At 46.8% G+C, this 57,671-nt stretch carries 55 protein-coding genes, 1 tRNA gene and 1 pseudogene (2 of these 57 running past the window's edge); 16 read left to right on the plus strand and 41 right to left on the minus strand.

The genetic code is table 11. The annotated features are described in order from the left end of the window. From BHV73_RS01840 to BHV73_RS01870, 7 genes are all read left to right on the plus strand, one after another. A protein-coding gene (locus BHV73_RS01840; RefSeq protein ID WP_286736145.1) for an imelysin family protein crosses the window boundary here: on the plus strand, nt 1-1,062 show its 3' portion. It extends 171 nt beyond the left edge of the window; the window shows 1,062 of its 1,233 coding nt (coding positions 172-1,233); the start codon falls outside the window, past its left edge; the stop codon is at nt 1,060-1,062. A 105-nt stretch (nt 1,063-1,167) separates the two neighbouring features. Next, nucleotides 1,168-2,601 (plus strand): di-heme oxidoredictase family protein, encoded by a 1,434-nt coding sequence (locus BHV73_RS01845; protein ID WP_022219837.1) that lies wholly within the window; start codon nt 1,168-1,170, stop codon nt 2,599-2,601. Nucleotides 2,602-2,643: 42 nt separating this feature from the next. Then, entirely contained in the window at nt 2,644-3,855 is a 1,212-nt protein-coding gene (locus BHV73_RS01850; protein ID WP_009122676.1) for a porin, read from the plus strand. Nucleotides 3,856-3,878: 23 nt separating this feature from the next. After that, entirely contained in the window at nt 3,879-4,583 is a 705-nt protein-coding gene (locus tag BHV73_RS01855) for a hypothetical protein (protein ID WP_022219838.1), read from the plus strand. A gap of 33 nt (nt 4,584-4,616) precedes the next feature. After that, nucleotides 4,617-5,765, plus strand: a complete 1,149-nt coding sequence (locus BHV73_RS01860; protein WP_129618642.1) for a Rid family hydrolase — start codon at nt 4,617-4,619, stop codon at nt 5,763-5,765. An 11-nt stretch (nt 5,766-5,776) separates the two neighbouring features. Next, the gene (locus BHV73_RS01865; protein WP_286736146.1) at nt 5,777-7,840 is read left to right on the plus strand and encodes a cytochrome c biogenesis protein CcsA; all 2,064 of its coding nucleotides are present in this window, start codon (nt 5,777-5,779) and stop codon (nt 7,838-7,840) included. Nucleotides 7,841-8,045: 205 nt separating this feature from the next. Further along, on the plus strand, nt 8,046-8,372 hold the full coding sequence (locus tag BHV73_RS01870) for a hypothetical protein (RefSeq protein WP_009122671.1): 327 nt from the start codon (nt 8,046-8,048) through the stop codon (nt 8,370-8,372). On the opposite strand, the gene BHV73_RS01875 is transcribed toward BHV73_RS01870, so the two are convergent. Both BHV73_RS01875 and BHV73_RS01880 read right to left on the minus strand, forming a co-directional pair. Further along, entirely contained in the window at nt 8,356-8,970 is a 615-nt protein-coding gene (locus BHV73_RS01875; protein ID WP_087425102.1) for a response regulator transcription factor, read from the minus strand. The genes BHV73_RS01870 and BHV73_RS01875 overlap by 17 nt on opposite strands. Continuing rightward, complete coding sequence (locus tag BHV73_RS01880; RefSeq protein ID WP_009122669.1) at nt 8,960-9,664, minus strand: hemerythrin domain-containing protein; 705 nt, start codon at nt 9,662-9,664, stop codon at nt 8,960-8,962. Before BHV73_RS01880 ends, BHV73_RS01875 begins: the two co-directional genes overlap by 11 nt. Nucleotides 9,665-9,820: 156 nt before the next feature. Between BHV73_RS01880 and BHV73_RS01885 the strand changes: the two genes are divergently transcribed. Continuing rightward, a complete protein-coding gene (locus BHV73_RS01885) occupies nt 9,821-11,059 on the plus strand; it encodes a carcinine hydrolase/isopenicillin-N N-acyltransferase family protein (RefSeq protein WP_009122667.1) in 1,239 nt (412 codons plus the stop codon). A gap of 21 nt (nt 11,060-11,080) precedes the next feature. Next, nucleotides 11,081-13,492 (plus strand): glycoside hydrolase family 3 N-terminal domain-containing protein, encoded by a 2,412-nt coding sequence (locus tag BHV73_RS01890; protein ID WP_286736153.1) that lies wholly within the window; start codon nt 11,081-11,083, stop codon nt 13,490-13,492. Between the two features lie 62 nt (nt 13,493-13,554). Here BHV73_RS01890 and miaA read toward each other — a convergent pair whose 3' ends face one another. The 22 genes from miaA to obgE all read right to left on the minus strand — a co-directional run bounded on the left by miaA (nt 13,555) and on the right by obgE (nt 36,397). Further along, nucleotides 13,555-14,454 carry a tRNA (adenosine(37)-N6)-dimethylallyltransferase MiaA gene (gene miaA / locus BHV73_RS01895; protein WP_087425104.1) on the minus strand — a complete coding sequence of 300 codons (900 nt, stop codon included), beginning with the start codon at nt 14,452-14,454 and terminating at the stop codon, nt 13,555-13,557. Between the two features lie 115 nt (nt 14,455-14,569). Next, nucleotides 14,570-15,130, minus strand: a complete 561-nt coding sequence (locus BHV73_RS01900) for an IS1096 element passenger TnpR family protein (protein WP_022219844.1) — start codon at nt 15,128-15,130, stop codon at nt 14,570-14,572. A 12-nt stretch (nt 15,131-15,142) separates the two neighbouring features. Beyond that, complete coding sequence (gene lpxA / locus BHV73_RS01905; RefSeq protein WP_009122663.1) at nt 15,143-15,919, minus strand: acyl-ACP--UDP-N-acetylglucosamine O-acyltransferase; 777 nt, start codon at nt 15,917-15,919, stop codon at nt 15,143-15,145. Between the two features lie 7 nt (nt 15,920-15,926). Beyond that, complete coding sequence (locus BHV73_RS01910; RefSeq protein ID WP_286736155.1) at nt 15,927-17,312, minus strand: bifunctional UDP-3-O-[3-hydroxymyristoyl] N-acetylglucosamine deacetylase/3-hydroxyacyl-ACP dehydratase; 1,386 nt, start codon at nt 17,310-17,312, stop codon at nt 15,927-15,929. Between the two features lie 3 nt (nt 17,313-17,315). Then, complete coding sequence (gene lpxD / locus BHV73_RS01915) at nt 17,316-18,356, minus strand: UDP-3-O-(3-hydroxymyristoyl)glucosamine N-acyltransferase (protein WP_087412941.1); 1,041 nt, start codon at nt 18,354-18,356, stop codon at nt 17,316-17,318. Between the two features lie 84 nt (nt 18,357-18,440). Next, on the minus strand, nt 18,441-19,670 hold the full coding sequence (locus BHV73_RS01920) for an HD domain-containing protein (protein ID WP_286736157.1): 1,230 nt from the start codon (nt 19,668-19,670) through the stop codon (nt 18,441-18,443). Between the two features lie 102 nt (nt 19,671-19,772). Further along, the gene (locus BHV73_RS01925; protein ID WP_087412942.1) at nt 19,773-20,522 is read right to left on the minus strand and encodes a hypothetical protein; all 750 of its coding nucleotides are present in this window, start codon (nt 20,520-20,522) and stop codon (nt 19,773-19,775) included. 33 nt (nt 20,523-20,555) lie between these two features. After that, nucleotides 20,556-21,716, minus strand: a complete 1,161-nt coding sequence (locus tag BHV73_RS01930; protein WP_022219847.1) for a hypothetical protein — start codon at nt 21,714-21,716, stop codon at nt 20,556-20,558. A 667-nt stretch (nt 21,717-22,383) separates the two neighbouring features. After that, on the minus strand, nt 22,384-23,208 hold the full coding sequence (gene pyrF / locus BHV73_RS01935) for an orotidine-5'-phosphate decarboxylase (protein WP_286736159.1): 825 nt from the start codon (nt 23,206-23,208) through the stop codon (nt 22,384-22,386). 25 nt (nt 23,209-23,233) lie between these two features. Beyond that, nucleotides 23,234-25,006 carry a DUF4153 domain-containing protein gene (locus BHV73_RS01940; RefSeq protein WP_286736161.1) on the minus strand — a complete coding sequence of 591 codons (1,773 nt, stop codon included), beginning with the start codon at nt 25,004-25,006 and terminating at the stop codon, nt 23,234-23,236. A 2-nt stretch (nt 25,007-25,008) separates the two neighbouring features. Next, the gene (prfA, locus tag BHV73_RS01945) at nt 25,009-26,121 is read right to left on the minus strand and encodes a peptide chain release factor 1 (protein WP_087412946.1); all 1,113 of its coding nucleotides are present in this window, start codon (nt 26,119-26,121) and stop codon (nt 25,009-25,011) included. Between the two features lie 42 nt (nt 26,122-26,163). Further along, nucleotides 26,164-27,333, minus strand: coding sequence for an AIR synthase-related protein (locus BHV73_RS01950; protein ID WP_087412947.1), 1,170 nt, complete (start codon nt 27,331-27,333; stop codon nt 26,164-26,166). A gap of 83 nt (nt 27,334-27,416) precedes the next feature. Next, nucleotides 27,417-27,998, minus strand: a complete 582-nt coding sequence (locus BHV73_RS01955) for a LemA family protein (protein ID WP_009122652.1) — start codon at nt 27,996-27,998, stop codon at nt 27,417-27,419. Nucleotides 27,999-28,067: 69 nt separating this feature from the next. After that, nucleotides 28,068-28,979 carry a TPM domain-containing protein gene (locus BHV73_RS01960; RefSeq protein ID WP_087412948.1) on the minus strand — a complete coding sequence of 304 codons (912 nt, stop codon included), beginning with the start codon at nt 28,977-28,979 and terminating at the stop codon, nt 28,068-28,070. A gap of 39 nt (nt 28,980-29,018) precedes the next feature. Further along, nucleotides 29,019-29,969 (minus strand): alpha/beta hydrolase, encoded by a 951-nt coding sequence (locus tag BHV73_RS01965; RefSeq protein ID WP_009122650.1) that lies wholly within the window; start codon nt 29,967-29,969, stop codon nt 29,019-29,021. Nucleotide 29,970: 1 nt separating this feature from the next. Further along, complete coding sequence (locus BHV73_RS01970) at nt 29,971-30,717, minus strand: shikimate dehydrogenase family protein (protein WP_087412976.1); 747 nt, start codon at nt 30,715-30,717, stop codon at nt 29,971-29,973. A 31-nt stretch (nt 30,718-30,748) separates the two neighbouring features. After that, nucleotides 30,749-31,486, minus strand: coding sequence for a bifunctional demethylmenaquinone methyltransferase/2-methoxy-6-polyprenyl-1,4-benzoquinol methylase UbiE (gene ubiE / locus BHV73_RS01975; RefSeq protein ID WP_009122648.1), 738 nt, complete (start codon nt 31,484-31,486; stop codon nt 30,749-30,751). Nucleotides 31,487-31,608: 122 nt separating this feature from the next. After that, a complete protein-coding gene (locus BHV73_RS01980; RefSeq protein ID WP_009122647.1) occupies nt 31,609-32,553 on the minus strand; it encodes a phosphoribosylaminoimidazolesuccinocarboxamide synthase in 945 nt (314 codons plus the stop codon). 45 nt (nt 32,554-32,598) lie between these two features. Continuing rightward, complete coding sequence (locus BHV73_RS01985; RefSeq protein WP_022219855.1) at nt 32,599-33,582, minus strand: PhoH family protein; 984 nt, start codon at nt 33,580-33,582, stop codon at nt 32,599-32,601. A gap of 138 nt (nt 33,583-33,720) precedes the next feature. Next, a complete protein-coding gene (locus BHV73_RS01990; protein ID WP_087412949.1) occupies nt 33,721-34,386 on the minus strand; it encodes a B3/B4 domain-containing protein in 666 nt (221 codons plus the stop codon). A 20-nt stretch (nt 34,387-34,406) separates the two neighbouring features. Further along, nucleotides 34,407-35,219 (minus strand): peptidoglycan editing factor PgeF, encoded by an 813-nt coding sequence (gene pgeF, locus BHV73_RS01995; RefSeq protein WP_087412950.1) that lies wholly within the window; start codon nt 35,217-35,219, stop codon nt 34,407-34,409. After that, nucleotides 35,216-36,397, minus strand: a complete 1,182-nt coding sequence (gene obgE / locus BHV73_RS02000; RefSeq protein WP_022219858.1) for a GTPase ObgE — start codon at nt 36,395-36,397, stop codon at nt 35,216-35,218. The genes pgeF and obgE overlap by 4 nt, the downstream gene beginning before the upstream one ends. 168 nt (nt 36,398-36,565) lie before the next feature. Here obgE and BHV73_RS02005 point away from each other — a divergent pair, with 168 nt between their 5' ends. After that, on the plus strand, nt 36,566-37,129 hold the full coding sequence (locus tag BHV73_RS02005) for a helix-hairpin-helix domain-containing protein (protein ID WP_022219859.1): 564 nt from the start codon (nt 36,566-36,568) through the stop codon (nt 37,127-37,129). Between the two features lie 69 nt (nt 37,130-37,198). Here BHV73_RS02005 and BHV73_RS02010 read toward each other — a convergent pair whose 3' ends face one another. From BHV73_RS02010 to BHV73_RS02020, 3 genes are all read right to left on the minus strand, one after another. Then, nucleotides 37,199-37,771, minus strand: a complete 573-nt coding sequence (locus tag BHV73_RS02010; RefSeq protein WP_009122640.1) for an adenylate kinase — start codon at nt 37,769-37,771, stop codon at nt 37,199-37,201. 62 nt (nt 37,772-37,833) lie between these two features. Next, nucleotides 37,834-38,370, minus strand: coding sequence for a hypoxanthine phosphoribosyltransferase (gene hpt / locus BHV73_RS02015; protein ID WP_009122639.1), 537 nt, complete (start codon nt 38,368-38,370; stop codon nt 37,834-37,836). A 40-nt stretch (nt 38,371-38,410) separates the two neighbouring features. Next, nucleotides 38,411-39,949 carry a peptide MFS transporter gene (locus BHV73_RS02020; protein ID WP_087412952.1) on the minus strand — a complete coding sequence of 513 codons (1,539 nt, stop codon included), beginning with the start codon at nt 39,947-39,949 and terminating at the stop codon, nt 38,411-38,413. 104 nt (nt 39,950-40,053) lie between these two features. Here BHV73_RS02020 and BHV73_RS02025 point away from each other — a divergent pair, with 104 nt between their 5' ends. Continuing rightward, a complete protein-coding gene (locus tag BHV73_RS02025) occupies nt 40,054-41,568 on the plus strand; it encodes an NAD(P)H-hydrate dehydratase (RefSeq protein WP_164470633.1) in 1,515 nt (504 codons plus the stop codon). Nucleotides 41,569-42,016: 448 nt separating this feature from the next. Here BHV73_RS02025 and BHV73_RS02030 read toward each other — a convergent pair whose 3' ends face one another. Continuing rightward, entirely contained in the window at nt 42,017-42,697 is a 681-nt protein-coding gene (locus tag BHV73_RS02030; RefSeq protein ID WP_087412954.1) for a DUF5715 family protein, read from the minus strand. 148 nt (nt 42,698-42,845) lie between these two features. Here BHV73_RS02030 and truA point away from each other — a divergent pair, with 148 nt between their 5' ends. The 4 genes from truA (at nt 42,846) to BHV73_RS02050 (ending at nt 45,794) form a co-directional block, all read left to right on the plus strand. Then, nucleotides 42,846-43,601, plus strand: a complete 756-nt coding sequence (gene truA, locus BHV73_RS02035) for a tRNA pseudouridine(38-40) synthase TruA (RefSeq protein ID WP_022217574.1) — start codon at nt 42,846-42,848, stop codon at nt 43,599-43,601. 112 nt (nt 43,602-43,713) lie between these two features. After that, nucleotides 43,714-44,613 (plus strand): DMT family transporter, encoded by a 900-nt coding sequence (locus BHV73_RS02040; protein WP_022217573.1) that lies wholly within the window; start codon nt 43,714-43,716, stop codon nt 44,611-44,613. A 15-nt stretch (nt 44,614-44,628) separates the two neighbouring features. After that, nucleotides 44,629-45,099: a free L-methionine (R)-S-oxide reductase MsrC gene (gene msrC / locus BHV73_RS02045; protein ID WP_022217572.1), complete on the plus strand. Its 471-nt coding sequence runs from the start codon at nt 44,629-44,631 to the stop codon at nt 45,097-45,099. A gap of 50 nt (nt 45,100-45,149) precedes the next feature. Next, nucleotides 45,150-45,794: a DUF3256 family protein gene (locus tag BHV73_RS02050; protein ID WP_195620560.1), complete on the plus strand. Its 645-nt coding sequence runs from the start codon at nt 45,150-45,152 to the stop codon at nt 45,792-45,794. Between the two features lie 12 nt (nt 45,795-45,806). Here BHV73_RS02050 and BHV73_RS02055 read toward each other — a convergent pair whose 3' ends face one another. From BHV73_RS02055 to BHV73_RS02090, 8 genes are all read right to left on the minus strand, one after another. Further along, nucleotides 45,807-46,691 carry a YitT family protein gene (locus BHV73_RS02055; RefSeq protein WP_009122631.1) on the minus strand — a complete coding sequence of 295 codons (885 nt, stop codon included), beginning with the start codon at nt 46,689-46,691 and terminating at the stop codon, nt 45,807-45,809. Nucleotides 46,692-47,418: 727 nt separating this feature from the next. Next, nucleotides 47,419-47,522: transfer RNA gene (locus tag BHV73_RS02060), tRNA-Gly, on the minus strand. 240 nt (nt 47,523-47,762) lie between these two features. Then, nucleotides 47,763-48,182: a lipocalin-like domain-containing protein gene (locus tag BHV73_RS02065; protein WP_286736172.1), complete on the minus strand. Its 420-nt coding sequence runs from the start codon at nt 48,180-48,182 to the stop codon at nt 47,763-47,765. Between the two features lie 100 nt (nt 48,183-48,282). After that, nucleotides 48,283-48,795 (minus strand): hypothetical protein, encoded by a 513-nt coding sequence (locus tag BHV73_RS02070; RefSeq protein WP_195500537.1) that lies wholly within the window; start codon nt 48,793-48,795, stop codon nt 48,283-48,285. An 18-nt stretch (nt 48,796-48,813) separates the two neighbouring features. After that, a complete protein-coding gene (locus tag BHV73_RS02075) occupies nt 48,814-49,284 on the minus strand; it encodes a hypothetical protein (protein ID WP_195500538.1) in 471 nt (156 codons plus the stop codon). A 473-nt stretch (nt 49,285-49,757) separates the two neighbouring features. Then, nucleotides 49,758-50,402 carry a recombinase family protein gene (locus tag BHV73_RS02080; protein ID WP_195500539.1) on the minus strand — a complete coding sequence of 215 codons (645 nt, stop codon included), beginning with the start codon at nt 50,400-50,402 and terminating at the stop codon, nt 49,758-49,760. An 83-nt stretch (nt 50,403-50,485) separates the two neighbouring features. Continuing rightward, the gene (locus BHV73_RS02085; RefSeq protein WP_117899924.1) at nt 50,486-50,716 is read right to left on the minus strand and encodes a hypothetical protein; all 231 of its coding nucleotides are present in this window, start codon (nt 50,714-50,716) and stop codon (nt 50,486-50,488) included. Nucleotides 50,717-50,783: 67 nt separating this feature from the next. Continuing rightward, the gene (locus BHV73_RS02090) at nt 50,784-51,806 is read right to left on the minus strand and encodes a DUF3871 family protein (RefSeq protein WP_195500540.1); all 1,023 of its coding nucleotides are present in this window, start codon (nt 51,804-51,806) and stop codon (nt 50,784-50,786) included. A gap of 648 nt (nt 51,807-52,454) precedes the next feature. On the opposite strand from BHV73_RS02090, the gene BHV73_RS02095 reads away from it, so the two are divergent. Continuing rightward, nucleotides 52,455-52,652: a hypothetical protein gene (locus BHV73_RS02095; protein ID WP_118466674.1), complete on the plus strand. Its 198-nt coding sequence runs from the start codon at nt 52,455-52,457 to the stop codon at nt 52,650-52,652. A 15-nt stretch (nt 52,653-52,667) separates the two neighbouring features. Here BHV73_RS02095 and BHV73_RS02100 read toward each other — a convergent pair. From BHV73_RS02100 to BHV73_RS02120, 5 genes and pseudogenes are all read right to left on the minus strand, one after another. Further along, nucleotides 52,668-52,835, minus strand: a pseudogene (locus BHV73_RS02100) (helix-turn-helix domain-containing protein); the annotation flags it as partial. 558 nt (nt 52,836-53,393) lie between these two features. Continuing rightward, nucleotides 53,394-54,020 carry a hypothetical protein gene (locus BHV73_RS02105; protein ID WP_118466676.1) on the minus strand — a complete coding sequence of 209 codons (627 nt, stop codon included), beginning with the start codon at nt 54,018-54,020 and terminating at the stop codon, nt 53,394-53,396. A gap of 81 nt (nt 54,021-54,101) precedes the next feature. After that, nucleotides 54,102-55,196: a hypothetical protein gene (locus tag BHV73_RS02110; protein ID WP_195500541.1), complete on the minus strand. Its 1,095-nt coding sequence runs from the start codon at nt 55,194-55,196 to the stop codon at nt 54,102-54,104. A gap of 260 nt (nt 55,197-55,456) precedes the next feature. Next, nucleotides 55,457-56,452 carry a hypothetical protein gene (locus BHV73_RS02115; RefSeq protein WP_229097123.1) on the minus strand — a complete coding sequence of 332 codons (996 nt, stop codon included), beginning with the start codon at nt 56,450-56,452 and terminating at the stop codon, nt 55,457-55,459. A gap of 70 nt (nt 56,453-56,522) precedes the next feature. Next, nucleotides 56,523-57,671, minus strand: the 3' portion of a protein-coding gene (locus BHV73_RS02120; RefSeq protein ID WP_195500543.1) for a site-specific integrase. 66 nt of this gene lie beyond the right edge of the window; only the last 1,149 of its 1,215 coding nucleotides appear in the window; its start codon lies beyond the right edge, outside the window; the stop codon is at nt 56,523-56,525.

Genomic DNA, 57,671 nt, shown 5'->3' on the forward strand with positions numbered 1-57,671 from the left:
AACGTGGCTAATCTGTTGAAAGAAGACGCCACAACGCTTTACAATGACTGGAAAACCAGCTATAACGGAGGAGAATCCTATGCTTCGATTTTTATCAATCATAATAATTCGGCTTACTTTGGTACTGCCAATAACTGTGTCCAGCAGATTATCGAAGGTTGCTGGGATATTGCCAATGAGGTAGGCGATGCGAAAATCGGCGACCCTTACGATTTGTATGTGGACGGAAAGACACAAGACGCTTTGTATGCGGTGGAATCTTGGTTCAGCTGGCATTCCCGTGAGGACTATTCCAACAATATCATCTCCATTTACAGCGCGATTTGCGGTACGCGAGATGTAAAGGTGAATAACGATGTGATGGATTTGGCGAACTCTGCAATTGCCGCGAATTCCCTTTATAATGTAATTAAAGCCAGCGATGAAAAGCTGGCGAACGATACCCGTGAGGCCATCAAGAAAGCCCATGATGCCATTCTGGCTATTCCCGCTCCTTTCCGTAGCCATATCAACAGTGCGGAAGCATTGGCAGCCCAACAGGCTTGCGCGGATTTGGCAGACCTTTTGGATAAGAGGTTACACCCTGAAATCGCGCAAAAGGAAGACGTATATAATGATGCCGTTCTGAATGAAGTCGTAAAAACCTATGTAAATGACGTGGTACTTCCTACTTACCTGGATTTGAAAGACGAAGTGGCCGTATTGTTGGAGAAAGTAAGCGCGTTGCAGAAGAACCCGACCGATGCGAACTTTAAGGCTGCCGCAGCCCAATGGATTGTAGCCCGCAAGCCGTGGGAAACAAGTGAGGCGTTCCTGTTCGGCCCCGTAGCCGATAAAGGTTTGGACCCCAATATGGATAGCTGGCCGTTGGATGCGGATGCGATTGTCAACATCCTGAATTCGGGAGACTTCACCAAATTGCAATGGAACGGTGAGTTCATTACCGATGAGAACGGTGACCCGGTAGAGAGCATTGCGTCCGCTCAGAATGTTCGTGGTTTCCATACATTGGAATTCCTTCTTTTCAAGGATGGCGATCCTCGTACGGCACCGGCTGAATAAGTCCCGGATATGACCGTGTGGGCAAATAAGTAAAGGAGTGCCTTGCCGTCTCCTTTACTTATTTGTTGTGTTCTGATATTTTGTGTAAAATAAACTCTGTTGCTTATGAGATATTTAGAAAAGCGTTTGTTTCCGTTGTTGCTTGGTTCGTTGCTTTGCTGTGCTTGTGAGGGCGATACTTATGATATATTGGATATAGAAGTGCCGGGCGGTTATGAATTGTCCGCCGGTACCGCCACTGTATTTATGCGTTCTTCCAAGGCTTATGACACTCCGGCCAACTGGGTGACGGGAGCCTATAACTCACGTTTCAATAACGGAGACGGACTTTACGACGATGTCCGTACCAGCACTAACGGAACGGGCGGCGGTTTGGGCCCTGTCTATGCCGGATATTCCTGCGGCAGTTGCCATCATAACGCAGGCCGTACACGTCCTACGTTGTGGAGCGAGGGAGGATCGGGCAGTAGCGGTTTCTCTTCCATGCTGATATACATCACCCGCAAGAACGGCGCTTTCTTTCCCAATTACGGGCGTGTGCTTCACGACCAGTCCATTTATGGCGTAAAGGCGGAAGGAAAGCTGAAAGTGGAATATACTTATGAGGATTTTAAGTTTCCCGACGGTACTCCTTATCAGCTTGCCAAGCCCACTTATACGATAACGGACTGGTATGCGGAAGAAATAAAACCGGAAGATTTGTTCTGTACGGTTCGTATCCCCCTGCGGCATGTGGGAATGGGACAGATGATGGCGCTCGACCCGAAAGAGATTGAGGCGCTTGCCGCCAAAAGCAATTACCCCGAATACGGCATTAGCGGACGCTGTAATTACATTACGGAGAAAGGCGTGAAAAGTTTGGGACTGTCGGGCAACAAGGCCCAGCATGCAGACCTGACCGTGGAACTGGGCTTCTCCAGCGATTTGGGAGTGACCAACAGCCGTTATCCGGAGGAAATCTGTGAAGGGCAATTGCAAATGGAGCAGGGCAGCATGATGGGGCTGTCCTACGACCAATTGGATGTATCGGCGGAGGATATGGAGGACGTAGACCTCTATATGCAATGTCTGGGTGTGCCGGCCCGCCGCAATGTGGATGACGAACAGGTTATCAAAGGAGAGCAGAAGTTCTATGAAGCCAAATGCCACCTTTGCCATGTCACCACCTTGCATACCAAGCCGCGCGGCAGTTCTTTGTTGATAGGGACGCAGCTCCCGTGGCTGGGCGGCCAGACCATTCATCCGTATTCGGATTTCCTGCTCCACGATATGGGTTCGGAAATTATGGGTGTGGGATTGAACGACAACTATGTCAGCGGTCTGGCGCGCGGCAACGAATGGCGTACCACCCCGTTGTGGGGTATCGGCTTGCAGGAGATTGTCAACGGACATACCTATTTCCTGCACGACGGCCGCGCCCGCAATCTGGTTGAGGCCATTATGTGGCACGGCGGCGAGGCGGAGGCTTCCAAGAATCTGTTTAAGAATATGAATAAGGAAGACCGTGACGCGCTGATTGCATTTATCAATTCACTATAATAACAAGTTACACAGTATTTAAATAAGAAACGATATAATCGTATGAAGAAATTAATATTATTGGCTTCGCTTGCCGCTATGCCGTTGATGGCAATGGCACAGCACGAAGAAGATACGGAGAATGGCGTGGTGTCGTTGGCCGGAAGGGAAGGCTTTACTATTTCCAGCAAGAAAGGCGACTTTGTTTTCAAACCCTATTTGCTGGTACAGACGAGCGCCAATCTGAACTGGTATGATGATGAAGGCTTGGACAAGGCCTACAATCAGGATAACTTCGCCAATTCCGGTTTCTCAGTGCCTTATGCGGTGTTGGGTTTTACGGGTAAGGCTTTCGGGAAGGTATCTTTCAACCTTTCCATCAATGCGGCGGCCAGCGGCGGCGCTTTGTTGCAGCAGGCTTGGTTCGACGTGCAGTTCAAGAAGCAGCTGGCATTGCGTGTAGGTAAGTTCAAGACGCCTTTCTCGCATGCCTACCTGACTACGTTGGGCGAGACATTGCTGCCGCAGTTGCCTGTCTCGCTGACCTCTTCCGTCATCATGCCTTATTCGCTGAACGCCGTTACTCCGAACATGGCTACCGGCTTTGACCTGGGCGTGGAGCTGCACGGATTGGTAGGCGAGAAGTTCGGCTATGAGGTCGGCTTGTTCAACGGTACGGGAATCTCCGTGAATACGGCTTCAAAAACTATCAGTGACGACTGGCACATACCTTCTTTGCTTTATGCGGGCCGTCTGACTTATATGCCTAAGGGAGTGATGCCTTCCACGCAAGGCAACCCGAACCGCCTGAATGAAGACAAGATGCTTTTCGGCCTGTCCGGTTCTATCAATGTGGAGAGCGAGAATGAGAGTACGAACGATACGCGCGTCGGTTTGGAGTTTGCCATGTTGAAGAACAAGCTCTATCTGGCTGCCGAGGCGTACTATATGAATGTGGGATTCACCAAGCGGCAGAAGATTGACGAGACGTATCATTATTTGGGCGGTTATGTGCAGGGCGGTTATTTTGTGGCTCCCCGTGTTCAGGTGGCCGCGCGCTACGACTTCTTCAACCGTAACGGTACCGGTGACGACGGCTTCCTGAATATGCCGGCCGTGGGCATGAATTACTTCTTCAAGGGTTGCAACCTGAAGCTACAGGCTATGTATCAGTATATAGCCCGTTGGGGACATGACACGCAGCTCGACCGCGATAATGATAACCTGGGTCTGGCTACGCATTCCGCTACCGTTTTGCTGCAATACACATTCTAACAGATTGAAGAAAGGATTTATCTATGAAGAACTATATTCTTTTCTTATCGCTGTTCATGTTCGTTTTCGCCTCTTGCGACGATGGCAGGCTCTATCAGGACAGGCTCATCGTGCCGGAAGAAGGGCGTGTGGTGAAGCTGCACGTGAATATGAGCGGAGTGGATACATGGCCGGACGGCTATACGGTGGTTCTTGCGGGTTTCAATGACGACAAGGAGTATTCGCTGATAGCAAAGTCCATCCCGAACAACGGGGATGTGGACATGGTAATGGCGGGTATAGGCGAAGACGTCACTTCCATCGAGCTTTGCGTGACGAACCGTATCCGTGAACGTGTCTATTCCTTTTACACACAGGACTTCTCGACAGTAGATGCCGATACCACCCGGGTGGATGCCGGAACAATCGATGCCGGCATGTTCAATGCCATTCAGCAGGGTATTTTTATTGGTAAGTCGTGTGTGGGTTGTCATGGAACCAGTACGACCGCGGCCGCCGATTTGGATTTGAAAGAGGGTGTCAGTTATAACGACCTGGTGAACCGTCCGTCCGTCATAATGCCCGAATGGATGCGTGTCAATCCGGGCAATTCCGGTGAAAGCATGTTGTATCAGATACTTTCTTCCCCTGTCAGCAAGGAGTGGGGACACGATCATTCGCAGGAAATAGAATCGTCTATAACGCTGGATATGCTTAAAGACTGGATAGACTCCGGCGCCAAAGAATAACTTCTATCAACAACAACGAAAAAAGATATTGTCATGAACAATAAACAACAAAAGCAAACAGAAAAGACCTCAACTGAAATCTTTAAATATAATGTGGAAAACGGTGTTTCGGAATATCATGTGATGATTCATGCGTGCTGTCCGGAAGATACATACGAGCAGCAGCTGAACGCGGTCGTGAATGCCTACTTCACCTTGCTCGAAGGGGAGCTTCATGGCGCCGTTGCCGTTTTCAAGCGTTATTTCCTGAGCGATGCCGCCAACCAGTCGGATATGCTGCTGGCGCTTACCACCGAGAGTTCGGACTGCGCGCTTTCCATCGTGGAGCAGCCGCCGTTGAACGGTACTAAAATAGCCTTGTGGGCATACCTGCAGTCCGGAGTACAGACAAGAGTGCTTCACAACGGGCTGTTTGAGGTGAAACATGGCGCTTACCGCCATCTTTGGAGCGGCAATGCCTTCAATCGTGCGGCCAACTCCGAATATCAAACCCGCCTGTTGCTGAATGACTACGTGATGCAGCTTATGGAACAGGGATGCAAATTGGCGGACAACTGTATCCGTACCTGGTTCTTCGTGCAGAACGTAGACGTGAACTATGCCGGCGTGGTGAAGGCCCGCAACGAAGTGTTTGTTACGCAAAACCTGACGGAGAAGACGCATTACATATCGAGTACCGGTATCGGCGGCCGCCATGCCGATCCGAAAGTGTCGGTGCAGATGGACGCGTATGCGGTCGACGGGATAAAGCCCGGACAGGTTCATTTCCTGTATGCGCCTACGCATCTGAACCCCACTTATGAGTATGGCGTCAGTTTTGAGCGCGGCACGTATGTGGATTACGGCGACCGCCGGCAGGTCTTTATCTCCGGTACGGCAAGCATCAATAATAAAGGCGAGGTGGTGCATCCGGGAAACATCCGCAGGCAAACCGAACGTATGTGGGAAAATGTGGAGGCTCTCCTGAAGGAAGCCGGCTGCACATTCGCCGACCTGGGGCAGATGATTGTATACCTGCGCGATATGGCGGACTACGCCGTAGTGAAAGAGATGTACGACAAGCGTTTCCCCGCTACCCCCAAAGTGTTTGTCCACGCGCCGGTGTGCCGTCCGGGCTGGCTGATAGAAATGGAGTGCATGGGCGTGAAGAGGCTTGAGAATACAGAGTATGCCCCTTTCTAAAAGAGCGACCGATGTTTTGTAATTTGAAACGATTGTTTGTAAGTGTATATATCTGTCTCGTATGCTTGCTTGCCATAGCTACATTTCTGGAGCAGGCGTACGGGACGGATTTTATAGAAAAGCATATATATCATTCTTTTTGGTTTTGTTGTGTCTGGGGGATTCTGGCCGTTGCGGCTATGATGGCATCAGCCGGAAAGCGGTTGCGGAAATTTCTCCCTGCGTTGTTGTTGCATGGCTCCTTCCTCGTGATTTTGGCGGGAGCCATGATTACGTTTGCCGGCGGCCGGAAAGGATATGTACATCTTATTGCAGGGAACAAGGTAAGCCGTTTTGTGGAGCAGGAGAGCGGGCGGGAGATAGATTTGCCCTTTACATTGCTTTTGGACAGCTTTCGGGTGGAATACTATCCCGGTACGGAAGCTCCCGCGGACTATATCAGCCATATCCGCGTATTACGGCCGGGGCAGGGGGCGGACAGCTCCTCTTGCAGCCGCACCGTTTCCATGAACCGTATCTTGTCCGAACAGGGTTTCCGTTTCTATCAGTCGTCTTTCGACGAAGACAGGCAGGGCAGTTGGCTGACGGTGAACCATGACCCTTGGGGCATAGGAATTACCTATGCGGGATACATCCTGTTGGGCATCTCTATGATTGGGATGCTTTTCGGCCGCAGGGGAGAATTCCGCAGGCTGATGAACCATCCGTTGCTTAAAAAGGGAGGCGTGTTCTGCCTTCTGCTGTTGGCGGGAAGCATGCAGGTGCAGGGACGGACGCTTCCGGCCTTGAGCATCAGGCAGGCGGACAGCCTGGCTTCCGAACAGGTTATTTACCATGACAGGGTGGTGCCCTTCAATACGCTTGCCCGTGATTTCGTGACGAAACTGACGGGACGGCCGTCTTATGCGGGGTTAACTCCCGAACAGGTTATCGGCGGCTGGTTGCTGCGTCCGGAAGTGTGGCAGTACGAACCGATGATTTATATTAAGAACCGGGAATTATGCCGCCTGTTGAACCTGAAAACGTCTTACGCTTCTGTGGCCGACTTGTTTGACGGACAGCGGTACCGCTTGCAGGACTTCTGGCAGGGCGGGCGGGAAACCGGCCGGAAAATGTCTCCTCTGGAAAAGGCAATCGTGGAAACGGACGAAAAGGTGGGATTGATTCTGATGCTTCAAAAGGGTACCTTGATTCGCCCTCTGCCGAAAGACGGCGGCGTAAAGCCGCTGCCATCGCCGAAGGTACGCGCGGAGCTTATCTACAACCGTATTCCTTTCAGCAAATGCCTGTTCATGTTCAATCTGACGGTCGGTTTGCTGGCATTCTTCCATCTGGTATATTGCGGCTTGCGCCATGCTTCGGAGCGGAGCGCTTTGTCATGCCGGATAAACCGTTTGTTTGTGGCGGCACTTTATGCGGCATTCCTTTTCCAGCTCTTCGGATACGGTCTGCGCTGGTATGTGGGCGGGCGTATTCCGTTGAGCAACGGATATGAGACGATGCAGTTTATGGCCTTGTGCACGCTGCTGCTGGCGTGCTTGTTTCGCCGCAGGTTTCCGTTTACGGTTCCTTTCGGCTTTCTGCTTTCGGGATTTGCGTTGCTCGTCGCCCATTTGGGGCAGATGAATCCGCAGATTACCCCTTTGATGCCTGTACTTGTGTCTCCCTGGCTCAGCATGCACGTTTCACTGATAATGATGTCCTATGCGCTGTTCGCCTTTATGATGCTGAACGGAATACTTGCTTTGTGTATTCGCAGGCACGGGAAGATGCTGATGCTCCTTAGCCGTCTCCTGCTTTATCCGGCGAATTTCTTCCTGGGCGCGGGTATCTTTATGGGGGCTGTCTGGGCCAACGTGTCGTGGGGGCGGTATTGGGCATGGGACCCCAAAGAGGTTTGGGCGCTGATTACGTTCCTTGTGTACGGAATGGCGTTTCATGCGAAGAGCCTGCCCGCTTTCCGCAGGCCGTTGTTCTTTCACATCTATATGATTGCGGCCTTTCTTACGGTGTTGATGACCTATTTCGGAGTGAATTACATCCTGGGCGGCATGCACAGCTATGCAAACGCGTGATTGAAACGGTAGTGTTACCTATTTATAATGACTGGCGTTCTTTATTATACCTATATCGGGTGATTGCGGCATTGGGCGCGATGCCGTATCTTTGCAACATCAGATTTAAAGAATGAATTAGTTAGTCATAATTACGTAACCACTTTTATGAAGATAAAAGGATCCCCGCTTTCCGATGTGATATCGTGAAGCGGGGATTTGCTTTATGGCGGACGAAGCGGAGATACCTGCCGGAGTGAAGATAGGGAGAAGGCCGTCAGGGGTGCTTGCCAAAACGGCCGGAGTTGCCCGGGAAAGGGTGCTAAGGTACGGAATAAGCTTTATCTTCAGCTTAAAGATGTACATCTTCAGGGTAAAGATGCGTATCTCTACGCTGAAGATATGTATCTTTAGGCTGGAGATGAAGCTCGGTCGGCAGGCCGGCATGCTTTTCTCCTGGGGGAAGACGGGGTTGGAAAGGGACTCGGGGTTCTTCTTTCGCGGCAGGTTGTACGGAAGAAAGGTTGACAGGGAATTTATAAGGTGTCTTTAATATCGCTCAGTTCCACCAGCTTGTTCACAATGGCGTAGATGGTGAGGCCTGCGGGAGAGTGTATTTGCAGTTTGCGCGCAATGTTGCGGCGGTGGGTAATGACGGTATGGATGGACAGATACAGTTTGTCGGCAATCGCCTTGTTGGTCATTCCTTTTACGACGCAAGTGATGATTTCCTTTTCGCGTTGGCTGAGCGTTTCCTGTTCGCTGTCTTTTTCATCTTCCTCTTCGGTATGGAGAAGGCGGTTGATTTTTGCGGTGATTACTTCGATATCGTCACAGATGGCGATGCTTTCGTCATACTCTTTCAGAGCGTTGTTGTCGATGACGGAACATACCAATGCGATGTATTTGATGCTGTTTCTGGTATGGTCTGCCTTGAAGGAAGGCAGGTCGAACCAGCCGCCGAAAGTCGGATTTACGATTACAATGTCGGGAGTGTGCAGATGGATATAGTTCTGCAATGCTTCCGGTGACGACACCTCGATGGGGTGCGCGTTCAGGTTGGGAATGCGTTTGAGTACTGCCGCAAGACCACTTCGTACAATGACCGAAGTTTCCGCAACAACTATTTTCAAAGAAATATTATTGTTCATCTTTCAGTCTTTTTTCTATTTGTGCTACGGCGGGAACAAACATATAGTCTTCTACCTGGCAATGCGACGCGAGGTCTTGTTCACAGTTGAAGATATCGAACAGGACGGCGTTCAGAAGATTATTGTTTTCTTTTTCCGGATAGTACTTGATGATGATATTTTTCAGTTCTTTCAGTTTGGTGTCTATCTGGTTGTGCTTGCTGGCAAAAGTGGCGATGTTGTATTCGTCGGACAGCCTGCCTTGCAGCAATTGCTCTACGTACGTAAAGACGGCCTCGTTTTCGTATTCCATGTGGCGGCGCACTTCTTTGGCGTATTCGTCAAAGAATTTGAGGATGAGGTAGGCCACGTCATTATCTCTGGAGCAGTCTATGGCCTCTATCAGTTTGCGGCGCATGGCAGGCAGGTTGAAGTCGAGAAAATAGGCGTGCGCGCGTTTCAGATAATCCATAAGCGCCGGAATAGAGAATGAATCATCATCCGCGCTGTAAGAGTATTGCTCCTCGCTGATGAAATTGGCTACGGCGAGGAAAGTGCGGTAGTCTACATTCTGGGCTTCACAGACGTCCTTTACGCTCTTGTCTCCGAATCCAAGCGACAAACCGAAGCGGCTCATCACCATTAATAAGGAGTAGTTATCGCAGATGAGGTCGCTCATCTTGTCCGTTGCCCGGTATTTATGTTGTTCATTCATTGTAAGTTATTCCTTTCTACTCTATGTTTCGGGCGCAAAGTAACGGCTTTTCTTCGAGAACTGCAATCGCTATTTGTAGGTATTTTGAACGGTATGGCGTACTAATCCGGATTGATTTTTTATCTTTGTCGAAACTAACGGTAAAATTTCTTTGCTATGAAACGGACTTTATTCGCTCTGATTGCTGTCGTTATATCTTTGGGAAGCGCCGGACCGCTTTCCGCCTGTACATCTGCCGTAATCTCCGGCAAGGTTACTCCCGACGGACGCCCCTTGCTGTGGAAGAACCGCGATACGGACTTTCCGCAAAACAGCGTGAGATATTTCTCCGGCGGGCGCTATCCGTTTGTAGCCGTTGTCAACAGTGTGGAAGATAATCCGACGGATGTGTGGATAGGTACGAACGCCGCGGGGTTCTCCGTTATGAATACGCAGTCTTATAACTTGGTCGAGGTGAAACCCGGTGAGGAGCGTGGAGAGGCCAACGGACGGGTAATGCGGCGTGCGTTGGAAGTGTGCGCTACGGTGAAGGATTTCCGTCAATTTCTCGATACGCTGTCCAAGCCCAGCCTGATAGAAGCTAACTTCGGTGTAATTGATGCCGAAGGGGGTGCCGCCATGTTCGAGGTGGATTATCATAAGTATGTGATGTACGATGCCAACGACCCTAAGGATGCGCCTTGCGGGTATATTGCACGTACCAACTTCTCTTTCTCAGGCAAGGTGAACGAGGGGGCGGGCTATGTCCGCTTCATGCAGGAGGATAAGCTGCTGATGCCGGCTTCGGCTACGGGACAGATTACGCCGCAATGGATATTCAGGGAACTTTCCCGCTCTTTCGCCAATCCGCTTTTGGGAATCGACCTGAAAAGCGGGGATTTCAACCGTCCTAAGACAACAGGGTGGTTTGTAGACCAGGATTTCATTGCGCGCGGCAGTACGGCCAGTTCGGTTGTGGTGCAGGGAGTGAAAAAGGGTGAACGTCCCGAGCTCACTACGATGTGGACTGTCCTGGGGTATCCGCCCACCGGAGTGGCAATGCCCGTCTGGGTGAAAGGGGCGGATAAGGCTTTGCCGAGGCTTCTGCTCCGCGACGAAGCGGAGAAAGTATCTCCTTTGGGCAATTGGTCGGTGATACTGGCGGGAGATGTTTTCTCTTACGGGCAAGGTATGGGCAGCGACCGCTATATGAATTGGGAAAGGCTTTACAATGCCGATAAGAACGGATATATGCAGTTGCTGGCTCCGGTGGAGGATGAGGTGTTCCGGCGTGCCGGGACGGTGTTGAAAGAATGGCGCAAGAGAGGCAGGGCGGATATGAAAGCGATGCGGTCGCTCTACAATGAGCTGGATGCCTTTGTTGAAACCCGGTATGCGGAATTATTCGAACTTTAATTATTTATATTGATTTTATACATGAAACACAAACTGATTATCGGTATTTCCGTCCTGTGTCTGGGACTCGTCGGCAATGTGCAGGCGCAAAACAAGAAAATGTATCGGAAAGGTTGGATCGATTTCAACAAGAACGGGGTGAAGGATATTTACGAAGACCCTTCCCAACCTGTTGAAAAGCGGGTGGCCGACCTGCTCTCCCAAATGTCTGTGGAGGAGAAAACCTGCCAGTTGGCAACCCTTTACGGCTACGGGCGCGTACTAAAGGACTCCCTGCCCGTTGCCGGCTGGAAAAATGAAATATGGAAAGACGGCATCGCGAATATCGATGAGATGCTGAATGGCGTGGGAAAGAAGTCCGCGCTGGTTCCCGATTTATTGTATCCTTTCAGCAACCATGCCGAGGCTGTCAATACCGTGCAACGCTGGTTTGTGGAGGAAACCCGTTTGGGGATTCCCGTTGACTTCACGAATGAGGGTATTCACGGACTGAACCACACCAAAGCCACTCCGTTGCCGGCCCCTATCGCAATCGGAAGTACCTGGAACAAAGAGCTTGTACGTCGTGCCGGCGTCATCGCCGGGCAGGAGGCGAAAGCGTTGGGATACACCAATGTGTACGCTCCCATACTGGATGTCGTACGCGACCCGCGTTGGGGACGTACATTGGAGTGTTATGGAGAAGAACCTTTTCTGATAGCGGCTTTGGGAACGGAAATGGTGAACGGTATTCAGTCGCAGGGGGTAGCCGCCACCTTGAAGCATTATGCGGTTTACAGCGTCCCCAAAGGCGGTCGTGACGGGCATTGCCGTACCGACCCGCACGTTGCTCCGCGTGAGTTGCACGAACTTTTCCTGTATCCCTTTAAAAAAGTTATTCAGAACTCGCATCCTATGGGAGTGATGAGCAGCTATAACGATTGGGACGGTGTGCCCGTGTCCGCCAGCTATTATTTTCTGACGGAGTTGCTGCGCGAGGAATACGGTTTCGACGGATATGTGGTGAGCGACAGCCAGGCCGTGGAGTTTGTAGAGTCCAAGCATCATGTGGCGGATACTTATGATGAGGCGGTACGTCAGGTGCTGGAAGCTGGTTTGAATGTGCGCACCCACTTTACTCCGCCTTCCGATTTTATTCTGCCCATCCGCCGGTTGCTGGAAGAAAAGAAGATTTCAATGGCTACGATAGACAAGCGTGTGTCGGAAGTGCTGCGGGTGAAATTCCGTTTGGGACTGTTCGACCGGCCTTATGTGACCGATACGAAAGCCGCCGATAACGTAGGCGGGGCAGACCGGAATATGGATTTTGTGAAGGAGATGCAGCAACAGGCTCTCGTGCTTCTGAAAAATGAGAATAATATTCTTCCGCTGGATAAACAGCGGATAAAGAAAGTGCTGGTGACAGGTCCGTTGGCTGATGAGGATAATTTCATGACCAGCCGTTACGGCCCTAATGGACTGGAGACGGTTACCGTGCTTGCCGGCCTGCGCGCTTATCTGAAAGGCGTTGCCGAAGTGGATTATGCCAAAGGTTGTGATATTGTGGACGCTGGCTGGCCGGCCACGGAGATATTGCCCGTACCCATGAATGAGCGGGAAAAGCGAGGCATCGCCGAGGCGGTGGCGAAAGCCGGTGAAAGCGACGTAGTCATTGCCGTGCTGGGTGAGGACGAGTATCGTACGGGGGAAAGCCGTTCGCGTACTTCGCTCGACTTGCCGGGACGCCAGCAGCAATTGCTTGAGGCATTGCATGCGACGGGAAAGCCGGTGATACTGGTGTTGATAAACGGCCAGCCGCTCACCGTCAATTGGGCGAATGCTTATATTCCCGCCATCTTGGAGTCGTGGTTCCCCGGTTGTCAGGGAGGAACGGTGATTGCGGAGACTTTGTTTGGCGAGCATAATCCGGGCGGCAAGCTGACGGTGACTTTCCCGAAGAGTGTGGGACAGATAGAGCTGAACTTCCCTTTCAAACCCGGTTCGCATGGCAGCCAGCCGAAATCCGGTCCCAACGGTTCGGGCGCGACACGCGTCATCGGCGAGCTATACCCGTTCGGTTTCGGCCTGAGCTATACGACGTTTGCCTATTCCGATTTGGAAGTATCTCCGTTGCGGCAGCGTACGCAAGGGGAATATACGGTTAAAGTCAACGTTACGAATACGGGAAAGCGTGCGGGCGACGAGGTGGTGCAGCTGTATGTGCGCGATAAGGTGAGCAGCGTCATTACTTACGATTCGCAACTGCGCGGCTTTGAGAGGATATCCTTGAAACCGGGTGAAACCAGGCAGGTAACTTTCTCTTTGAAACCGGAGGACTTGCAGATATTGGACCGCAATATGAACTGGACGGTGGAGCCGGGCGAGTTTGAGGTTATGATAGGCGCATCCAGCCAGGATATAAGGCTGAAAAAGACAATCACGGCTTTGCCTTGACGATAGCCGGATGGTAAAGGCGCGGGAAAGATTTTACAGTCTGCGCCGATTGGCGGGCGGACTTATGACAGTTGGGAACGGAGATATGCAAGTATCTCCGTTTCTTGTTCCGGATGAAACCAGCGTATTTCTTCGTCCCGCTTGAACCATGTCATCTGCTTACGGGAGTAGATGCGTGAGTTCTGCTGAATTTTCTCAATGGCGAAAGGCAGTGTCCATTCTCCGTCGAGGTAGTTGAAGATTTCCTTATAGCCTACGGTGTTCAGTGAGTTGAGCGTGCGGTGAGGGTAGACGCTGCGGGCTTCCTCTACAAGTCCGTCCGTTATCATCTGCTCTACGCGCCGGTTGATACGGTTGTACAATTCTTCACGGTCACGGGTGAGCCCTATTTTAATGATACGGAAGGGGCGTTCCTTTTTTTGCCGCGTGCGGAAAGAGGTATAGGTCTTTCCTGTCATATAACAGATTTCCAGGGCGTGGATTACTCGTTTATGGTTCTTTAAATCCACTATTTTGTAATACTCCGGATCCAGCAGTTTCAGTTCGGCGCAAAGGTTTTCCAAGCCTTCTGTTTCGTATTTGTGTAACATCGATTGCCGGGTTTCGGCATCTACGGTAGGGATGTCGTCAATGCCTTTGCATACGGCATCCACGTACATCATGGAACCGCCGGTCAGGAGTACGACTTCGTGCCGGGTATAGAGTTGCTCAAGAAGTTGCAGTACTTCGGCTTCATATTGGGCGGCGCTGTAATAGTCGGTCAGTTGCAGGGTGCCGACGAAGTAATGCCGTACCCGTTGCAATTGTTCCGGGGTAGGGGCGGCCGTACCGATTTTCAGGTCGGCGTAAAGTTGCCGTGAATCGGCGGAAACGATGCACGTCCGGAAATGCTCCGCCAGTCGGAGGCTGAGTTCTGTCTTGCCTACTCCCGTAGGGCCTATAAGTACTATCAATGTTTTCATGAGGTCGCAATAAAATAATTCGGGCGAAGAACAGTTGCATCCTTTGATACGAATGTATCCTCATAGGATATTTCAGTATCATTGGAGCAAATTGTTATTCGCCCGAACCGGTTTATCAGAATTTGTCTTCTTCGTAAGGAATATCGGCGGAACCTTCGTCCAGGCCGCCGAAGCCTTCTTTGTCGAAGTCTTCCATGTCGAAGTCCTGGTCGCCGTAGAAGCTTTCGTCCAGGTCGAGCGAACCGCCGGCAGCCGCCATTTCTTCAAAGTCAATGGTTTGTTTGGGAGCTTCCCCGGCTTTCTTGGTGCATTTCGCTCCGGTCATATTCTTGCCGGTGATGATTTCGGAGAGCTCGATGAAGAAACAACGTTCCGTCATGTAGTCGAATACATACAGAAGTTTCTGCTTTTCGTCTTCTACCAACTCGCTGACCTGGGTTTCTTTCATCACCCAACTGTCTATTTCCGGATTGTCATCCATCTCTTCGAGGGTTACTTCCTTTTCCTTTTCCCAATCGTCGTCGCAGATGAAGAAAGAGGTCATCTGGTCGTTGGTATAACCCGCTGATTTCAGGATAGCTTCGTGGAAGTCATAGAACGTAGCTTCCGGGTCGATTTGTATTTCTCTGATGAAGTCATCTACTTCATCGGAGATGAGAGTAAATCTATATATCATAGTGCTAACTTTTTATTTACTTGCAGGGATAATGCCGCGAGTCGATTCACGTATAAAGTTTACAATATAGCTGATTTCGGGTGTCATTTCCATTTCATTCTCAATCTTTTTCAAAGCTTCCGTATTGTTCAGCCCGCTTTGATAGATGATGCGGTAGGCGTCATGAATGGCCTCGATAGTTTCGTTGGAGAAACCGCGGCGGCGCAGCCCCACGATATTGAGCCCTGCATAGCAGATAGGCTCGCGGCCGGCTATGATGTAAGGCGGTATGTCTTTGCTGAAACGGCATCCGCCCTGTATCATCCCGAATCCGCCTACGCGGCAGAACTGGTGCATCAGTACATTGGCGCTGATAATGGAGTTGTCGTCTATTACAATCTCACCGGCCATTTTGGTGGAGTTGCCGATGATGCAGCCGTTGCCTATGATGGCATCGTGCGCCACATGTACGCTCTCCATCAGCAGGTTGTTGCTGCCTACGATTGTCTTTCCTTTGGCGGCTGTACCCCGGTTGATTGTTACATTCTCGCGGATGGTATTGTTATCGCCTATCTCGGCGGTAGTCTCTTCTCCTCTGAACTTCAGGTCTTGAGGAATGGCACCGATGACAGCTCCGGGAAAAATGGTATTCCCATTGCCGATACGCGACCCGTACAGAATGTTGGCATTCGCCATAATCTTGTTATTATCGCCGATTACCACATTCTTGTCAATGAAAACAAAAGGAGCAATCTCTACGTTTTCCCCGATTTTCGCCTCGGGATGAATATACGCTAAGGGACTTATCATAATTAATTTACTTGTTTTTTACTATTTGAGCCATAAATTCAGCCTCGCACACTACCTTTTCGCCTACGAATACATAGCCTTTCATAGTAGAGATACCCCGACGGATGGGGGCCAGCAGTTCAACGCGGAAAATCAAGGTGTCTCCCGGCACTACTTTCTGGCGGAACTTAACGCCGTCTATCTTCATGAAGTAGGTGGAATAGCGTTCCGGTTCGTCTACGGAGTTCAGAACAAGTAAACCGCCTGTCTGCGCCATTGCTTCCACTTGCAATACGCCGGGCATTACGGGCTCTTGCGGGAAGTGTCCCTGGAAGAAAGGTTCGTTGGCCGTTACGTTCTTGACGCCTACGATGTAGTTGGCGCCTATCTCGATTACTTTGTCCACCAGTTGGAACGGATAGCGGTGCGGCAACAGTTCACGGATGCGGTTTACATCCATAATCGGTTCGCGGTTGCAGTCGTATGTAGGAGCCTGTATCTCGTGCAGGCGGATTTCCTTACGCATCTGGCGGGCAAACTTATTGTTGATGGTATGTCCCGGACGCGTGGCGATGATACGGCCCTTGATGGGCTTGCCGATCAGAGCCAGGTCGCCGATTACGTCCAACAGTTTGTGGCGGGCGCATTCGTTGGGCCATACCAGAGGTTTGTGGTTGATGTAACCCAACTGTTTGGCATCCATGTGCGGCACGCCCATTACGTCGGCGAGCTTGTCGTAAGCATCCTGCGGCATTTCGCGCTCGTAGATAACGATGGCGTTGTCCAAGTCGCCGCCTTTGATAAGTCCGGCCTGCAACAACGGTTCTATCTCGCGTACGAATACGAAAGTACGGCTGGCGGCTACTTCATCCTTGAACTTTGTCATGTCTTCCAATGTGGCAAATTGGTTGGGGATGATAGTAGAGTCGTAGGATACCAGCACGTTCAGGCTGAAGTTCTCATCGGGTAATACGATGATGGATGAGCCGGTCGCCTCATCGCGGAATTCAATCTTGGACTTGATGATATAGAAATCCTTTACGGCACTCTGTTCTACCGTGCCTACGCGTTCTATTTCGTTGACATAATATTGGGCACTTCCATCCAGAATGGGAAATTCCGGACCGTTCACCTGAATAAGGCAGTTGTCTATGCCCAATGCATAAAGCGCAGCCATACCATGCTCTACGGTACTTACCTTCACTCCGTTTTTGGAGAGTACGGTACCGCGTGTCGTTTCGGTCACATTATCGGCGACAGCGTCAATGATGGGCTGACCTTCCAGGTCGGTACGCTGAATCTTATATCCGTGATTGTCGGGAGCAGGGTTGAAAGTAACGGTCAGATCAAGTCCTGTGTGAAGACCTTTTCCACTGAGCGAAAAGCTGTCTTTCAGAGTCTTTTGTTTCAACATTGGTTACTTATTTAATTGTTTTTTTAATTCATTGAGTTCTTTGCGAAGCGCGTTCACTTCAAAGTACATATCCGGCAATTTGCGGAATACGGTCTGCGCCTTGAAGTAAGGTTTCACTTCCATAGGCGGAGTGCCTATCAATTGGCTGCCTTCCTTTATATTGCCGGGAACACCCGATTGCGCGCCAAGGTTCACTTTGTTGCCGATATGAATATGTCCGGCTATACCGACCTGGCCGCCGAACATACACCATTCGCCTATCTTGGTGGAACCGGCGATACCCACTTGGGCTGCCATCACCGTATGCGAACCGATTTCGTCGTTATGGGCCACCTGTATCAGGTTATCCAGCTTTACACCGCTGTGCACGATGGTGGCTCCCATTGTTGCGCGGTCTACGCAAGTATTAGCGCCGATTTCCACGTTGTCTTCCAATATGGTGATACCGATTTGAGGAATCTTCTCATAACCCTCGGGAGTAGGGGCGAAACCGAATCCGTCCGCACCGATTACGCAACCGGCGTGCAATATACAGTGGTTGCCTACGCGGCAATCGTGGTAGATGGTTACATTTGCGTAAATGATACAGTCACTGCCTACCTTGGCGCCGCTTCCGATGGTGGCGTGCGGATGAATCACCGTATTGTCTCCCACTTCTGCGTACTCTCCGATACAGGCAAAAGGTGCAATGTAAACATCTTTGCCTATTTTTGCGGTTTCGGCAACGTATGCCCGCGAATCGATACCGGTACGCTTTGGTTTGCTTTGTTCGTAAAGGTTTAATAATTTAGCGAGGCTTTCGTAAGCATTGTCTACCTTAATCATTGTAGCTTTTACTTCCTGTTCGGGAACGAAATCCTTGTTTACCAAGACAATACTCGATTGGGTTTCGTACAGATAAGGTATGTATTTAGGGTTGGATAAGAAAGAGATTGCTCCGGGTATTCCTTCTTCGATTTTGGCGAAGGTGTGTACGGTTACATTCTCGTCTCCAACGATTTCTCCTTGGATAAATGTTGCAATTTGTTTAGCAGAGAACTCCATGTCTTATTGTTGTTAGATGGTTTCAAAACACAAATAACGGACTTTTTTTTTATATATCCTTGTCCTGTGATGAATATTTTATACTTATCTATGCAAACGTTGGTAGCATAAGTAGTATTTTTTTACTTTCTTGGATAGCAAGGATATATTGAGCATATCCGATGCTTCGGCTATGTTTTTAGTAGAGCCGTCGTTGTACAGGATGTCAATGCTGTCGTCGGCCGGGTCGTACATATTTTTCTCGATGCCGGGGGTGGAGATGAAATAACCGGCTTCGGAAAGGGGGATGTCCAGTTGCTTGCTGATTTGCCGGGTGATTTCTTTTTTACGCTCTTCGCTGAACGGTTCGGTGGAGATTTCCACTTTGAATATGTTGCGGTTAATCATGCCCAGGCTTAGTGTGGAAAGCACTTTGTCCGAATGGGCGCTCCATACCTTCAAGGCAGTCCAAAGGTCGTTGTCGTCCAGTTGGATATAGTTTTCCAGACAGCCCGGGTTGTTATAGAATGTTTCCCGGCTGATGTCATTATACAGGAAGAACTTCAGCGCGGGCGGGGCAAACAAATCCACACCCTTGCCGGCCAGCTCCTTGGCGCGTAACAGGGTACTGATGAGCATCTTCTCGTAAGCAACCGACGTTTTATGCAGATATACCTGCCAGTACATCAGACGGCGCGCGGTGAGAAAGTTCTCAATGGAATAGATGCCTTTGGATTCTACCACCAGGTGGTCGTCCTTTACATCGAGCATCTTGATGATACGTGCCGAGCCTATATTTCCCTCCGTGACCCCTGTATAGAAGCTGTCGCGACGAAGGTAGTCGAGGCGGTCCATATCCAGTTGCCCGCTGACCAGCTGATGAAGGAAACGTTTGGGATATTCGTCCTTGAATATCTGGATGGCGAGTGTGAGCTGCCCGTTCATCTCTTTGTTGATACGTTCCATGAGCATCAGGGAAATGTCTTCGTGCGATACGCCTTGGACAATGGTATTCTCCAATACGTGCGAGAACGGACCATGCCCGATGTCGTGCATCAGGATGGCTGCCTGTACGGCTTCAGCTTCACTGTCGAAGATGAAATTGCCTTTGGCTGTAAGTTGCTGAATGGCCTCGCTCATCAGGTAGAAGGCTCCGAGTGAATGCTGGAACCGGGTGTGTTGCGCGCCGGGATATACGACAGAGGATAATCCCAGTTGCTTGATACGGGTAAGACGTTGTAAAAGGGGATGCCGTACAATGTCGTACAGCAGCCCCTTTGGTATATTGATGAACCCGAACACCGGGTCGTTGATGATTTTACGTTCGTAGGACATGGCTAAGTATTTGGCAACAAAGGTAGTTTGTTTTCGGGAGATGACAAAATGTGATGCCGGGAGACTTGCAGGTGCCGGCATATAGCGTCGTACCCTTTGTCGCTACTTGCTTTCCTTTCCCGATAAATCATAGGAATTCTGTTCCAGCAGATTTCCTATTTCATCCAATTCCTCTTGCGGAATACCCAATACTTGTTTGTTACGTTCATTCAGCCGGTGCATTATACCGTACGTGCGTTCCAGCAATCGCACTACGGTGTTATGTACGCTCAATACATAACGCACATCGTTTCTCTGTATGAGTGCCAGAAACGCTTCTTTCGGATTAGGATAATCTGTGGGCGGATATTGGTGCCAATAGGCGCGGAAAGCGTCCATCCGCAGATTTTGTATCTTATCGTATTGCTCGTAGCAGGCATGCAGGATGCTGTAACAGTTGCCTATGCGCCCTATCACTTTTTCATCGTCCAAGTATTGCCATACCTCAAAACTGTTGGAGAAAATGCTCTCGGCGGTATTATCCGTTATGTTCATGCGGTGTGAACCGAAAGTGTTGACAAACAGTATCAAGGAGTCGTTTCCCATCTGCTCATACTTATCGGGCATGAGGGAACATACCCGCGTGAACAGGCTGTCCCTTCTCTGTAACTCCTGCAAGAGCATTTCCATAGTGTCGATGGCGGAATCTAAGTTGTGCAAGGTAATCATGACGGTCTTTCTGGCCATTTCGGCTTTATTGCGGTTTTCTATATAGAAAGTTGTACCGAAAGTCAGAATGATACCTATGATAGTGCCTGCCGTAGCACCTGTGGTATTCTTCCACCAGTCTTTGTCAAGGAAACGCTGTTTCATCTCTTCTTATGGTTATCGGATGAATAGTCAGGCTTATTTAATCGTGATTTGGAATTGCAGGTCTGTACAAACGGTCGGATATTTCTTTCCGTCATATTCCCAATATCCTTTTAGGCGTTCTACCATGTGGTAAGTGCCGATTGCAGGAATTGTGGCATCATGTTTTAAAGTTACGTTACATGTTGTATTTTTGCCCTGAGTGGTATAACCCAACGAAATGAACTGAGGGTCTGCATCTGCCATTTCTCCTTGTGAGTTATACAAGCCTCGGTTTTCAAACGCCTCAAAGGTTGTTTTATCATTCTGTTTGCCCAAACGATAAAAATCGTGGGTCATATCTATGGTGATTTGTCTATTAAACTCCGGGGCGGACAATTCTGTATGCAGCAAGCTGAGTTGGTCGTCCTTGATGATGCACTTCGGAGAAGAAACAATGAGGCGCACAGGAGTATAGGCAACACGGCCGTTAGGGCCGGTTATCATAACCCGGCAGTCCAAAAAGGCGATGGTTGTGATGGCTTTTTTTACCGTTTCGAGTTGGGCGTTATCCACTTGCAGATAGAAGCCTGTTTTACCTGTCATCGGAGCTATTGCGAAATGTGTGATACTTATGCTGGGTGTAGAGCTTCCGGTGCCATTGACTACCTTTATATTGTCGTAGCTGATGGCGGCAAGGTCGGCTGCGTTGTCGGCTGTGATGATGAACGGAATCTCCATCAGTTTGCCGTCTTCGGCACTGTAGAAAGTAAAGGCTTGCGGATGGACCGGTGTATACTTACCCTCGATGCTATATGGGTCGTTTATTTTCAATGTGGTTTGGATATACATATTATCTTCCTGATAGACGGAAAGTATTACGTCCTGACCGTTTTGAATGCGTGAGAAGTCCTTTACTTTTGCAGCTATCTGCCATACACCGTTACCTTTGGGAGTGAGTCGGGTTACTTCGAAAACACCGCTTTCATTGAATAATGATGTGCTGAGTACGGCTTTGGCTATTGGAGTATTTTCGGGTACTACCTTGACTTCTATGGTCGTACTGCCGTCTTCGGCCAGATTGAAGCTTTCACTGTTTACTTTTACATCCTGAAGGATGATGATTTCTTCTTCACTGCTACACGACGGAATAGTAAAACTGATAAAACCTGCCACCAGCAAGAATGATGCGCTTTTCGCTAATTGTTTGATTTTCATTTATAGTTATTTTTAGTGTGATATGATGACTGATTGAAGAATGGGCTTTTAGCGAAATATGTAGGGAATGGAAACGGTGATGTAGAATGGAACTCTGCGGCCTTTTGTGTTTTATGGCGCTATGCTGTTAAATGGTTCCGGCTGCAAAGATATGGTAAATCTTTGGATATGCAATGAGTGTAGTGTAAATAAAGTTGATTCCTATGGGTCTTATTCAAATTATTTTCTTTTTTATTACAGTAACTTCGTTTGTTTGTTATGGTGGAATATAACTGGTTTGCACTATCTATTTGTTTTGTTATTATCTGTATAATAGTGTTTTATATCAATATTTAGGCGTATTTGTCGAATTGGGTCTAATTGTTTTCAGGTGCTGTGATTTATCAGTGAATGTGTTTTTATATTTTAACTAAAATGATAGTTTATAAGTAGTGTAAATTGACTGATAAAAGTGTTTATGTTGACATTTTTGCCAGTTAATGGGATTATTTGGCAATCGTATGTTATTAGTTTGTATATAGATGGTTCGGTGTATCGGTCTATTGTGAGAAACAGCTATTAGTGACGTTCGCTTTTGTAAGACGGAAACAAAACAGGCAGAGCCGGCAGCGTGAAAATTGTCTGTCCGGCTCTGCCTGATGTTGCTATAATGCAGATTGTTCTTCTATCAGAGTATCGCTTTCAACTGCTCTGCCATTTGTGCCTGTACTTCCTGTGCGGCTTTGCGTGAAGCAGTTGCAAAATTCTCAGTCTTATCTACGTAGATGATACCGCGGCTGGAATTTACAATCAGTCCGCAAGTATTGTTCATACCGTATTTGCAGACTTCTTCCAATGAACCGCCTTGTGCGCCTACGCCGGGCACTAAGAGGAAGTGATTGGGAACAATCTTGCGGATATCCTCAAAAGCGCGTCCTTGGGTGGCGCCCACTACATACATCATTTGCTCATCACTTGCCCATTCCTGTGACTTGCGCAAAACTTTCTCGAAGAGGCGTTCTCCGTTCTTGTCTTCCGTCAGCTGGAAGTCGTGCGAACCTTTGTTGCTGGTCAATGCAAGCAGGATAACCCATTTATTCTCGTAGGTGAGGAACGGGGTAACACTGTCTTCACCCATGTAGGGAGCTACGGTTACCGAGTCTATGTCCAGTTCTTCAAAGAATGTACGTGCGTACATGGCAGAGGTATTGCCGATGTCGCCGCGCTTGGCATCGGCTATGATGAACTGGTCCGGGTAGTTCTGCTTGATGTAGTTTACGGTCTTTTCAAAGGCAATCCAGCCTTTTACTCCCATGCTCTCATAGAAGGCGAGATTCGGTTTGTAGGCGATACACAGGTCGGCTGTTGCATCGATAATTGCTTTGTTGAAGGCGAAGATAGGGTCTTCTTCTTTCAACAGGTGTTCCGGGATTTTCTTAACATCCGTGTCCAAACCTACGCAGAGAAATGATTTCTTGCGTTTTATATTCTCAAAGAGTTGTTGTTTGTTCATATCGCAAATTGTTGGTTTAATGGTTTTACTTTTTAAATAAATATCCCTTGATGCTCATTCTTACATCTTCGTCACTGCTTTTTTCATAATGAATATCGAATGCAGTCAGCATGAACAGGTTTTTGGGAGAGTTACACCGGAAAGAGGTAGGCGGTATATGTCCGTGCTTGCTGCTTTTTTCCAGCATTTCCAATGTACTGAGTTCGATGTATACGCTATCGTGCAGATTGCCCGTCCGGGTATCGAGTGAAACGGGTAATGTCCCGTTCCCGAGGTATTGGCGGGGAATGGTGAAACGGTGGCCGGACAGACCGGCGTCGGGAATGGCGATAAATCGGGTATAGCCTGCGGGAATATTGATGATTGTTTGGCTGTCGATTTCGCCGCTATAAGTAACTCTGTCGCTATCTGTGTCGGTGGCTATCGTATCTGTATCAATATCCGCTGTCACAGAATAGAGGTTATATGTCACATCCTTGTCTATCAGGTGGGTAACGCTCTCCGTACCGAACCAGTTGCTCAGATATCTGAATTTACCGTTTATCTGTATCGCCTGCTTTTCTGGTAACGAGTAAATCCACTCCTTATATTGCTCTAATGAGAGGGGAGTATCCGCCCGGCAACTGCGTTGCATCTCGGCCTTTATCTCTTTAAGAATCGTATTCTTTGTAATGCCGGCATAATTGACGGGCAATGCCGATGTCAGCAAAAAGATACCGGCAAACGAAATGGGTATCCAGTTGATACGCCGCGCTTTTATGACGAACAATCCGATGCAGACAATATAGAACCAACCGTTAAGCGTAGCGAGATAGAGCCGGTTGATGGTGATGCCGTAATCGTTGAACCGGCGTATGATGCCTATTGTCATCAACAGCAACAATGGCAGTATCAGTACAGGCATCCAGCGTGCAATCCAGTTGTCAAATCGCTTGCCTTCTTTAAAACGTGTGGGGTATAGCCCGAATTGGACGGCGATACATACCGTCATCAGTGCTACGATAAGCCATGATACCCAACCTATGGGCAGTTCCCAACTGATAAGGATACGGGTGGCATAGATATATAGCACTATCAGATAACCGGCCGTAAGAGGAAGGAACAGATAGTGCAGAATACCGTTCAGGAATTCCGATGAATGCGGCTCCCGGTTATGCTTGTCGTTTCCCTGCGGCAACAATCCGAGGAATAGCATTAAACCGAGCGATACATTACACAGGTAGTAGATATAAGCGTAGCACTTTCCGCTGATATGAATATCGAACAGCTGGTGCAAGGAGAACAGCAGCAAGCTGATGCCTGCACACAAGATAAGACCTATCACCTGTGTAACGATATATGCCGAAACAGTGTTCAGCGCAAAGTTCCAGCTGGCGATGTCATTCTTCTCACGCAGGAACGAAAGGAAGAAAGTGGAGAGTCCTACGGTAAGAATGGCCGCCGCATGGGCGATGCCGATTTCAATCCAGGAGCTTTCTGTGGTGAGATAATGATAGAGCAGGAAAGCATCGGCTATAAGTAAAGCGTGTGCGGCGAGGTTTATGCCTGTTTTCCACAGGCGGCTTTTTACTTCCTCGCTCCACAGATGGAGCGTGAGCGAAAGCAGGATACCTACCGACAGATAGTAGCCGATGATGAACAGTAACCGGTCTTCGCCTTTCCAGTCTGTGTACGTCAGATAGATGAGGTAGGCCGTGAATACAAAGATAAAGGTTACCGTAACCGGAAAGCGTTTCAAACAATTCTGAAACGCCTCGGTAGCCGTGTGAAACGCTTTCTCTACTGATAGCCCTTTCATAACTACAATTCGCTTTCTTTCAGTCTTTCCGCATTTTCGGCAACAATCAGATGATCGATGCAGTCCTGAATATCACCGTCCATAAAAGCGGCGAGGTTATAGATGGTATAGTTGATACGGTGGTCGGTGATACGTCCTTGCGGATAGTTGTAAGTACGTATCTTTGCCGAACGGTCACCGGTGGAAACCATGGTTTTGCGTTTGGATGCGATATCGTCGATGTATTTCTGGTGTTCCTTGTCGTATATAAAGGTACGCAGGCGGGATAGGGCTCGTTCTTTGTTCTTCGGTTGGTCGCGCGTTTCGGTACATTCGATGAGGATTTCCTCTACGACGCCGGTATTCGGATTTTTCCAGTTGTAGCGTAAGCGTACGCCGGATTCCACCTTATTCACGTTCTGACCGCCCGCACCACCGCTTCGGAAGGTATCCCATTTGATTTCTCCCTCGTTGATGACTACATCGAATTCTTCGGCTTCGGGCAGTACGGCCACGGATGCGGCGGATGTGTGCACACGTCCTTGCGTTTCGGTGGCAGGCACACGCTGTACGCGATGTACGCCCGATTCATATTTCAGCGTGCCATATACATTATCACCCGTTACGGAGCAGATGATTTCCTTGAAACCGCCGGCAGCGCCTTCGTTGGCGCTGGATATATCCAGTTTCCAGCCTTTTGTCTCGCAATACTTGGTGTACATACGGAAGAGGTCACCGGCAAAGATGGCGGCTTCGTCTCCACCTGCGCCGCCACGGATTTCAAGTATTGCGTTACGGCTATCCTGCGGGTCGGCAGGCACAAGCAGCAGCTTTATCTCTTCTTCCAGTTCCGGTTGGCGTGTTTGGCAGGCATCAAGTTCTTCACGGGCCATTTCACGCATCTCGACATCGGTTTCGTTGGCGATGATTTCTTTCGCTTCCTCAATGCCGCTCAGCACCTGCATGTATTCCTTGCGGGCATTCATCAAGTCACCCAGTTCTTTGTATTCTTTGGTAAGCTTGACATAGCGCTTCTGGTCGGCAATCACTGCCGGGTCGGTTATCAGTGTGGATACTTCTTCGAAGCGGGCAACGAGGCCTTCCAGTTTCTCAAGTATGGTATTGTTATCTGCCATTTAATTCAAGTGGTAATGTTGTGATGAGATGATAAGCCGGGATTAGTATTTGAACTCTCCGAATTCACTCTTGATAATCAACTCTTTCTTATCGCTCTCTTCGATACGTCCTACAATCTGTGCATCAATATTGAAGCTTTTGCTGATGGCGATCACTTCTTCCGCATGTTCGGGAGAAAGATATACCTCAAGACGGTGTCCCATATTGAATACCTTGTACATTTCGCTCCAGTCCGTATCGCTTTGTTCCTTGATAGTCCTGAACAATGGCGGAACAGGGAAAAGGTTGTCTTTGATAACGCGGCAATTGTCGCCTACAAAGTGCAGAACTTTGGTTTGAGCGCCGCCGGAGCAGTGTACCATACCGTGAATTTCGGGACGGAGCGCGTCGAGTAATTTCTTAACTACCGGTGCGTACGTACGGGTGGGAGAGAGTACCAGTTTGCCGGCATCCAACGGACTGCCTTCCACATTGTCTGTCAGCTTCAGCTTTCCGCTGTAAACCAGTTCATCGGGTACGGCTTTGTCGTAGCTTTCCGGATATTTCTCTGCCAGGTATTTGGAGAATACATCGTGGCGGGCACTGGTGAGCCCGTTGCTGCCCATACCGCCGTTATACTCTTTCTCATAAGTGGCTTGTCCGCAAGAGGACAGACCTACAATCACATCTCCCGGACGGATATTGGCATTGTCGATGACATCCGAACGTTTCATGCGGCAAGTTACCGTAGAGTCTACGATAATGGTGCGTACCAGGTCGCCGACGTCGGCAGTCTCACCGCCGGTAGCATATACGCCCACACCCATTTCTCGGAGTTCGGCAAGCAATTCGTCCGTTCCGTTGATGATGGCGGAAATCACTTCCCCCGGGATAAGCAGCTTATTGCGTCCGATAGTACTTGATACCAGGATATTGTCTACTGCACCTACGCAAAGCAGGTCGTCGATATTCATTATCAGCGCATCCTGCGCGATGCCTTTCCAAACGGAGAGATCGCCTGTTTCTTTCCAGTACATGTATGCCAGACTGGATTTGGTTCCTGCACCGTCGGCGTGCATGATATTACAGTACTCGGGATCACCGCCCAGAATATCAGGGATGATTTTGCAGAAAGCCTGCGGGAAGATACCTTTGTCGATGTTTTTGATGGCGTTGTGCACATCTTCTTTGGACGCGCTGACGCCTCTCATCATATATCGTTGATTACTCATGAGATAATAAGTTTGTTCAATTGAGCGCAAAAGTAGTGATTATTTCGCTTATAGCCTTAGCTTTGTATAAAAAATATAAAGTGTTAAAACTCTACTTTAGGAGCTTGGTCACTACCTTCGGCCGCTTCAAAATAAGCGCGTTTCTCAAAGCCGAAAAGACCGGCAAGGATGTTTTTCGGGAAACGGCGAATGGCTGTATTAAAGTTTTTCGCCGCATTGTTGAAGTTGGTACGTGCTACGTTGATGCGGTTTTCCGTGCCTTCCAGCTGGGCTTGCAGTTCCAGAAAGTTTTGGTTGGCTTTCAGGTCGGGATAATTTTCGGTAATGGCAAGCAGCTTGCCGAGAGCGGAAGTGACCGCACCCTGAGCTTTTTGATATTCAGCCAGCTTTTCCGGTGTCAGGTCATTGGCGTCTACGGTCATTTGGGTAGCTTTGCTGCGGGCCTCTACTACACTTTCCAGTGTTTCTTTCTCGTGAGAGGCATATCCTTTGACTGTATTTACAAGATTCGGAATCAGGTCGGCACGACGTTGATATTGTGTTTCGACGTTCGACCATTGTCCGCTGACATTTTCGTCCATAGTGACAAGTCCGTTATAACCGGTAACACCCCAAATGGCGAGAAGGGCTATAACAACAATGATGATAATGGTTGATTTCTTCATACTTCTTTTTTTATTATTAATGATATAATCTCAATTCTTTTATTACAAAAGGACATTCGGCCGTACCGGTCAGAACCGTGAACCGGCTCCGCCGCCACCGCCCATACCTCCGCCGAAACTGCCGCCGCTAAAACCGCCGCCACCCCCGAAACTGCCTCTTCCGAAGCCACCGCCGAAAATGACAGGACCACCGCCACCGCCGCCCCGGTAATTCTCATCGTAGGATTGCTGACGGCGTACTACCTTATGTCCGCAGTTACGGCATGTATAAGTGACATCTTCCGTCCGTACTCCGTTATGGCGTGAAACGAGTACGCTATTACTCCGTTGCAGCTTATGCTGACCGCATTGCGGGCATTTGCTTGCGGCACGTGTCTTCAATATTCCCGCCGCGATGGCGATGGCAAAGAAACCGACAACAGCCAGAATCAATCCTATCGGGGAGTCACCTCCATCCTCATCCGAATCGTTTACCATACTGCCGTCAAGGCGGGTGCATACGGCACGTACGCCTGCCACCATACCCGCATCCCAGTTGCCGTCTTTCAGGTAAGGAATCATGTCTCGTGTTTGAATACGTTTGCAGATGGCATCGGGCAGGTCTCCTTCCAAACCGTATCCGGTATAAAATTGGATGCAGCGTTGGTCGGTTACCAACAGGATAACCAGTCCGTTATTTTTGCCTTGCTTGCCCACACCCCATTCGTTGAGCAATCGGTGCGAGAAGTCAAAACAGTCCTCGTTGCCGATGGAAGGTACGACGGCTACCACGGTTTCAATACCGGTTTGCTGCTCCAATGCATAAAGCATACGGTCTATTTCATCGCATGCCGAAGCGGAGAGTATGCCGGCAGGGTTGCAAACGTAACGTGTCTTGTCCTGAAGATGTACTTTAGGAATGTTTTGGGTAGTGTAAATTTCTTGTGCCTGCAAGGAAACGAGCACGCACAAGAAAAGTGCTATGGAGATAAATCGTTTCATACTATTGTATTTGTAGGGGCGAAGATAGGAAAAATCACATCAATGGATGTATTTCCCTACAAATTTCTTTACGCGCTCCGTATATTCCTGCGGATAATCCCTGTAAGACATGGCGTGTGTCGCCCCGGGTACAATCCACAACTCTTTCGGTTCGCTCTTGGCCTCGTACAAGGGATAGACCATCCAAGTGGGCACGTATGTATCCGCATCTCCATGTATGAATAACATGGGAAGGCTGCATTTCCTGACTTGCTCCAGTGAAGAAGCTTCCCGGAAGTTCCAGCCGTATTTGGCGTTGCACAGCCATCCGGTAGTGTACATCAGCGGAAATTCGGGCAACCCGAACATGTCCTTCAATTGGAAGGAGAATTCGTCCCATACACTGGTGTAGCCGCAATCTTCCACAAAGCATCTTACAAAAGGCCGTTGCGGTTCTCCGGATACCATCATGGTAGTGGCAGCTCCCATAGAGATGCCGTGCACTACCATTTGAGTATTGTTTCCGAAGATACTGTCGGCTATATTCATCCAATTCAGTACATCCAGCCTGTCTTTCCACCCCATTTGTATGGCGGGGCCTTCACTCAGGCCGTTGTCCTGTAAGTCAGGAAGGAATATGTTGTAGTTCAAATCTTTATTATAAAGGTACCCTATCATCAGCATGCGGATGGCGTTGTCGGTATAACCGTGCACAATGACTGCCGTTTTATCGGTAGGTTGGGCGGCCGCGGCAAAAATAGCGTGCAGTTGTCGTCCTTCCGGATTGATGATAAAGGTGTCACGCAGGGCGCCTGCGGTTTGCAGACTATCCAGCCATGGCGTGATGAAGGGATATGTACGGCGCATATATTCGTACGAGCCGGGTATATCCTTACCTTTGTTCTCTTTGGGCGTCAGCGAGTAACCGAGCATATAATAACTTCCACCGGCGATGGCGGCGACTATTACCGCCAATAATCCTATCAGACTGTATTTAATCTTTTTTTTCATGTTACCTATTCCAAATCTCCCATGCGGCAAAGGCTTGCAGCAGCAACATCTCGAGTCCGTTTTTGGTGACGGCCCCTTGGGCTTTGCCTTTCTTCATGAAGAGTGTTTCATTTGGATTATATAACAAATCGTAGAGCAAATGGTTGGGTGTAAGTTGTTCGTACGGTATGTTCGGGCAAAAATCCACTTTGGGGAACATGCCGACGGGGGTACAGTTGACGATGACTGTATATTCAGCCATTATTTCCGGAGTCAGTTCCTCATAGGTAAGGAATTTGTCGTCCTTTTTGGTACGTGATACGAAAGTACTTTCTATCCCTAAGTTTTCCAGACCGCGATATACTGCTTTGGATGCACCGCCCGTACCCAGAATCAATGCTTTCTTGTGATGGGGTTGCAACAATGGCTCGATGGATTGCGTAAATCCGATAATGTCCGAGTTACAGCCTATCAGTTTGACTTTGCCTTTGGGGAGACGGACAATCTTGATAACGTTGACCGCACCTATTTTGGCAGTATCCTTATCCAGCTCGTCGAGGTAGGGGATAACTTGTTCTTTGTAAGGGATGGTTACATTCAGTCCGCAGAGATTGGGATTTTCCTCAATCACTTCCATGAAGTCCTCGATGCGGGGAATCTCAAAGTTTACATACTCTGCGTCAATGTTCTCGGCTTTGAATTTCTCATTGAAGTAGCCGATGGAGAACGAATGTTTCAGCGGGTAGCCGATTAGACCGTATTTCTGCATATCCAAGTGTGTTAAAGGGGGAATTAAGTGACTATTTCTTAGCAATGTATAAGGTACATATTCCGAAAGTCAATCGTTTGAAGCGTACCTCGCTGAATCCTGCCTTGCGGATTACCCCTTGCATAATTTCACCTTGCGGAAAGGCACGGATACTTTGGGGCAGATAGGTATAAGCGCTGTTGTCTTTCGAGATGCATTTGCCGAGTAGAGGTATGACGACTTTGGAGTAGACGGTAAAGAGTTGCTTCATCGGGAAGCGGTCCGGAGTGGAAAGTTCCAGTATCACGAGATGCCCGCCGGGCACGAGTACACGGCACATTTCGGACAGTCCTTTATCCAGTCCGTCGAAATTGCGGATACCAAACGCTACGGTCACGGCATCAAAACTTTCATCGGCAAATGAGAGAGAGGTGCAATCCTCCCGGGCGAAGGAAATCTTGTCCGAGAGTTGCGCCTGTTTTACTTTTTCGCGTCCCACATTCATCATGCCTTCGGATATGTCGGTTCCTATCAGCGTATCGGGCTGCAGTTCGCGGCAGGCAAGTATGGCGAAATCACCGGTTCCGGTCGCTACATCCATGATACGCCGGGGGTTGAAAGGGCGGAGCGCATTAATCGCTTTCTTACGCCAACTGCGGTCTATGCCCATCGACAGGGTATGATTCAGCTTGTCGTAAGCGGGCGCGATGTTGTCGAACATTTCCTCGACCTGTTCGCTCTTCTTGCCATCATTACCGTAAGGCTTGATGTGTTCTTGCGGGTAAGCCATGTTTTTAATGAAGAATTAAGAATTTATGGATGAATAAGTAAGGATGAAGAATGAAGAACATGGCTGCGCATTATAGTACTATAATGCTGCATAGCAATTCTTCATTCTTCACTCCTCATTCTTCATTTCTTTAAGTATTCCGTTACATTCTTTTCGATACGTTCGGCGATATTGCTTGTATCTTCTTTGACGAACTTTTCACCGGTGATGTGTTCGTACAACTCGATGTAGCGTTCGCTGATGGAAGTTACGATTTCGTCTGTCATCTCCGGAACCTGTTGTCCTTCTTTGCCCTGGAAGCCGTTATCCATCAACCATTCGCGTACGAATTCCTTTGAAAGCTGCTTTTGCGGCTCGCCTTTGGCAAAGCGTTCTTCGTAACCTTCGGAGTAGAAATAGCGGCTGGAGTCAGGAGTATGGATTTCGTCCATCAGATAGATGGTGCCGTTGTGCTTACCGAATTCGTATTTGGTATCGACAAGAATCAAACCGCGCTCTGCGGCGATTTCCGTTCCGCGTTTAAAGAGTGCCATTGTGTACTTCTCCAACACCGCGTATTCTTCGGGAGTGGCAAGACCTTTGGCAAGAATTTCTTCTTTGGAGATGTCGGCGTCATGCTCGCCTATTTCAGCTTTTGTAGTCGGGGTGATGATAGGTTCGGGGAACTTCTGGTTCTCTTTCATGCCTTCGGGCAGCTTCACACCGCAGATTTCGCGGACACCGCTCTTGTAGGCACGCCATGCGCTGCCGCAGAGATAGCCGCGTACAATCATTTCAACCGGGAAACCTTCGCACATTACACCCACTGTCACCATAGGGTCGGGAGTAGCCATCTTCCAGTTGGGACAGATGTCGGTAGTGGCATCGAGGAACTTGGCTGCAATCTGGTTCAGCATTTGTCCCTTGAAAGGAATACCTTTCGGCAATACTACGTCGAAGGCTGAAATACGGTCGGTGGCGACCATAACTAACTTTTCACCGTTGATGTTGTACACATCACGCACTTTTCCGTGATAGACGCTCTTCTGTCCGGGAAAGTTGAAATCTGTTGCTGTTAATGCTTTCATTTTTGTGATATTTATAAGTTGAATATTTTCTGTTTATGCAGGGAGCTATTGTTCTGCTTTTTCTGCTTTCCGTTTCTCCCGTTCCGCTTTCGCTTCTTTGTCGAACTTCTCGTAGGCTTCCACAATCTGAGTAACCAGTTTGTGGCGTACAATATCTTTCTTGTTCAGTTCGATGAAACTGATACCTTTCACGCCTTTCAGGATGCGGAGCGCTTGCACCAATCCGGAAGTTTGCGATTGGGGAAGGTCTATCTGCGTCATGTCTCCCGTGACAATCATTTTGGTATTCATGCCCATGCGGGTAAGGAACATCTTTATCTGTTGGGTGGTAGTGTTCTGCGCTTCGTCCAGAATCACTACGGCGTCGTTCAGCGTACGTCCGCGCATGAAAGCGAGGGGAGCGATCTGGATGATGTTCAGCTCCATGTATTCTTTCAGTTTGGCGGCAGGTATCATATCCTGCAATGCGTCGTAAAGCGGTTGCAGGTAGGGGTCTATCTTATCCTTCATGTCGCCGGGCAGGAATCCGAGCTTCTCTCCGGCCTCTACGGCGGGGCGGCTGAGGATTATTTTCTTGATTTCCTTGTTTTTCAGCGCACGTACGGCAAGGGCGATAGCCGTATAGGTTTTGCCCGAACCGGCCGGGCCGATGGCAAACACCATGTCGTTCTTGGCGAAAGCCTCGACCAGCTTCAACTGGTTTTCGCTGCGCGGTATGATGGGCTTTCCCGTTACGCTGAACACGATGACGTTGCCGGACTTTTCCGCTTGCGGGGCGTTTCCTTTGATAATATCAATGATAACTTCCTCTTTCAGAGAATTATATTCGGCGCAATACTTTTCAAGCTTGGTGATGTTTTCTTCAAACGCGCACATCTCCTCTTCGTCTCCCAGGACTTTGATGACATTGCCGCGGGCAACGATACGGAGTTTGGGATACAAAGCTTTTATCAATTGCATATTGGCGTTGTTTACGCCGTAAAAGATTACCGGATCGATATCCTCAAGAACAATCAGTTTTTCTATCATTGATATGTTTTAAAGTTCAATTCTTTTTTTCAAGTGAAACGTTTTGCAAATGTAGTGAAACGTTTGAATACTTGGAGAGTTCTGTATGTTATTTTTTTGTACCGGGCTTGATAGTGACATCGTTTCCGAAGTTGCCACTTAGTCAAAGTAGTGCACCGTTCCACCGTCGGAAGCGGCATATTTCCGCAGGAGCTCCTGTATCATTCCGGCAGCTTCCGCCAGTCCGTCGCATCCGCTGTAACCGTTTACAATAGCGAGGATATGACGGGTTTCCAGTCCCATTTTGGTACGTTCGTTGTCGCTGGTGGGAGTGCCTATGCCGCCTGTCAGGTCACGGTATACGGGAAGTCCTTCGATATTCAGCGTTCCGCGTCCGATGCCCTCGAAAGGTTCTTCCGCACGCCCGACGCCGAGTTCAAGGTTGTTTCCTTGTATCTTGTCTGCGTCAAAACCGCCTATGGAGTATCCGGTACGAAGGGAAACAAGGTTGATGAGGTCTACCAGCGTGTCAATCCGATACAACTCCAATCCCCGCATAAGACGGCGGCGTAATGCTTCGGCCGAGGGGCGGTAGCGGCTCGGGTCTTTTCCGCAACGTTTGTAGACTTCACGGGTGGCGGCAATGGCGGGTTGCTGTTTAATGTCGTCAGGCTGTGTGGTAGTAGTCAGCTCTTTTGTAAAGGCGTTTATCTCGTCCCAAAGCCCTTGGCTGAATACGCTATTGGTAACCTCTGCGTATACGGCTGCGCCTTTAAAGACAGGGCAGGCTTTCTTAATTTCTTCTGATACGGTAATGTTATACATGGCTAATCACTAAACATTAATCATTGATTTATCATTATTCCCGACAGTATGCGTCCCGACTTGATGCCCAGCCGTCGTGCCGAAAAGAAATCCTCATGCTGTTCGTAAGTACAGATACCCGCGTTCTCTATTTGCCGGGGCGGTACTCCGAAATCGGAGAGTTGAAGACGGTTGGCTGCCCATAAATCAATATGGTGTTTGTGCGTTTCGGGCTTCCATACGGATATGTATTCCATTGGAAAACTCTCAGTACGGAAAGCCTCGTATACTTCATCGCCCACCTCGAAAGATGCGAGGGAGATGCCCGGACCTATACAGGCTATGATGTCTTTTCCTTCCGTGCCGTAAGCAGCCTGCATCCGGTGGAGCGTTTTCGCAAGAATGCGATTTACCGTACCCCGCCAGCCGGCATGAACTGCGGCGACAACGCGATGCTGCTTATCATATAATAATATGGGAATGCAATCGGCGGTAGAGATACAGATACAGTAACCGGGCATGTCGGTAATAAGCGCATCGATACCTTGCAGCATGGAGTGCCGTTCACTGCATGTCGTATGCTGATAAGTTTCGTCGATGACGAGTGAGTCGGTACTATGAGTTTGAAAAGGAATAATGAGTTCTTGCGGGTATGCAGGCAATGCGGCACGCAACGCTTCCTGATTTTTGCGTACGCACTCCGTATCGTCTCCGGTGTAAGGGGTGCAGTTGAAAGAAGCATAGTTGCCGACGCTGCATCCGCCATGCCGGGTGGTTACAAAACAAGAAATGTCGGGATACGGGGCAAGCGCCTCATATCCCAACATTCTTTTATCTTCTGTAAGAGAAATCATTTTTTGTCATCCTCCCAGTCCTCTTCTTCGTATTCAAAATCTTCGAGGTCTTCAATGTCCTCGTCGTCGATATATTCGTAGCCGAGGTCTTCGTCCTCACCTTCATCTTTCAGTTCTTCTTTCAGATGGCTCATGTCTTTGGCACGATGGGCTATGCTTTCAATCTTACCTTCTATCTTGTTGCTTTCCTTATTCAGCTCTTCCCACAGAATATCTTTCAGGACTGAGATACCCAAGCCGGATATGGCTGAAATGAATACGTGCGGGATGCTTTCGGGCAGCGTAGGCTCTATTTCATCCATCAGTTCCTGATCCAGCATATCACATTTTGTAATGGCAAGCACACGTTGCTTGTCCAGCATTTCGGGGTTGAAGGTACGCAATTCGTTCAACAGGATTTCATATTCCTTACGGATGTCGTCACTGTCGGCCGGAACCATGAACAGCAGCAGCGAGTTGCGTTCGATGTGGCGCAGGAAGCGAAGTCCCAAACCTTTGCCTGCACTTGCGCCTTCGATAATGCCGGGGATATCCGCCATCACGAATGACTTGCCGTCGCGATAAGACACAATCCCCAAGTTGGGTTCCAGTGTGGTAAAGGGATAATTGGCGATTTTCGGCTTTGCCGAAGATACGGCCGAGAGCAGTGTCGACTTTCCTGCATTGGGAAAACCTACCAAACCTACATCCGCTAACAGCTTCAACTCCATGATAACCGTCATTTCCTGCATCGGTTCGCCCGGCTGTGCGAAACGGGGAGCCTGACGGGTAGCGGTCTTGAAGTGCCAGTTGCCCAATCCGCCGCGTCCGCCTTTCAGCAGAACGACTTCCTGGCCATGCTCGGTTACATCGCAAATGTATTCACCGGTTTCGGCATTGTACACTACTGTTCCACAGGGCACTTCGATTACCTTGTCCTCTCCGTCCTTGCCGAAACTGCGGTTCTTGGAACCCGATTCTCCGTGCCCGGCCATGATGTGGCGGTCGTAGCGCAGATGCAGCAATGTCCAGTAGTTACGGTTGCCGCGAAGAATTACGTGGCCGCCTCGTCCTCCGTCACCTCCGTCGGGGCCTCCATTAGGAATGTATTTTTCACGCCGCATGTGCGTGGAGCCTCGGCCGCCTTTACCGGAACGGCAATAGATTTTTACGTAGTCAACAAAATTCGATTCAGCCATATTCTTGTTTTCTTTTAGGTTTCTTTATTGTTACCATCGGGATAACAGGCGCAAAATTAGTGATTTCAGGCGATATGCTCAAATTTGGGTTGTGATTTGTTTGGTTGGATGGACTGATAACGTTATTTTTGTTCATCGATTGATTTACATCCTGATATAATAATCTTAATGAGTGAACTGAGAACGATTCCCAATGTAGGCGCCTGCACCGAACAGGACTTGATACTGATGGGGTATCCCACTATCGCCTCGTTGCGTGGCAAGAGCGCCGAAGAACTTTATGCCGGGGAGTGCCGGTTGCGCGGTTGCACTCTCGACCGCTGCCAGTTGTACCTTTATCGTGCAGTGGAATACTTTGTAAATACCGAGCATCCCGACCCGATGAAGTGTAAATGGTGGTTCTGGAAAGATGACTTTGTCGAACCTTCTCCCTGCGGTGCGGTTTGTGTGGAGTGTGCTTCTTTCCCGTTGGAGTGCGGAGGATGCAGGAAAATAAAAGGAAAAGTATTCTGGTTACGGTATACGGGTGATGATGTCTGCCGCATTTACGACTGCTGCCGTACCAGGAGGAAAAAGAATTGCGGTGATTGTCCGGACTTGCCTTGCAGGTATTTTGTGAAAGACCCCACTGTCTCGGACGAACAGAACGAGGCGAATCTATGTAAAATGGTGGAACGGCTGACCGCTGATGCAGGAAACAATATAAATTACGCGAACCGCACGGATAAATAATCATCTAAATAATCATCCGTAGCGGTTCGCGTAATTTGCGTTGAATGTATCTGCTTTTGATATCAAATATTATTTCGCAGCGTCAATCGCTTTGCAAACATCTGCCGTAATCGTTTCCAGTTCGCCGATACCTTTGATGTGCGCATACAGCTTTTCGTTCTTGTACCAGTCAATCAGCGGAGCTGTTTGCGAATGATATACGGTAAGACGTTTCTTGATGGTCTCTTCGTTGTCATCGGCACGGCCTGATTCCTGTCCGCGTTTGATGAGGCGCTTCATCAGTTCATCTTCGGGCACGTCGAGGTCCAGCATGATGTTTACGCTCTGTCCGCGTTCGGCCAGCATTTTCTTCAATGCTTCCGCCTGTGCGATGGTACGGGGGAAACCGTCGAAGATAACACCCTTGCTCTCTTTGAAGCTGTCCAGCGTGCTTGCCAGGATGTCGATAATCAGTTCGTCCGGCAACAGTTGTCCCTGGTCGATGTAGCCTTTGGCTGTTTTGCCCAGTTCGGTACCGTTTTTGATTTCTGCACGGAGCACGTCTCCCGTAGAAATGTGGTTGATGCCGTACTTCTCTACAATTCTCTCGCTTTGTGTTCCCTTTCCTGAACCGGGAGCACCGAAAATTACAATGTTCAACATTTGTTTAGCTATTATTTTATGATTTACAATTTAATACCTTCTTCCAATACCTTTTCTCCGGTTCAGTCCACTACCGTATAAATGTCGGGATAGTTGCGTCCGAATCCGTCATAGTCCAGACCATAGCCCACGATAAAGTCGTTGGGGATGTTCATGGCTACGTATTCGATGTTCAGGTCTACTTTCAACTTATCGGGTTTCACCAGCAGCGAGGCGATATGGATGTCCTTAGGACCGCGTGTACCGAGGGTATCCAGCAAGCGTTGCATGGTGAGGCCTGTGTCTACGATGTCTTCGACGATAACGATTGTACGGCCGGAAATATCCTCGTTAATGCCGATAACTTCTTTGATAACTCCCGTAGAAGATACCCCTTGGTAAGAGGCGAGTTTCACGAAAGAAATTTCGCAAGGGATGGTGATGCGCTTCATCAGGTCGGAGGTAAACATGAACGAGCCGTTCAGCACACTCAGGAAAAGCGGATTCTTACCGGCCAGGTCGCGGTTGATTTCGTTCGCTACACGGGTTACTTCTTTCAATATGTCCTGTTCCTTGATGGAAACGGTGAACATCTTGTCTTTTATTTGTATGGTATCCATAAATAGGAGTTTTTAGAAAGTTGGCGCAAAAATAGTGATTTTATTCCACTCCGTGCATCATCTTCTGTAATTTCTTTGAAAGCAGGAAGAGGATAAGCGATGCGGTGGCGGACATCACAACGAATACCATGAAGAAGTCATACATCGTTTCGATGCGGTAGCCCAGCAATGTTTTCACTTTTCCGGCTTCGGGATAAAGGCCGCTCAGCGTACCCGCAAACTTGTTGGCCGTGGCGGTAGAGAGATACCATATGCCCATCATCAGCGAGGCAAAGCGGATAGGAGTGAGTTTGTTCACCATGGACAGGCCGATGGGGGAAAGCGCAATTTCACCCATTGTATGGATAAAGTAAAGTCCCGTCAGCCAGATGAGGCTTACCTTGACCCCGGGCCGCACGTCCTTTACGGCGAAACAGATGACGAGATAGCCCAAAGACAGGAGTAATAAGCCGATAGCCTGCTTGGTAGGAGAGGCGGGTTCCATTCCCCGTTTGTTGAGGAATCCCCATACTCCCGGCATGAGGGCTGCCAGTATCACGACAAAGAAAGGATTGAATGATTGTATCCAGGAAGCCGGCATTTCCCAGCCGAGGATAACGCGGTCGGTCTGCTCGGAAGCGAAGAGCGTCAATGAGGCGCCTGCCTGTTCGTAGGCCGCCCAGAAGAAGATGACGAAGAAAGCGATGATATAGATTACGAAAATACGGTCGCGTTCAATCTTCGTAAGCGAGCCTTCCAGCAGGATGCTGACGGGAAAGACGATGCAAGCGGTGAAAATACCGATGCTGATCCAATCGTTGCCGAAGCACCGGTAGAAGAAGGCGGCAAGCGCTATCGCCAATACTCCCAGAAGGAGATAATTACGTTTCTTCTTGTGGCTGTCTATGGCGGATTGAGCGGCTGTTTTCGTCACTTGCGGCTGTTCCTTTTTAGCGTCGGGAATGATGCCGAGCTGTTTGCCGTCGGGCCCGATAAGGTATTTGTTCTTTTGTGTCTCGAAAAGTATGACTGTAAACACGGTGACAATCGCGGCAATCAGGAAGCCCCATCTGAAGTCGTGCGGATTACCGGTTTCGCCGAAATAGCCGCAAACCAGCGGCGCAAGGAAGGAGCCGACGTTAACGCCCATATAGAATATGGTGTAAGCGGAGTCCAACCGTCTGTCTCCCGGTTCGTACAGTTGTCCCACGAGGGAAGATACTGTCGGCTTGAAGCATCCGTTGCCCAGTATAAGGAAAGTAAGGCCGCCATACATCAACCAGTGCGACAGTTGACCGGTATCCAGCATGGAAGCGCTGAAGAACATCAGGAACTGTCCTACGGCCATCATCATGGCTCCCCAGAAAACAGAACGACGGATACCCCAGTATTTGTCGGCAATGTACCCGCCGATGAGCGGGGTGAGGTAAACCAGCCCGGTGTAGCTGCCGTAAATGGAAGCGGCGTGCTCCTTGTCGAACAGCAGCGCTTGCGTTAAGAACAGAATGAAGATGGCCCGCATGCCATAGTAGCTGAAACGTTCTGCGGTGCTGGTGGCGAAGATAAGATAAAGTCCTTTAGGGTGTTTGGATGTACTCATTGGTTGTGTGTTTATTGTCTTTGTTTCTTTGTATGTTTCAGGCTGCAAAAGTAGTTATTATTTTTTGTACCTTTGCTCGTAACTTAAATGAATAAGCTGCGATGATAAAAATATTTCCTACCATCCAACTAAAAGAGTTGGACGCCTATACGATAGAGAATGAGCCTGTTTCGTCCATAGACCTTATGGAGCGCGCTTCGCGGGCATTGGCGCGGGCGATGTCCGAACGCTGGAGTGCGGAAACTCCTTTTACGGTATTTGCCGGACCCGGCAACAATGGCGGAGACGCGCTGGCTGTTTCACGTCTGCTGGCGGAACGGGGCTGTCGGGTAGAGGTATATCTTTTCAATACCAAAGGTACGTTGTCGCCCGATTGCGAAACGAATAAAGAACGCCTGGCGGGAGTTGCCGGAATAGATTTCCATGAGATAACCACGCAATTCGTGCCGCCGGTACTGACGGCAGAGCACGTGGTGGTAGACGGATTGTTCGGCAGCGGACTGAACAAGCCTTTGAGCGGGGGCTTCGCTGCGGTAGTGAAGTACATCAATACGTCTCCGGCTACGGTAGTTGCCATTGATGTGCCTTCCGGCTTGATGGGAGAGGATAATACCTATAATATCCAGGCCAATATTATCCGTGCAGACCTGACGTTAAGCCTGCAACTGCCGAAACTGGCATTTCTCTTTGCCGAGAACGCGCCGTTTGTGGGTGAATGGCAGTTGTTGGATATCGGTTTGAGCGAGGAAGCCATAGAGGAAAAGGAAACGGATTTTGCATTGACGGAACATGAGGATGTGGCGTCAATGCTGAAACCGCGTGGTAAGTTCGCTCATAAAGGGAATTTCGGACGTGCCTTGCTGATAGCCGGTTCACAAGGAATGGCAGGAGCGTCGGTACTTGCGGCACGTGCTTGTCTGCGCTCCGGGGTGGGGTTGCTGACGGTTCATATTCCTTTCTGTAATAACTTTATCGTGCAGACTTCCGTTCTGGAAGCCATGACGGAAATAGACATAAATGATGTGCGCTTCTCATGCGCCACCGATACGGACGATTATCAGGCAGTGGGCATCGGTCCCGGATTGGGAAAGGCGGGAGATACCGAAGCCGCCTTGCTGGAACAGATAGAATCTTGTCAGACGCCCATGGTGGTGGATGCCGATGCGTTGAACTTGTTGGGAGAACATCGCAGTTACATCGGCCGTTTGCCCAAAGGCAGTATTCTTACTCCGCACCCCAAAGAACTGGAACGATTGGTCGGGAAATGCCAGAACTCGTACGAACGCCTGACGAAAGCCCGCGAACTGGCAAGGAGTGCCGGAGTACACATTCTATTAAAAGGAGCTTATTCCGTTGTTATCGCACCGTCGGGAAAGTGCTGGTTTAATCCTACCGGAAATCCCGGTATGGCAACAGGAGGTAGCGGTGATGTGCTTACGGGTGTTGTACTGGCCTTGTTGGCACAGGGATACGATGCGGAAACTGCTGCACGTATGGCTGCTTATGTTCATGGTCTGGCTGGAGATATTGCTTGCAAGAAGCACGGGGTAATGGGGATGACGGCAGGGGATATTGTTACTTGCTTGCCACCGGCATGGCGGATGCTGGAGGAGAAATAATGGTTTCATTTATAGACAGTCCCTATAAAGTTTGAATTCCGGAGTTTCCTATTCGCACACAATAGTGGATAGTGCCGATCTATGATGATTTTTCTAAGCCTGAAAGGCTTTTATCTTATAGCCCGGGGTAACACCCCGGGAATGTCCGGGTAATTGATATCGCGCCCTGTAAGGGCAAAAGATACACATACGAATCTTTTGCCCTTACAGGGCGCAAATATAATAGACCATCTGTACCCGGGGTGTTACCCCGGGCTATAAGATAAAAGGCTTTCAGCCTTAGGGGGAGGAAGTCAGGCTTTTGTTTGTATGTTGTTTTTTCTTTTTGTAAACTGCCTGTTAATATTGATATTTTAATGCCCCGATATTCTAAAGTAAGTATAAGTAAATGTTGCGAATTAGTTTATATCAAAGTCTTAATATACTATATACTAACAGATTTGCATTTTTACATTCTTGTAGTAATATGGAAACAGCCTTGCTTCAGTTCATATTTAATGTAACATTTCTCTGCTTTCTTCAAGTCGCGTAATACTTCGGACAGCACCAGTTTCAGCGTATCCGAGCTGACATCCTGTAACGGGCGTCCGTCCTCATCCTCTACCTTTTGAAAGCGTTTCCAACTGACGTCAAACGTAGTACCGTAGAAATGGGCGGAATTTTCGGATGCATTGACATTGCGGCGGCACAAACGTTTCACATCGTCTTTCGTACGCAGCACGGAAGTAACCGTAATCTTGTTCGGGTTCAGCCCTTTGGCAGTCAGAGAGTCAAGAAAGTTATAACCGATTGTATCGAGTAGGGCAGCCGCTCCCGGAATAAGGTACGGAATGGAATGCGTCAATGAATCGACTGCGTACAAATCATTCGTCGTGATATGTTGCAGCTTTTCTTTCATCCTTTCCGCTTCCTCGCGCGATGCCAACGGACGAATACCGATAGCCTGAGCTACTTTCAGATGTCTTTCATTCAAATCACCGAAAGAACGTTTGTAACTGATAACACCCCGTATGTTGCGCGGCTCGTTCAGTTTGAGGGACATATCTTTTTTCTTGCATCCTGCCAGACAGCAGGTCATCGCTATGCTTACCAATAAAAACAGAGAGATAAAACGGCTTTTGCTATACATAATTAATTCTGAATCTGTGTAAATCTGTGTAATTTGTGGCGAAACCTCTGCAAAGATAATGTAATCTGTCAGAACAATCGGAAGAGTTTGCTGCTTTTTTCCTGTCTTTTTGTACCTTTGCAGCCAAATTCAGGAAGTAAAAAGAAACGTGCAACGATATTTTATCTATTTAGCTTACGACGGCACAGCCTATCACGGCTGGCAGATTCAGCCCAACGGCGCAAGCGTGCAGGAGTGTTTAATGAAAGCGCTCTCCACCTTGTTGCGGCGTGAAGTGGAAGTGGTGGGCGCAGGGCGTACCGATGCCGGTGTGCATGCTTCCTTAATGGTGGCGCATTTTGACAGTGAAGTTCCGTTGGATGTAACGTTTATGGCGGACAAACTGAACCGTCTGCTCCCCCCGGATATTTCCGTCTACCGTCTGCGTGCCGTGCGCCCCGATGCCCATGCGCGTTTTGATGCTACGGCGCGTACATATAAGTACTATGTCACTACCGCCAAAATGCCTTTCGACCGCCGGTATCGCTGCCGTCTGTTCCAAACTCCGGATTTTGAACGAATGAACGAAGCCGCACAGACCTTGTTTGAGTATACGGACTTCACCAGTTTCAGCAAATTGCATACCGATGTCAAAACCAATAATTGCAAGATAATGCATGCCGCCTGGACGCAAGTAGATGAAGTGACCTGGGTATTCACTATTCAGGCCGACCGTTTTCTGCGGAATATGGTGCGTGCCGTAGTCGGTACCTTACTCGAAGTCGGTAGAGGCAAACTCACCATCGAGGGTTTCCGTCGTGTTATCGAACAGAAAGACCGTTGCCGTGCAGGAACTTCCGTACCCGGCAACGCCCTGTTCCTGGTAGATGTTGCCTATCCCGAAGACACGTTCGTTAGCGGTTAGTGATTAGTGATAAGTGGTTAGTGATAAGTGATTACTTTTTACTCTCCCCCTTCTTATAGCGCAGCCAACTCATAACTCATAACTTATAACTTATAACTCATAACTCAAACCAATGTGGTTATTATTAGCCTTCCTCTCGGCAGCCTTGCTGGGATTTTATGATGCCTTCAAGAAACAGGCGCTCAAAGACAATGCCGTACTTCCGGTCTTGTTTCTGAATACGGTATTTTCCAGTCTGATATTCCTTCCGTTTATCCTGATATCGGTTTTCGCTCCGGCGGTATCGGGCGGTACGATGTTCGATGTTCCTGTGGTGGGATGGGATGTACATAAATTTATCATCATCAAGTCGTTCATCGTCCTCTCCTCGTGGATATTCGGATATTTCGGAATGAAACACCTGCCGCTTACCATTGTGGGGCCGATTAATGCTACGCGTCCGGTGATGGTGCTTGTGGGAGCCATGCTTGTATTCGGCGAGCGGCTCAATCTTTATCAATGGATAGGTGTGATGCTGGCGGTGCTGTCGTTCTTTATGCTGAGCCGTTCCGGTAAGAAAGAAGGCATCGACTTCAAGCACAACAAATGGATTCTCTTTATTGTGCTGGCAGCCGTGACGGGCGCTGTCAGCGGACTGTACGATAAGTATCTGATGAAACAGCTGCCGCCTATGGTGGTACAGTCATGGTACAATATCTATCAGGTATTTATCATGTGCCCCATCATCCTGTTACTGTGGTATCCCAAGAGAAAGGAGAGTACGCCGTTCCGCTGGGATTGGACTATCATCGGTATATCCGTCTTTCTCTGCGCGGCGGACTTCGTGTACTTCTACGCCTTGAGCTATGAAGATTCCATGATTTCTATCGTATCTATGGTGCGACGCGGCAGTGTGGTCGTCTCCTTCCTGTTCGGAGCTCTTTTCTTCCGTGAAAAGAATTTAAAAAGCAAGGCGGCAGACCTCATTTTGGTGTTGATTGGAATGTTCTTCCTATATTTGGGGAGTAAATAGAACGTTAAGTAATTTATGGCGGAAGATTTATGTGTCAGTAACGGCAGTAAGGAAGATAAATATCGTATGTTGCTTCCGCAAATCAAGTGCCTGATTGAGGGAGAAGATGACCTTGTCGCCAATCTGGCTAACGTTGCGGCCGCACTGAAAGAGACTTTCCGTTTCTTCTGGGTGGGATTTTATCTGGTGAAAGGCGACGAGTTGGTGCTTGCCCCTTTCCAAGGCCCGGTGGCTTGTACGCGGATAAAGAAAGGCCGTGGTGTTTGCGGGAAAGCGTGGGAGAAAGCTGAAACGCTGGTCGTACCGGATGTGGACGCTTTTCCGGGACATATCGCGTGCAGTTCCTTGTCACGTTCGGAAATCGTGGTTCCGCTGCTGCGTGCGGAGGGAGAAGTGTGGGGCGTGCTGGATGTGGATAGCGAAAGCCTGAATGGCTTTGATGAGACGGATGCGCGTTTTCTGCGGGAGCTGTGCTCTTATCTGTAATGTGATTTATTTAAAACAGGAATTTTAGTATCGATAAATAATACAATGATATGGTGAAGAAGTTGGTAGTCTTTTTATTTGCAGTATGTATGGGGATTGGCTCTTTGTCGGCGCAATCGGCAAAGACTTGTTTCACCAATATGCCCGATTCTTTGAGCCCGTTGCTTACGGCTGTGAACCGTGCCGACTTTATCGACTTCCTGGAGAGCAAGATGAAAGCCGAGATAACCAACCGTTTTGGCGGCAAGTCGGAAATGACGGAGCTTACTCCCGATTATATCTGTGTGCAGGTAACGCCCCAAAGCACCTGGCAAATGAAGCTCTTGTCCGTGAACGACAGTACCCGTCTTATCTGTACCGTTTCCACCGTATGCGCTCCGGCTTGCGACAGTCATATCAAATTCTACACTACCGATTGGAAAGAGTTGCCGTCCGCACCTTATCTGGCTTCACTACCGGGTATGGACGATTTCATCATGCCCGCTTCCGATACGATAGATGTGTATCGGTATCAGGATGCGCGTCTCCAAGCCGATATGCTCTTGATGAAAGCCGACCTTTCGGGTAAGGACGCTACACTGACCTTTACTTTCACTACTCCCGACTACATGGAAAGAGAAGCGGCGGAAAAACTGAAACCGTTTCTCCGCCGACCTGTAAGTTATACGTGGAAAGAAGGAAAATTCATTCGATAATCCCCGTGAAAGTTACTTTACCTTAATCTTGTCGAATCCCTCTCCGTACACTCCGATTACCTGGCTTTGCGATACAAAGGCGTTCGGGTCTATATCTTTTATCAACCGGAAGATAATGGTCGACTCCCGCTTCTTGGCAAGGACAAACAGCATCTTTATCTCTTTGCCGGTGTAGAATCCGGACGCATTGATTACTGTCGCCCCTCTGTGCGGATATACGTTGATATGCTTGGCTATTTCTTCGTACTTTTCGCTGATGATGAAGAATTGTACGGACTGGCGCGCACTGTTCACCACTTGGTCCAGTACGAAGCTGCAGATGTACAGGGTGACATAACCGTATACCACTTTCTCCCAGTCTTTCAGTACAAAGTAGCTGGAAGAGATGATGATAAGGTCGCAAATCAGCATTACCCGTCCCAGTGTGATATCCCTGTATTTATTGATGATAGCGGCGATAATATCCGTTCCGCCCGTGCTTCCGTTTGAGGAGAAAGCAATGCCGATACCGCCTCCGCAGAAGGATGCGCCGATGACGCAGGCCATGAAAGGCTGGTCGTGCAATAACCGAACGCCGTCTGTCAGTTGCTGGATGACGGGAAGAAAGAACGTCAGGGTAAAGACGGCAAAGATTGTCTTGATGCTGAATTTCCAGCCTAAAATGCGGATGGCAAGCAGTAATAGCAGAAAGTTGATGCCGAAATAAACATACTGTACCGGTAGTCCCGTTGCGAAATATACCAGTGATGCGATACCCGGTACTCCGCCTGTGGTTATGTCGTTGGGGAGCAGGAATACCGTCCACCCGATACCATACATAATCATGCCTAAGGCAATCATTAAATAATCCCGCATTTCACGAAATATGTTCTGCCGGGAAGGAATGTTCACGTTCATTTGTAGTTTGCAGTTAAATTTGCGGCAAAGATAGATATTTTATCAATCTCAAAATGCAAGCCGGCGGGTATTTATATCCGCTCGGACGAAATAAATTTTGCCTATGGTGATAATTCCGTTTGATGTATATCCCGTCTTGTTTTGATGTACATCGAAATAGAATGTGGCTTATGTACGGGCGAATGTTGTAATATCTTTTACAGAGAGTTCTGTCATGTATTTCCTTCACTCTTTCACATCGTTTTATTCATCGGCTTTAGCGGGTGAAGGGGAGCTCCTTGGACACTGTATGGAAATGAGTGGTGGAGCGATTTGTCTCGCGGAATGTTTTTATTTATCTCACGGGACGAATTCATTCATCTTATGAGACGAAATAATCCGTCTTGCAGGACGGATTTATTCATCCCGCAGGGCGAGTTGTAATTTCCATATACCGTGCTTTGACGTCTGCAAGCTTGCATCTTGGCTCCTCTGATGAGGCGCCTTTGGCTCTCAAACGCCCGGGCTTGACAGAGCTGAGGCCTGCGCTTCCGGGTACTGAGGTGTGGTATCCGTGAGGCCGGGGCGCATGGTGTCCCTTCACCCGGTAAAGCCGATGAATAAAGCAATGTGAAACGGTGAAGGGGGAAGGTGTAAACGGAATCTTTATATAAAGATTCTCATAAGCTGCTGAAAACAGAAAACCCCGATTACTAATTTCTTAGCTATCGAGGTTTTCATTAAGAGCGGAAGACGGGGCTCAAACCCGCGACCCTCAGCTTGGAAGGCTAATGCTCTTCTGCGGCTGCCAAAAGCTGCGCTTTCGTCAGCAACCAACTGAACTACTTCCTTTTACGATAGTTATCTTTCTTGCTGATTTGCTTTAGTTCTTTTACGGTTGAACTATCAGTTGAACTTCGACCTCGATACCAAAAATGTTAATAATATATTAATAATCTCTTTTACAGTACAATACTGCACCACAAAGATAATGAATTAATCTTTTTCTGTCAATCTTCTTACAGTATAATCATTATAAAAAAGACAGCAAATGAATTGCTTCAAATGCTGTCCTTTATTGTGCTGAAAGAGTTATCCCCTCTTGTATGTCATTTTAGCATACGTTTCACCGTCATTCTCATGCTTGTAATAAAATTCAAGAACTAATTTGTCAGAAGTAATTTCAAGCACTTTTAATTCATATTGTTCGTGTTCATCTTCAATAAGAGTTATGATATTATCCTTGATAGTCCACTTTTCAATACTTTGCGGATTACTTGTTCCGTCTAATTCATATTCACTATATGTCCCATCCTCTCTGAATGTGAAATTACCGAAATACTCATATTCATCTTTAGGAGCATGGCTCCATGCTTCATCATCTTCGGGATAGTCGGGGTCTTTGATATATCCCTCCTCATAAGTCAGTACCCAGTGTCCTATAATCTTTTCAGAAAGAGGTCTGTTGTCTTCTTCCTCATCATCACTACAAGCTGTAAAGTTAACACTCATAATTACGGCAATTACTGCCATTCCGATTAATCTTAAAGTTCTCATTTTACGAAATTATTTTAATGAATAATATTTTTTAAGTTAGTTCACCGCAAATAAATCAATTCAAATATTTTAAATCAAATATTTCAAATTTAAGTCTCCCTAATATTCTCCCATTATTATCTTTAAAATCTATCCAGTTTGTTACTGAACTATATTTTTTTGCCAGTTCTTTTAGGCTCTCAAGTGATAAGTAAAAGGTATTATTCGTATAACCTATTTGCCCAACTGTCTGTTTTATTATTAAATATACTGGATTTATACCACCTGAATTTGCTTCCGTTACATTCCACTCCACCGAACTATTAACCTCAAAGTTTATAGGATAATCCGAAGTCTTACCATCCTCAATATATAGCTTAATAGTAATGGCAGAAAATGTGACTTTCGCATACGGTACAGTTATAATATTACCGTTTTCGTCAGGCATATTCAAAACTTCTTGAGGAATGTTGGTATTGGCAACAATTGGTATTGAGAATTGAATTTCTTCATCATCACTACAAGAGATAAAACTCATATTCATAATTATGGCAATTACTGCTATTCCAATTAATCTTAAAGTTTTCATTGTTTTGTTTTTAGGTAGTTATTTCATATTTTCTTCTATAAAATCCCAAACTTCGGCAAGTATTTCGTCAAACTCTTCAATCGAGTGCCCTGTACTAAATACTTGCTTATTTGTAGGTTTCCCAGTCTTCCTGATATGCAGTTCAGGAAAGTAGTGGTTTGTTCCGTCATAGTAGCGATGCGAGAACGTTAGTTTGTAAAATTCCCAGTTGCCTAATATGATTTCACAAGGTTCATACTCATTGTTGAAGAAGCCAATAGTATTAAGAGAAGTGTTTTCACTTGCCTTGAACATATAACGATATGCTCCTACGGGAATAATGTATCGTATGCCTATCAATGGCTTTGTGCCTAAAGTTCTCTCTACATAGGAACTCCTCAAATTCTCTTTGATATAAATGAAGTAGTTTTCATCTATATATGAGTGTGCTTCATTATTCCACTCATGCTTCAGTTCTGTAATGGTTAGTTTAAATTCATTCAAGGTCATAATGTTATGCCTTTTGGTATTTGGTAATTTTTCTTTCACGCTCCCATAGAAAGCGGTTAATAAATAGTTATGTACAGTGCGGGGAACACAGCGATAGCTGCACACCGTTTTAATAATTGGCTACATTAAAGGATAGTACTGTCTGTTTCTTGTAGATATGTATTGTAGTCAGTGTTCCCTACTGACCGTTATACAATAAAAAAAGGTGTGAGAACTATTCGCATATCTGTTCCCAAGTGTCGCCAAACACTCACACTACAAATACACAACAGTTGCCCACACCAAACAATATACAGACTATCAGTAAGATAGGTATATAACATTGATGCGGGCGTTGTGCATATCCTCGTAGTGTTCAAATTTTGGCGAAATTTAGGGAACAAGGATAATGCAAAACGCCTTTCGTTAATAAATATGTCATTCCATTGCTGGAACGGCACAAATATACGAAAAGCGTTTGTATTGGCAATCGTTTATTTTACAAATTGGTTTCTCACCCTTTGAACAGTCGAAACACCGATACCCTGCAATTTGGCAATGTTCCTCACCGAATAGCCTTTCTTTAGTAAAGCTATCGTTTCTCTGTATTCTTCCCTTTTCTTCTCCTCTGTCTTGACGCTCCCCCGCTTTCTTCCCAACCTGCCGCCTTTGGCAATGTAGTTTGCCCTGCCGCTGTTCAAACGGTATTGTATATTTGTCCGTTCTATGTTAGCCATTTCAGCAAGTACAGTAACCATAATCGAAGCAATCGGATTTACCTCTCCATTCGGTTGCAATGTGTATAACCCCAAATTTTGTATGTAAACGGATACCTTTGCTTCATGCAGTATCTCCAAAGAGCGGAGCACTTGTAGCGTACTTCTCCCCAGCCTTGAAAGTTCGGATAACAACAGGTAGTTAACACTCTCTTTCGTGCAATATTCCAAACATTCCGCAAGTACCTGCCTTTCCTCAATCTTCTTTGCTCCGCTGATATGTTCTTGGAATATCCGTACTATTTCTATATCCTGCAATACGGCATATCTCTTTAAATCTTCTATCTGCCTTGTTGTGTCCTGTCTATCACTCACAGACGAAACACGTGCGTATATTACCGCCTTTTTCTTTTTTGTTTCCATATTATTCTTTGAATTGGTTGATAACAGAAAGAAGCGTGTTCAAACCACCTATGCAGATTTATTTGAACACAACTTCCTTTTGATTACATTTTAGAGAAATCGCTATCTATCCATTCCCTGCGGTGGCTCTTTTCAAAGGCATCGGGATGCCTTGCTTTTTGAGGTCTGCTGTAATCTTCCCTTTTTCTTCTTGCAGGTTTCTCCGTCCGCATTATTTTCGGAAGAAAGAGAATTAAGAGGATAAGCGGTAAACAGCCTGTAAAAAGTGAGACAATCAGCCCAAACAGCCAAACAAACAATCTTTTATAAAACATGATTTTCAATTTTTAAACAGTCAGACAAAAGGAGAATACCCCTTTAAAAGAATATTCTCCCGTTCACTCAATCAATAAACCACCTGTAACGTTCGTCACCATGCAAGGCGGCATTTATCCCCGTTGCAAGTTCCGTAGCGTTATAAGCCCTGTCTAAAAAGCTGTCTATATAACTGCTCTTGTTGCTTCCTGTCAACAGATTATAGAATTTCCACATGGATAGTTCACCACCCAAGCCGCCAAAGTTCGCATCACTGATATATGCTTTGGCAACCGCATTGACCTGTGTATCGGTAAGTAGCATACGTGGCAACCGCTTTTGATAGCCTTGTGGCAAACATTGATACAAACGCATCTTACCCAATAATGTGGCAAACTGGTGTTCATTCATGCAGGTATCGCCTAAACTCCGCATCAGATGTATGTGCTTTGCGGGATTGTAGCCATGAAGCATTTCCAATACACCCCTATACAGGTCTTTAGTATTGGTTACTTCCAAATTGCTTAAATAGCCGTCAGTGGAAACACACAGGTTGGTGCATACCATGCAGGTAAAGCCTACAAACACCTTAAAGCGTTCCATACCTTTTTTGCTGTACAGGTTGGTATGATTATAGGCACGAACACCGCCAACGGTCAAAGTAAGTTTGTTACCGTTTACCGTCTCATAAACGGTTGGTATTTCTATCGCAAAGGCGCATCTTTCGTAATAAATGGTCTTGTCACTTTCCAACAACTGGTTGGCTGGCTTGTGTATGGCTTCGGGTATTCTTCCCTTGATAACATGGGACACCCTAATATCGGGTAGTCCAATCTTTTCACCTTGAAAGAATGTGCTTGCGGCATCCTGTACAGTCTCTATAAATGCAGGGTGTGACAAGGTGGCTTCATTGTCCTTTGCAAATACGGGGATGATGCAATCGTTCTTTAAATGTTCCATAGTAGCGTCAACCGTATTGGCTTCAATGAATAACGGTCTTTTCTGTTTTGCTGGCTGTTCTTCCGTTATTAAAACGGCTTCTTCCGCATACTCACCCAAGTTTAACGTTCTTCTTTCCTGTGGCATACCGCCAATTACTAAATCGTTCATAATGAATTAATTTTAAATGGTTTATAAATTGATGGAATGAAGCGATAAACATTTCGTTTATCTTCAAGTACTCTAAGGGGGTGTTAAGAGGGTACTATTCATGCGTATGCGTACCTTTCAATCGGTAAACCTGTGGATAATCAAGTTGATATATATTCCAGCTTCAAGAAAAGAGGGTAGGGGGTGATTTATATAAGTACCTGTACTTTAGTGTGCGTGTTTCCCTGTATTTCCAAGACTGTGGAAGAAACGGATATATTGTGCAAATCCCGTTTCTATGTATATGCGGATTTTAAAGGATAACCGCCATTCGTTTTTTTACCTTATTAAAGATGCCTATCTTTGTATATCCCCATGAAACGGACGATATATTTCTATTCATGGTATAATCTTCCTATTTATTATTGATAGTTTTATTTGTAGTTTGACCTGTCCGTTTCACCGTTGATAAAAAATCAGTCAACAGTGTAAAAATCAATGGTGCTATATACAACGTACTAATGGGCATCATGGACTTTACACGAAAAAAGCCGCATTTGAGTATGATTAGACGTGTACTCTCATGCGGCTTTTTATCATTTGCCTAAAACCTGTATCCAAATAAAAATCAGATAATCTTATTTTTTAATCACTAAATCATAATCAACAATGAAAGAAACAAATATTTCCGCACCCGATGCCAATATAACCATTACGGACAATACGGTGGAGCATATCATCTACAATACCCGCACTATAAAGATAGACAGAAACAAACTTTTGGAATTGTACGAGAAAATAGCGCAATTGCAGTTGCCATATTACTGTAAATATCCTAAGTTAAAGCCGAAACGAAGCAGCAGATAATAATTATCATAGATGCTGTTCTATGGGATAATGTTCCTTTTCGTATGCAATCACTATATTGGATATTACAGAGAGTTCTACTGCATTCTTGTCGTTCGCAGGTGTATTGTCATTGACCAATGGAAGAAGTTCTTCAATTCGTATCAATGCAAATTCGTATTGTTCTTTACTGACCTTTTCCATTTCTATTTTTACTTTATACAAAAGTAATCATTAAAATTGAATTGCAATACGGAATATAGCCTGTAATATATAAATAGCAGTTCTTTGTTTTAAAAGGCTGTTTCTTGTACTTTTACAAGTAAAAAACAGCTTTATGGTGCATCTTTATTGATAAATCAATGGTGACAGGGGAAAAAGAGTATAATATTATATATAATAATAAACAGCATCTTTTCCCATTCTCCTGTCTTTATAAAGTTAAGATGCTTATTCCGTATCAAAACGGCATCTTTTCTGTACCGTACATGGGAAAATCAAGGTAGGTTGCCACCTTTATAAAAGAACAGGCAGGCAGAGGGTAAAAAGTGCATCATATTATATATGATAATAACCTGCACATTTTACCCGCTTCCTTATCTTTATAAAGTTAAGATACATATTCCGTTTAAAAAACAGGATATGTCCCATGCCTTACAGGGAAAATCGGAAGATATTTCACTCTTTAGTAAGTAACAGGCTGGTAAAGGGTAAAATGCGTGCTTTATTATATATATGATAAAGAGAATGTTTTCCCCGTTACTATGGTTTTATGGACTTCATATCTATTTTCAGTAGTTCATACTTTAGCAACCTGTATGGCGACTGCTTTTTCTGCATACTGAAATCATTCTCCAACAGGATACCGTCAGTATGTAATGTCAATACTCTGCCATTAGTAACCAATTCTGCAATCTGCAAGTCATTCAGGTATTTGTCATAAGTCTTTCTATTCATATTCAGAGCTGGAACGATATTCTGCCTGTTTAAAGCTATTCCACTGAATTGAGATAATAGCATTAACTGAATGAAAAAGCCTTTGACTGCCGTATCCAGTTCATATATGAGAAAGTCTTTGGATATTGTGATGCACTCCTTTTCCATTGCGGGAACATGATAGATGTTCCTTTTGGTTTTATAGGCATAGCCTTTATCAAGGCTGTACATCTTTATCTCCAAATATTCTCTGAAATCACTGTTGAATTTACTAAGGCTTTTTTCTCCTGTCATTGCCTTTAAATCATCCAAAGTAATTCTTACATGATACTTTTCATCCCTGCAAAGCGACAGACAGAAAAACCTGTAAATGTTGGCTGGCTTGAATTGCGTAAGTATGGAGTAATTAACGGTTGCCGCTTGCTGGCATTTTATCGGTAGCACTATCTTCATAAAAACAATTGTTTTAATTATTATAGATTATTGGATAAAGTAAATTGGTAGAGCCTGTCTGTCACACAGGCTCTGTTAGTATTATGCCGCTTGCAATGCTTTTTTCAACAGACAGATAAAATCGTCATTGCCTTTAATCTCTTTCAGCCTTGCTTCCGTCAGTTTCAAGTCTTTCAATTTAGCCAACGCTTCAAATGCGGTCTCTTCGTTTGTTGCGGTCGCATAGGAGTTGAAACCGTCTATGAAATATCTTTTGGTGATAAACTGTACTTCGATACTGGCGGCTTTACAGAGAGTGACAAACCTGTGCCCTCTTTCGATATTTATTTGGGCATCTTTGGGGAGCGTGACTTCTTCACCTTTCAAGGCACGGTTTATCTGACCGTTTGATAATTTCTTGCCTGTAAATATCAGCATTGCGGTTGACTGGTTGAAACCCTCGTCCAACAGCTCTGCCACGTTAGTGAACAGTTCATCATTGGTTGTCAGTGCGGCTACCGTAACCCTGTCCTTTTGGTTCCAGCTTGTACCGATACCGTTTATATCCACCAAATATGCACCGATATTCTCCACTTCTTTTACGTGTACATTAGGTATTGTATAAGTGCTTCCGCTTGTAATATTGAGTGTGGCGAAAGCCTTGCTTCTGTGTTGTCCGTCCAAAATACAGAAATACTCTTTTGTTTCTTCCTGTGTCAGTTCCTCGCCTTTCAGATTTTTCATCTCATAGCCTTTTGCAAAAGCCTTTTCAGCTTCGATAACGATAATGGGATAGGCTTTCTCATATTTACCATTGGCAATAATTGATATGAAGCCGTCCACTTTCTTGTTATCGACAGAACGGTTATGCTTTACGAAAGCAATCTTTTTCTGTATCTCGCTACGTGCTCCCGTTTCATCATCCACGACGGAAAATGTCATAAGGCTGTCACCGATATGCTCTTTAGCCTGTACTTCTTTTGCAACGGCTTCTTCGTGCTGCGTTTTTAATCGGCTGACAATTTGCTCTTGTACAGTGATAACCGATGCGTCAGCCTTGCGCTTAGCAAGATGCTGCAATACCTTTTCTTCCTTTTTGAGTTTTTTAGTCAGTTCTTCCATATTTGTTACGATTGAGTTGTTGAATACTGTTTCTTGATTGTTTACTGTCATTGTTGCATTGTTGATAGAGTTCATAATTCTAAATTTTTAAGTTTTACAAATCGTTTATGTAATCATCAACTTGGCGCCTTATTTGTTTTTGATTACAGTGCAAAGGTATATGGTAGGACTGGCGTATGAAATGAAGAAAAAAACATAAAGAAATCCCTTTTTTTATGTTTTATTTTTTATGTGGAAACTGTGTTTATAACTCTCTTATCTTTAGTAAGATAGGCATATAAAGAAATAGCCATGTAACTAAATACACAGCTATTTCTTTTTTTATTTTATGTGTTTTACCAATAGGATTTCAGATGTTCAACGGGATTGTTGGGAGAGCTCTTGCATATCGGTATATTCCACCAGTTGGGACGGACTTCGTATTTTTGCAGGTTTCTGATAGTGGCTCGCAGGTTCAGTATGTCATTCTTGGGACTGTCTTCATCAAGTAGTCCGAGATATTTCAGCAATTCGAGTATGAAGTTGCCCTCATTGTCTGTCAGTCCCTTGCCTTTAATGGCAAAAGAGGAATGGCGTAACAGGTTATAAACGCTTAGAGTTACTGTGTCAAGTATCGCATTCTCCCGTTTCCTGCCTCTTTTGCCAATGCTGGGATAGTCCTTGTCAAGTTCTGTATCCGCTTCTTCCAAAGAGGAAACTCCCAAATACTTGTCAAGATAAGGAGTTATCATCTGAAGAAACCAGTTGTCATCATTGGTGAGTTCTATCTTCTGTTTGTTGTATTCGATAGTAACGGTATTGTGCTTTGTCTTTTTCTTTTCATGGAACATCTTGTAAAGGCGCAGCATATCGGGACGGACGGAATAGGTATATTGCACCTGCACAGGGTCTGCTATGTAATCTTCAAAATCGAAATAGCCGTATGTCTGTTTGTATTTATGGTAAATGCAGACAATAAGAAGAATGCCGTAGAATATGTCTCGGTCTTGCTGTATGTAGGTCTCATCTTCATTTGTATTATAGGTATTCCACAACTTCTCAATGTATTCAGTCTGATAGTTGCCGCTTTCAAGTATAAGGTTCTTTCCAACGGTCATGCTGAACTCGTACCTTTCTTCGTCTGTTCCCTTGTTTGGATATGGTATATTCTGTTCTTCTTTTCTTATTGACAGGTACAAATCCTGCACTTCTGCTAATTTCTTTGGCAGGAGATACACATCTGAAATGTAGTCCAGTTCGTTATGGAGCATTGAACGGTCAAAACCTGTTTCATCCTTTAGCCATGCTTCAATGCGCTTTATACTTTCAATAGGTATTGTCTGATATTCCATGTCATTGATTTTGCCTGTAAAGATAGGAAAATGCCACCTTATCATAAAGAGACAAAGCGGCATTTTACTTTTAGAGAAGGTTTTGCATGGCAGTATCTATCTGTTCATTATCGAAGCTGTCAAGATAGACCTGTGTTGTAGATAAGTCTGAATGTCCCAATGCTTCGCTTATTAATGCAATACTTACACCCGATTTCTTTAGGACACTTGCAAATGAATGGCGTGCAACATAGGTCGTCATGTTGGCATCAACGTTTAATTGTGTTGCAATTAGTTTTAGGTTCTTGTTGATTTTGCCTAACATTTTATGTATTCTGTTTTGCTTTTGAAGTGGTGTTTTGTGGATATTGGTATTTAAAATGGGGAATAGATAGCCTTTGCTTTCGCTTTCATATTTTTTTATAATCTGCATGGCTTCCTCTGATATGCCTAATTTTATCAGTTTACCCGTTTTCTGACGTATATAGTGCAGTCTGCCGTTTGTAATATTAGCTTTTGTCAGATTTGCGATGTCTGTAAAATTAATACCGCCACATAGATAACTGAAAATAAATATGTCTTTACTGAGCTGGACGTATTGCCGTTTGCCAATGTTATCCACTTCTTTAGTGAATTTCAATACTTCTGTTTTGGCTATTGCCCGTTTCTGTGTTTTTGTATCGAACTTGTTGATTTTATATTCGTCAAAGGGATAATCAGATTTGCGGGCGCATTTAGCTTTTATGGCTTTATTGTATGCACTACGGAGAGTACGGAACATTAGGCTCATGGTTGTTTCTTTATTGCCTTTGGAACGCAACCATTTCTCATATTTGTTAAGCCACGATACATCTATTGCGCTGAACGGTATATCTAATTGATTTTTTGTGAATACTTTCAAAGAGTTGTAAGAACTTTTATAGATAAGCCTGTTGCCACATTTATCATTGCTCTTGCATTGTTCAATCAATTCTTGGTAGAATTGGCTGACTGTTTTCAGTTCAAACTTTTTGTTTTCGTCATTGAGTAAAGTAGTGGTAGTATATTCTTTTTGTTCAGAGTTGAACTCTAACATTCGTTGCTGTAACTCTGTTTGTTTATCAAGAATGATTTTCTGAATATACTCTTTATTGGGACAGTTCGGTTTCGGCTTATTTCGTGTGAAGTCCCAATAACGGGGTAGGACAGATATGCCTAAACTTTGGTATTTCTTCTTTCCGTCTTTACAAATACGGAGCAT

Origin of the sequence: Bacteroides sp. 44_46 (genome assembly GCF_001915465.1) — a bacterium.
Classification (GTDB): Bacteria; Bacteroidota; Bacteroidia; order Bacteroidales; family Bacteroidaceae; genus Bacteroides; species Bacteroides clarus.

Excerpts from the sequence above, each read along its gene's own strand:
- lpxA (WP_009122663.1), bottom strand. The coding sequence starts at position 15,919 with ATGATAAGTCCCTTAGCGTATATTCATCCCGAGGCGAAAATCGGGGAA.
- BHV73_RS02050 (WP_195620560.1), top strand. The coding sequence starts at position 45,150 with ATGGTGAAGAAGTTGGTAGTCTTTTTATTTGCAGTATGTATGGGGATT.
- pyrF (WP_286736159.1), bottom strand. The coding sequence starts at position 23,208 with ATGAACAAACAACAACTCTTTGAGAATATAAAACGCAAGAAATCATTT.
- BHV73_RS01885 (WP_009122667.1), top strand. The coding sequence starts at position 9,821 with ATGAAACGGACTTTATTCGCTCTGATTGCTGTCGTTATATCTTTGGGA.
- BHV73_RS01845 (WP_022219837.1), top strand. The coding sequence starts at position 1,168 with ATGAGATATTTAGAAAAGCGTTTGTTTCCGTTGTTGCTTGGTTCGTTG.
- BHV73_RS02090 (WP_195500540.1), bottom strand. The coding sequence starts at position 51,806 with ATGAACGATTTAGTAATTGGCGGTATGCCACAGGAAAGAAGAACGTTA.
- prfA (WP_087412946.1), bottom strand. The coding sequence starts at position 26,121 with ATGGCAGATAACAATACCATACTTGAGAAACTGGAAGGCCTCGTTGCC.
- BHV73_RS02055 (WP_009122631.1), bottom strand. The coding sequence starts at position 46,691 with ATGAACGTGAACATTCCTTCCCGGCAGAACATATTTCGTGAAATGCGG.
- BHV73_RS01865 (WP_286736146.1), top strand. The coding sequence starts at position 5,777 with ATGTTTTGTAATTTGAAACGATTGTTTGTAAGTGTATATATCTGTCTC.
- BHV73_RS02105 (WP_118466676.1), bottom strand. The coding sequence starts at position 54,020 with ATGAAGATAGTGCTACCGATAAAATGCCAGCAAGCGGCAACCGTTAAT.
- msrC (WP_022217572.1), top strand. The coding sequence starts at position 44,629 with ATGGCGGAAGATTTATGTGTCAGTAACGGCAGTAAGGAAGATAAATAT.
- BHV73_RS02110 (WP_195500541.1), bottom strand. The coding sequence starts at position 55,196 with ATGAACTCTATCAACAATGCAACAATGACAGTAAACAATCAAGAAACA.
- hpt (WP_009122639.1), bottom strand. The coding sequence starts at position 38,370 with ATGGATACCATACAAATAAAAGACAAGATGTTCACCGTTTCCATCAAG.
- BHV73_RS01970 (WP_087412976.1), bottom strand. The coding sequence starts at position 30,717 with ATGCAGAAATACGGTCTAATCGGCTACCCGCTGAAACATTCGTTCTCC.
- BHV73_RS02070 (WP_195500537.1), bottom strand. The coding sequence starts at position 48,795 with ATGAAAACTTTAAGATTAATTGGAATAGCAGTAATTGCCATAATTATG.
- BHV73_RS01985 (WP_022219855.1), bottom strand. The coding sequence starts at position 33,582 with ATGATAGAAAAACTGATTGTTCTTGAGGATATCGATCCGGTAATCTTT.
- BHV73_RS01875 (WP_087425102.1), bottom strand. The coding sequence starts at position 8,970 with ATGAACAATAATATTTCTTTGAAAATAGTTGTTGCGGAAACTTCGGTC.
- BHV73_RS02065 (WP_286736172.1), bottom strand. The coding sequence starts at position 48,182 with ATGAGTGTTAACTTTACAGCTTGTAGTGATGATGAGGAAGAAGACAAC.
- BHV73_RS01890 (WP_286736153.1), top strand. The coding sequence starts at position 11,081 with ATGAAACACAAACTGATTATCGGTATTTCCGTCCTGTGTCTGGGACTC.
- BHV73_RS02075 (WP_195500538.1), bottom strand. The coding sequence starts at position 49,284 with ATGACCTTGAATGAATTTAAACTAACCATTACAGAACTGAAGCATGAG.
- BHV73_RS02040 (WP_022217573.1), top strand. The coding sequence starts at position 43,714 with ATGTGGTTATTATTAGCCTTCCTCTCGGCAGCCTTGCTGGGATTTTAT.
- ubiE (WP_009122648.1), bottom strand. The coding sequence starts at position 31,486 with ATGGCTTACCCGCAAGAACACATCAAGCCTTACGGTAATGATGGCAAG.
- BHV73_RS01870 (WP_009122671.1), top strand. The coding sequence starts at position 8,046 with ATGGCGGACGAAGCGGAGATACCTGCCGGAGTGAAGATAGGGAGAAGG.
- BHV73_RS02095 (WP_118466674.1), top strand. The coding sequence starts at position 52,455 with ATGAAAGAAACAAATATTTCCGCACCCGATGCCAATATAACCATTACG.
- BHV73_RS01960 (WP_087412948.1), bottom strand. The coding sequence starts at position 28,979 with ATGAAACGATTTATCTCCATAGCACTTTTCTTGTGCGTGCTCGTTTCC.
- BHV73_RS01925 (WP_087412942.1), bottom strand. The coding sequence starts at position 20,522 with ATGAAACAGCGTTTCCTTGACAAAGACTGGTGGAAGAATACCACAGGT.
- BHV73_RS01860 (WP_129618642.1), top strand. The coding sequence starts at position 4,617 with ATGAACAATAAACAACAAAAGCAAACAGAAAAGACCTCAACTGAAATC.
- BHV73_RS01900 (WP_022219844.1), bottom strand. The coding sequence starts at position 15,130 with ATGATATATAGATTTACTCTCATCTCCGATGAAGTAGATGACTTCATC.
- BHV73_RS02020 (WP_087412952.1), bottom strand. The coding sequence starts at position 39,949 with ATGAGTACATCCAAACACCCTAAAGGACTTTATCTTATCTTCGCCACC.
- BHV73_RS01980 (WP_009122647.1), bottom strand. The coding sequence starts at position 32,553 with ATGAAAGCATTAACAGCAACAGATTTCAACTTTCCCGGACAGAAGAGC.
- BHV73_RS01850 (WP_009122676.1), top strand. The coding sequence starts at position 2,644 with ATGAAGAAATTAATATTATTGGCTTCGCTTGCCGCTATGCCGTTGATG.
- BHV73_RS01940 (WP_286736161.1), bottom strand. The coding sequence starts at position 25,006 with ATGAAAGGGCTATCAGTAGAGAAAGCGTTTCACACGGCTACCGAGGCG.
- BHV73_RS02080 (WP_195500539.1), bottom strand. The coding sequence starts at position 50,402 with ATGGAAACAAAAAAGAAAAAGGCGGTAATATACGCACGTGTTTCGTCT.
- BHV73_RS02030 (WP_087412954.1), bottom strand. The coding sequence starts at position 42,697 with ATGTATAGCAAAAGCCGTTTTATCTCTCTGTTTTTATTGGTAAGCATA.
- BHV73_RS01990 (WP_087412949.1), bottom strand. The coding sequence starts at position 34,386 with ATGTATAACATTACCGTATCAGAAGAAATTAAGAAAGCCTGCCCTGTC.
- BHV73_RS01920 (WP_286736157.1), bottom strand. The coding sequence starts at position 19,670 with ATGTCCTACGAACGTAAAATCATCAACGACCCGGTGTTCGGGTTCATC.
- BHV73_RS02005 (WP_022219859.1), top strand. The coding sequence starts at position 36,566 with ATGAGTGAACTGAGAACGATTCCCAATGTAGGCGCCTGCACCGAACAG.
- BHV73_RS02085 (WP_117899924.1), bottom strand. The coding sequence starts at position 50,716 with ATGTTTTATAAAAGATTGTTTGTTTGGCTGTTTGGGCTGATTGTCTCA.
- BHV73_RS01930 (WP_022219847.1), bottom strand. The coding sequence starts at position 21,716 with ATGAAAATCAAACAATTAGCGAAAAGCGCATCATTCTTGCTGGTGGCA.
- BHV73_RS01955 (WP_009122652.1), bottom strand. The coding sequence starts at position 27,998 with ATGAAGAAATCAACCATTATCATCATTGTTGTTATAGCCCTTCTCGCC.
- lpxD (WP_087412941.1), bottom strand. The coding sequence starts at position 18,356 with ATGGAGTTCTCTGCTAAACAAATTGCAACATTTATCCAAGGAGAAATC.
- obgE (WP_022219858.1), bottom strand. The coding sequence starts at position 36,397 with ATGGCTGAATCGAATTTTGTTGACTACGTAAAAATCTATTGCCGTTCC.
- BHV73_RS01855 (WP_022219838.1), top strand. The coding sequence starts at position 3,879 with ATGAAGAACTATATTCTTTTCTTATCGCTGTTCATGTTCGTTTTCGCC.
- pgeF (WP_087412950.1), bottom strand. The coding sequence starts at position 35,219 with ATGATTTCTCTTACAGAAGATAAAAGAATGTTGGGATATGAGGCGCTT.
- BHV73_RS02115 (WP_229097123.1), bottom strand. The coding sequence starts at position 56,452 with ATGGAATATCAGACAATACCTATTGAAAGTATAAAGCGCATTGAAGCA.
- BHV73_RS01965 (WP_009122650.1), bottom strand. The coding sequence starts at position 29,969 with ATGAAAAAAAAGATTAAATACAGTCTGATAGGATTATTGGCGGTAATA.
- miaA (WP_087425104.1), bottom strand. The coding sequence starts at position 14,454 with ATGAAAACATTGATAGTACTTATAGGCCCTACGGGAGTAGGCAAGACA.
- BHV73_RS01910 (WP_286736155.1), bottom strand. The coding sequence starts at position 17,312 with ATGTTGAAACAAAAGACTCTGAAAGACAGCTTTTCGCTCAGTGGAAAA.
- BHV73_RS02010 (WP_009122640.1), bottom strand. The coding sequence starts at position 37,771 with ATGTTGAACATTGTAATTTTCGGTGCTCCCGGTTCAGGAAAGGGAACA.
- BHV73_RS01880 (WP_009122669.1), bottom strand. The coding sequence starts at position 9,664 with ATGAATGAACAACATAAATACCGGGCAACGGACAAGATGAGCGACCTC.
- BHV73_RS01950 (WP_087412947.1), bottom strand. The coding sequence starts at position 27,333 with ATGAGTAATCAACGATATATGATGAGAGGCGTCAGCGCGTCCAAAGAA.